The 45,448-nt window shown below is 42.7% G+C and carries 44 protein-coding genes; 19 read left to right on the top strand and 25 right to left on the bottom strand.

The genetic code is table 11. The features are described from left to right. The coding region (locus AM228_RS07255) for a C1 family peptidase (protein WP_054465464.1) at window positions 1–994 on the bottom strand (994 nt) is incomplete at its 3' end. 137 nt (window positions 995–1,131) lie between these two features. After that, a complete protein-coding gene (locus AM228_RS07250; protein ID WP_054465463.1) occupies window positions 1,132–2,142 on the bottom strand; it encodes an NAD-dependent epimerase in 1,011 nt (336 codons plus the stop codon). A gap of 486 nt (window positions 2,143–2,628) precedes the next feature. On the opposite strand from AM228_RS07250, the gene AM228_RS07245 reads away from it, so the two are divergent. Further along, window positions 2,629–5,070 (top strand): SLBB domain-containing protein, encoded by a 2,442-nt coding sequence (locus tag AM228_RS07245; RefSeq protein ID WP_054465462.1) that lies wholly within the window; start codon window positions 2,629–2,631, stop codon window positions 5,068–5,070. Between the two features lie 192 nt (window positions 5,071–5,262). After that, window positions 5,263–7,620, top strand: a complete 2,358-nt coding sequence (locus AM228_RS07240) for a polysaccharide biosynthesis tyrosine autokinase (RefSeq protein ID WP_054465461.1) — start codon at window positions 5,263–5,265, stop codon at window positions 7,618–7,620. 193 nt (window positions 7,621–7,813) lie between these two features. Here AM228_RS07240 and AM228_RS07235 read toward each other — a convergent pair whose 3' ends face one another. Continuing rightward, the gene (locus AM228_RS07235) at window positions 7,814–9,406 is read right to left on the bottom strand and encodes an Hsp70 family protein (RefSeq protein ID WP_054465460.1); all 1,593 of its coding nucleotides are present in this window, start codon (window positions 9,404–9,406) and stop codon (window positions 7,814–7,816) included. Between the two features lie 69 nt (window positions 9,407–9,475). On the opposite strand from AM228_RS07235, the gene AM228_RS07230 reads away from it, so the two are divergent. The 3 genes from AM228_RS07230 to AM228_RS36060 all read left to right on the top strand — a co-directional run bounded on the left by AM228_RS07230 (window position 9,476) and on the right by AM228_RS36060 (window position 10,643). After that, on the top strand, window positions 9,476–9,775 hold the full coding sequence (locus AM228_RS07230) for a hypothetical protein (RefSeq protein ID WP_054465459.1): 300 nt from the start codon (window positions 9,476–9,478) through the stop codon (window positions 9,773–9,775). A 229-nt stretch (window positions 9,776–10,004) separates the two neighbouring features. Continuing rightward, window positions 10,005–10,346, top strand: a complete 342-nt coding sequence (locus tag AM228_RS07225) for a hypothetical protein (protein ID WP_054465458.1) — start codon at window positions 10,005–10,007, stop codon at window positions 10,344–10,346. A gap of 174 nt (window positions 10,347–10,520) precedes the next feature. Then, window positions 10,521–10,643 carry a hypothetical protein gene (locus tag AM228_RS36060; protein WP_255353162.1) on the top strand — a complete coding sequence of 41 codons (123 nt, stop codon included), beginning with the start codon at window positions 10,521–10,523 and terminating at the stop codon, window positions 10,641–10,643. A gap of 201 nt (window positions 10,644–10,844) precedes the next feature. Here AM228_RS36060 and AM228_RS07215 read toward each other — a convergent pair whose 3' ends face one another. Together AM228_RS07215 and AM228_RS07210 are read right to left on the bottom strand one after the other, a co-directional pair. Then, complete coding sequence (locus AM228_RS07215; RefSeq protein WP_054465456.1) at window positions 10,845–11,876, bottom strand: hypothetical protein; 1,032 nt, start codon at window positions 11,874–11,876, stop codon at window positions 10,845–10,847. Between the two features lie 22 nt (window positions 11,877–11,898). Beyond that, window positions 11,899–12,156 carry a hypothetical protein gene (locus tag AM228_RS07210; RefSeq protein ID WP_054465455.1) on the bottom strand — a complete coding sequence of 86 codons (258 nt, stop codon included), beginning with the start codon at window positions 12,154–12,156 and terminating at the stop codon, window positions 11,899–11,901. Window positions 12,157–12,886: 730 nt separating this feature from the next. On the opposite strand from AM228_RS07210, the gene AM228_RS30755 reads away from it, so the two are divergent. Then, window positions 12,887–13,405, top strand: a complete 519-nt coding sequence (locus AM228_RS30755; protein WP_156331601.1) for a hypothetical protein — start codon at window positions 12,887–12,889, stop codon at window positions 13,403–13,405. A 46-nt stretch (window positions 13,406–13,451) separates the two neighbouring features. After that, window positions 13,452–13,745 (top strand): hypothetical protein, encoded by a 294-nt coding sequence (locus tag AM228_RS34045; protein ID WP_054465452.1) that lies wholly within the window; start codon window positions 13,452–13,454, stop codon window positions 13,743–13,745. Between the two features lie 20 nt (window positions 13,746–13,765). Here AM228_RS34045 and AM228_RS07190 read toward each other — a convergent pair whose 3' ends face one another. The 6 genes from AM228_RS07190 to AM228_RS07165 all read right to left on the bottom strand — a co-directional run bounded on the left by AM228_RS07190 (window position 13,766) and on the right by AM228_RS07165 (window position 19,659). Next, the gene (locus AM228_RS07190) at window positions 13,766–16,201 is read right to left on the bottom strand and encodes an ATP-binding cassette domain-containing protein (protein WP_054465451.1); all 2,436 of its coding nucleotides are present in this window, start codon (window positions 16,199–16,201) and stop codon (window positions 13,766–13,768) included. Window positions 16,202–16,309: 108 nt separating this feature from the next. After that, window positions 16,310–16,540: a hypothetical protein gene (locus AM228_RS07185; protein WP_054465450.1), complete on the bottom strand. Its 231-nt coding sequence runs from the start codon at window positions 16,538–16,540 to the stop codon at window positions 16,310–16,312. A gap of 856 nt (window positions 16,541–17,396) precedes the next feature. Further along, window positions 17,397–17,612, bottom strand: coding sequence for a hypothetical protein (locus tag AM228_RS07180; RefSeq protein ID WP_054465449.1), 216 nt, complete (start codon window positions 17,610–17,612; stop codon window positions 17,397–17,399). 30 nt (window positions 17,613–17,642) lie between these two features. Continuing rightward, window positions 17,643–18,227 carry a hypothetical protein gene (locus AM228_RS07175; protein WP_054465448.1) on the bottom strand — a complete coding sequence of 195 codons (585 nt, stop codon included), beginning with the start codon at window positions 18,225–18,227 and terminating at the stop codon, window positions 17,643–17,645. A gap of 18 nt (window positions 18,228–18,245) precedes the next feature. Continuing rightward, window positions 18,246–19,052, bottom strand: a complete 807-nt coding sequence (locus AM228_RS07170; RefSeq protein ID WP_054465447.1) for a GTPase family protein — start codon at window positions 19,050–19,052, stop codon at window positions 18,246–18,248. Between the two features lie 13 nt (window positions 19,053–19,065). Next, on the bottom strand, window positions 19,066–19,659 hold the full coding sequence (locus AM228_RS07165; RefSeq protein WP_054465446.1) for a GTPase family protein: 594 nt from the start codon (window positions 19,657–19,659) through the stop codon (window positions 19,066–19,068). A 253-nt stretch (window positions 19,660–19,912) separates the two neighbouring features. Between AM228_RS07165 and AM228_RS07160 the strand changes: the two genes are divergently transcribed. Further along, a complete protein-coding gene (locus tag AM228_RS07160) occupies window positions 19,913–20,746 on the top strand; it encodes a hypothetical protein (protein WP_054465445.1) in 834 nt (277 codons plus the stop codon). 208 nt (window positions 20,747–20,954) lie between these two features. Then, window positions 20,955–21,176, top strand: a complete 222-nt coding sequence (locus AM228_RS07155) for a WD40 repeat domain-containing protein (RefSeq protein ID WP_054465444.1) — start codon at window positions 20,955–20,957, stop codon at window positions 21,174–21,176. Between the two features lie 498 nt (window positions 21,177–21,674). Here the strand turns inward: AM228_RS07155 and AM228_RS07150 are convergent, their stop codons facing one another. Both AM228_RS07150 and AM228_RS07145 read right to left on the bottom strand, forming a co-directional pair. Further along, window positions 21,675–22,088, bottom strand: a complete 414-nt coding sequence (locus AM228_RS07150) for a hypothetical protein (protein WP_054465443.1) — start codon at window positions 22,086–22,088, stop codon at window positions 21,675–21,677. Then, a complete protein-coding gene (locus AM228_RS07145) occupies window positions 22,085–22,516 on the bottom strand; it encodes a hypothetical protein (protein ID WP_231636682.1) in 432 nt (143 codons plus the stop codon). The genes AM228_RS07150 and AM228_RS07145 overlap by 4 nt, the downstream gene beginning before the upstream one ends. 293 nt (window positions 22,517–22,809) lie before the next feature. On the opposite strand from AM228_RS07145, the gene ileS reads away from it, so the two are divergent. The 3 genes from ileS to AM228_RS07130 all read left to right on the top strand — a co-directional run bounded on the left by ileS (window position 22,810) and on the right by AM228_RS07130 (window position 27,244). Continuing rightward, window positions 22,810–26,373, top strand: a complete 3,564-nt coding sequence (gene ileS, locus AM228_RS07140) for an isoleucine--tRNA ligase (RefSeq protein WP_054465499.1) — start codon at window positions 22,810–22,812, stop codon at window positions 26,371–26,373. A gap of 206 nt (window positions 26,374–26,579) precedes the next feature. Continuing rightward, window positions 26,580–26,825, top strand: coding sequence for a hypothetical protein (locus AM228_RS07135; protein ID WP_054465442.1), 246 nt, complete (start codon window positions 26,580–26,582; stop codon window positions 26,823–26,825). Beyond that, window positions 26,822–27,244: a type II toxin-antitoxin system VapC family toxin gene (locus tag AM228_RS07130; RefSeq protein ID WP_054465441.1), complete on the top strand. Its 423-nt coding sequence runs from the start codon at window positions 26,822–26,824 to the stop codon at window positions 27,242–27,244. Before AM228_RS07135 ends, AM228_RS07130 begins: the two co-directional genes overlap by 4 nt. A gap of 228 nt (window positions 27,245–27,472) precedes the next feature. Here the strand turns inward: AM228_RS07130 and AM228_RS07125 are convergent, their stop codons facing one another. Next, complete coding sequence (locus AM228_RS07125) at window positions 27,473–27,835, bottom strand: PEP-CTERM sorting domain-containing protein (RefSeq protein ID WP_054465440.1); 363 nt, start codon at window positions 27,833–27,835, stop codon at window positions 27,473–27,475. 81 nt (window positions 27,836–27,916) lie between these two features. Beyond that, on the bottom strand, window positions 27,917–28,216 hold the full coding sequence (locus AM228_RS07120; RefSeq protein WP_054465439.1) for a hypothetical protein: 300 nt from the start codon (window positions 28,214–28,216) through the stop codon (window positions 27,917–27,919). Window positions 28,217–29,077: 861 nt separating this feature from the next. Between AM228_RS07120 and AM228_RS07115 the strand changes: the two genes are divergently transcribed. The 3 genes from AM228_RS07115 to AM228_RS07105 all read left to right on the top strand — a co-directional run bounded on the left by AM228_RS07115 (window position 29,078) and on the right by AM228_RS07105 (window position 32,182). Continuing rightward, the gene (locus AM228_RS07115; protein ID WP_054465438.1) at window positions 29,078–29,263 is read left to right on the top strand and encodes a hypothetical protein; all 186 of its coding nucleotides are present in this window, start codon (window positions 29,078–29,080) and stop codon (window positions 29,261–29,263) included. Window positions 29,264–29,520: 257 nt separating this feature from the next. Then, window positions 29,521–30,441, top strand: a complete 921-nt coding sequence (locus tag AM228_RS07110; RefSeq protein ID WP_054465437.1) for an Npun_R2821/Npun_R2822 family protein — start codon at window positions 29,521–29,523, stop codon at window positions 30,439–30,441. Window positions 30,442–30,880: 439 nt separating this feature from the next. After that, on the top strand, window positions 30,881–32,182 hold the full coding sequence (locus AM228_RS07105; protein WP_199317259.1) for a pentapeptide repeat-containing protein: 1,302 nt from the start codon (window positions 30,881–30,883) through the stop codon (window positions 32,180–32,182). Here AM228_RS07105 and AM228_RS07100 read toward each other — a convergent pair. From AM228_RS07100 to AM228_RS07090, 3 genes are all read right to left on the bottom strand, one after another. Continuing rightward, entirely contained in the window at window positions 32,179–32,436 is a 258-nt protein-coding gene (locus tag AM228_RS07100) for a hypothetical protein (protein WP_054465435.1), read from the bottom strand. The genes AM228_RS07105 and AM228_RS07100 overlap by 4 nt on opposite strands. A 383-nt stretch (window positions 32,437–32,819) precedes the next feature. After that, complete coding sequence (locus tag AM228_RS07095) at window positions 32,820–33,254, bottom strand: hypothetical protein (RefSeq protein WP_054465434.1); 435 nt, start codon at window positions 33,252–33,254, stop codon at window positions 32,820–32,822. Window positions 33,255–33,260: 6 nt separating this feature from the next. After that, a complete protein-coding gene (locus AM228_RS07090) occupies window positions 33,261–33,833 on the bottom strand; it encodes a hypothetical protein (RefSeq protein ID WP_054465433.1) in 573 nt (190 codons plus the stop codon). 344 nt (window positions 33,834–34,177) lie between these two features. Between AM228_RS07090 and AM228_RS07085 the strand changes: the two genes are divergently transcribed. Further along, window positions 34,178–35,581 carry an NB-ARC domain-containing protein gene (locus tag AM228_RS07085; RefSeq protein WP_054465432.1) on the top strand — a complete coding sequence of 468 codons (1,404 nt, stop codon included), beginning with the start codon at window positions 34,178–34,180 and terminating at the stop codon, window positions 35,579–35,581. 55 nt (window positions 35,582–35,636) lie between these two features. Here AM228_RS07085 and AM228_RS07080 read toward each other — a convergent pair whose 3' ends face one another. From AM228_RS07080 to AM228_RS07070, 3 genes are all read right to left on the bottom strand, one after another. Then, window positions 35,637–36,002 carry a hypothetical protein gene (locus tag AM228_RS07080; protein ID WP_054465431.1) on the bottom strand — a complete coding sequence of 122 codons (366 nt, stop codon included), beginning with the start codon at window positions 36,000–36,002 and terminating at the stop codon, window positions 35,637–35,639. Window positions 36,003–36,213: 211 nt separating this feature from the next. Beyond that, window positions 36,214–37,917: an AarF/ABC1/UbiB kinase family protein gene (locus tag AM228_RS07075; RefSeq protein ID WP_054465430.1), complete on the bottom strand. Its 1,704-nt coding sequence runs from the start codon at window positions 37,915–37,917 to the stop codon at window positions 36,214–36,216. Between the two features lie 255 nt (window positions 37,918–38,172). Further along, entirely contained in the window at window positions 38,173–39,333 is a 1,161-nt protein-coding gene (locus AM228_RS07070; protein ID WP_054465429.1) for a DegT/DnrJ/EryC1/StrS aminotransferase family protein, read from the bottom strand. Window positions 39,334–39,591: 258 nt separating this feature from the next. On the opposite strand from AM228_RS07070, the gene bcp reads away from it, so the two are divergent. The 3 genes from bcp (at window position 39,592) to AM228_RS07055 (ending at window position 41,629) form a co-directional block, all read left to right on the top strand. Next, a complete protein-coding gene (gene bcp, locus AM228_RS07065; RefSeq protein WP_054465428.1) occupies window positions 39,592–40,053 on the top strand; it encodes a thioredoxin-dependent thiol peroxidase in 462 nt (153 codons plus the stop codon). A 125-nt stretch (window positions 40,054–40,178) separates the two neighbouring features. Further along, the gene (locus tag AM228_RS07060) at window positions 40,179–40,634 is read left to right on the top strand and encodes an NUDIX hydrolase (RefSeq protein WP_054465427.1); all 456 of its coding nucleotides are present in this window, start codon (window positions 40,179–40,181) and stop codon (window positions 40,632–40,634) included. A 185-nt stretch (window positions 40,635–40,819) separates the two neighbouring features. Then, the gene (locus tag AM228_RS07055) at window positions 40,820–41,629 is read left to right on the top strand and encodes an alpha/beta fold hydrolase (protein WP_054465426.1); all 810 of its coding nucleotides are present in this window, start codon (window positions 40,820–40,822) and stop codon (window positions 41,627–41,629) included. A 130-nt stretch (window positions 41,630–41,759) separates the two neighbouring features. On the opposite strand, the gene AM228_RS07050 is transcribed toward AM228_RS07055, so the two are convergent. From AM228_RS07050 to AM228_RS34035, 4 genes are all read right to left on the bottom strand, one after another. Next, window positions 41,760–42,551, bottom strand: coding sequence for a pantothenate kinase (locus AM228_RS07050; RefSeq protein WP_054465425.1), 792 nt, complete (start codon window positions 42,549–42,551; stop codon window positions 41,760–41,762). An 83-nt stretch (window positions 42,552–42,634) separates the two neighbouring features. Further along, the gene (locus tag AM228_RS36055) at window positions 42,635–42,769 is read right to left on the bottom strand and encodes a hypothetical protein (protein ID WP_255353161.1); all 135 of its coding nucleotides are present in this window, start codon (window positions 42,767–42,769) and stop codon (window positions 42,635–42,637) included. A gap of 33 nt (window positions 42,770–42,802) precedes the next feature. Then, on the bottom strand, window positions 42,803–44,161 hold the full coding sequence (locus AM228_RS07045; RefSeq protein WP_054465424.1) for a hypothetical protein: 1,359 nt from the start codon (window positions 44,159–44,161) through the stop codon (window positions 42,803–42,805). A gap of 207 nt (window positions 44,162–44,368) precedes the next feature. Then, a partial coding sequence (locus AM228_RS34035) for a WD40 repeat domain-containing protein (RefSeq protein WP_197285239.1) occupies window positions 44,369–45,448 on the bottom strand: 1,080 nt, incomplete at its 5' end.

Genomic DNA, 45,448 nt, shown 5'->3' with positions numbered 1-45,448 from the left:
CTTCATCATCATATTCGTCATCATCTTCATCATCATATTCGTCATCGTCTTCATCATCGTATTCGTCATCGTCTTCATCATCATAATAGTAATACTCTTCTTCGGTGTCTTCCTCTTCTTCATATGCTTCATAGTAGTAGTTGCGATCGTCATCCTCGTACCAGACATCAGGGCTAAAATCGAGGTCAGTCAACGCTCGAATTGTCCAGCAGTCCCAACATAAATCAGGATCAGTCATATAGTTATATGGAATATAACAATAACCTTTGTCTCCCCAGTCCTCTCCCCAAGAGTTACGCACAATGAAGGCTTGAGATTTATCAGAATAGCCAACGCAGAGCATCGCATGGGCTCCGTGAGTTTTTCGCCCTTCTTCCGTATCTAAATTCGGCATAGGGACAATTCCCTGGCGACGAGCATGATCAAAAGAATTAAATAGTAATAGTCCAAAAGCAAACGGATATCCCTCGGCTAAACAATGTTTCATCGCGTACAGATCCACATTAATTTCTTCCGCTTCTTCGATGAGAAATTGTTTCGCTTCTTCATACGCTTCATCGGCAGGCCGCTTGTTGACTAATTTTGGATCATAAGGCCAAGTTTCTTCGGTGCAAGCACCCATTTCTTCTAATACGGCAATGCTGCCAGAAATGGTGCTGCCTTGATCTCCTTTGATGCGATCGTATTTCCGGGCATTGAAATAAACAAATAGACGGCTCACATCTCCCGAAAAGCCTAAAATTCTTTTGGCAAGATATTCATAAGCTCCGACTAAAGCATTGGCGGTACAACTGTTGACACTGGATTGATCTTCAACTTTGGTCATGTGCTGACGGAGGTCAACTTTCGGGGGTAATTCTTGAGATCCATAGCGACTGGTGGCATAAGCTCTGGCTTTTGGGGGGGCTTTTTGCGATCGCATACAGCCACCGATTTTGATTTTTTTACCAGTGGACTTTTCCACTAAATAAGATGCCTGATAGGTTTTGGCCATAAAAATATCCTCTTTTTTTCTTTAAGGGGAGTCAGTAAATACAGGGTAAAACGAAGATCAAATTCTGGCAACTACACAGATAGTTAACAGAGTAAGTTTAACCTTCCATCGAATTTTTGCTGGATCAGATCAAGGAATTATACTTGATAATAAGACCGATACCAGTCAACAAAGTGACGAATTCCCACTTCAATTGGTGTACTTGGCTTAAAGCCCACATCTTTGGATAAATCCTCAATATCCGCATAAGTGGCTAGGACATCTCCGGGCTGCATAGGCATCATTTGTTTTTGGGCTTTTACTCCCAAACAATCTTCTAACACTTCAATGAACTGAAGTAATTCCACTGGTTGATTATTGCCAATATTATAAATCTTATAAGGAGCCGCACTACTTCCAGGAGAACCACAATCAAAAGCATAAGCTGGATTGGGTTGAGGAATATGATCTAACACTCTAATAATTCCCTCAACAATATCATCAATATATGTAAAATCACGGCGCATTCGACCTTGGTTAAATACTTTAATTGGCTGTCCTTCTAGAATTGCTTTAGTAAATAAAAAATAGGCCATGTCAGGGCGTCCCCAAGACCCATAAACTGTAAAAAATCGTAATCCGGTGGTGGGTAAACCATATAGATGACTGTAAGTATGTGCCATCAATTCATTGGCTTTTTTGGTAGCAGCATAAAGGCTGACTGGATGGTCTACGTTGTCATTTACGGAAAAGGGCATTTTGGTGTTGGCACCATAGACCGAACTGGAGGAAGCAAATACGAGATGTTTGACTTGATTGTGCCGACAACCTTCTAGAATATTGACAAAGCCAACTAAATTGCTATCTACATAAGTATGGGGATTGGTCAGAGAATAGCGGACTCCGGCTTGAGCGGCTAAATGTACGACTTTTTCCGGTTGATGACGGGCAAATAAGTCGGCCATTCCTGCGCGATCGCTTAAATCTAATTGCTCAAATTGAAAATTATCCAACTGATTTAATTGGGATAATCTGGCTTCTTTTAAAGCAACTTCATAGTAATCATTTAAGTTATCGATACCAATAATATTAATTTTTTGTTTTGAGATATTTTTGGCAACATAAAAACCAATGAAACCGGCGACTCCAGTTATTAATAGTTTAGTCATGTTTGTTGTGATTAAGAGATAAATATGTTATGATGAAATAGTATAATAATTAATTTAGGTAAAAAAATTTTTGAGATTTTGTGCCTAAATTAAAATATCCGGGAAAATCGATCGCCGAATTAACTCGGCTGAAAGACAAGAATGCAACTATCCTGGCGGCGATCGCCTAAGTCAATCGGATTATGCTTAATCTGATTGATAAGTATATCCTAGAGGAAACAAACAGCTTAAGCTAACGACTATACTTATGTTCAACCTAGATTAGATTAGCTGCCACCGGGGGATAAAACTAGAATGGACGGGGATTGGTTAAACCGAATCCCACTTCCAGCCTAATTATAGTTAAAGTATAGACACGGTGTCCCCTGTGGTTTAAAAATTTTAAGTGATTAGCCCCAAGGGGAGATTTGCCTGGATTGGCCGATAGTTCCGGCTGCTTCTGTATATATAAACTAATACTGAATAACCGATAAGTAAAACTTGACAATGATGCCAGCATATTCTAAAAATCAGAAACTTTTCATCCCCGGTCAGGGAAACAGCCCGTTGATTTCATCCCTAAATCTACCGATCGCACGGATCGCTCTGTCTGCTTGGATTGCTCTGATAGTCTCATTACCAGCGATGTTGTATCCGCAACGAGGAGCGATCGCCCAGCAGATGCCCTCCCCAAAACCAACGGAACCAAACGCGGCTCAGACAAATCCCGCGCCCACCAATCCTGCGCCCACCAATCCCGCACCCACAAATCCCGCGCCCCCCAATCCCACCCAGACAAATCCTCCCAGAACCGTCAGCAGTCCACCCCCACCACAAGGCTTTCCTCCAGCAGCGCGAGTTTCACCGCCCCCGGTAGAAACCGCTTATACCCTCGGTCCGGGAGATGCCATTCAGGTGGATATTTTCAACGTCCCCGAATATAGTGGCTCCAATGGGCAGTATGAAGTGCTAGTCGATGGCACCATCAACATGGCGTTGATTGGTACGGTGAGGGTAGAAGGCTTAACCATCAGTCAACTTACCGGCTTGCTACAGCAAGCATATCGGCCTTATTTACAACGCCCAGAATTACTCACCGTCAAACTGCTGGCAAAACGTCCCTTACAAATTGGCATTGCCGGAGAAGTCAGACGGCCAGGTTCCTACACAATGGGAGGCACTGAGAGTGGCCCCGCAACCATCGCCCAAGTGATTCAACTCGCTGGAGGAATTACCCAATCAGCGGATATTCGTCAAATCCAACTGCGGCGGCGTCAACTGGGCAGACCGGATCAGCTAACCACTCTGGATCTAGCAGGCTTAATTCAACTAGGAGACCTCAGTCAGGACATTTCCTTGCGGGATGGTGACACAATCTTTATCCCCACGGCAACCACTTTTAATCCCTTTGAGGCCAGTCAATTAGCCAGTGCCACCTTATCCGGGGAAGCCACCGCACCGATCAATATTGTCGTCGTCGGGGAAGTGTCTCGTCCTGGTTCCTACACTGTCACCAGGGTGGATGGCACCGGCGGCACTCTCACCATTAGCCGCGCCCTGCAAACCGCTGGCGGAGTCAGCTTATCCGCTGATATTGGTAGTATCCAACTAATTCGCCGACCCAGAGCGGGCGCTCCCCAGTCCATCTCCGTGAACCTTTGGGAGATGGTAGAAAGAGGAGATCTGCTGCAAGACCTGATCCTGCAAGAGGGAGATACTATTGTCGTCCCCACGGCAGCCCCAGAGACGATGACCGAAGCCCGATTGGTGAAACTAGCAACATCAAACTTTGCCGCTGATACCTCACAACCTTTGAAGATTGCGATCGTTGGGGAAGTGACCCGTCCGGGAACCTATACCGTAGGAGCCGGTGGAGGAGGTGGTGCCGATCCGAATACGGGGATGGCGGGAGGTTTGGTTGGACTCACCAGGCTGACCCTCGCCTTGCAAACTGCCGGGGGCGTAACCTTATCCGCAGATATCGGTAATATCCAGGTGATTCGGCGACCAAAAGCCGGTACAGAGCAAACCATATCGGTAAACCTCTGGGATATGGTGGAGCGAGGAAATCTCACCCAAGATATCATCTTGCAACAAGGAGATACCATTGTGGTGCCCACGGTATCCGCAGAGAATTTTGACCCAGCCCGTTCTATACAATTAGCCACAGCCAACTTTGCGGCAGATACCTCTCAACCGTTAAATATTGCCGTGGTCGGTGAAGTCAACCGTCCCGGCACCTATACGGTGGGAGCAGGAGGAGGCGGAGGCGCCCCAGGTGCGGGTGGCGGAATCATTGGCCTGACCACGGTGACTCGTGCGATTCAAACAGCCGGTGGCATTACACCCTTGGCGGATATTCGTCAAATTGAGGTACGTCGGCAAAGGAAAGATGGGACTCAACAATTAATCGCTTTGGATCTCTGGCAACTGCTGGAAACTGGCGCACTAACTAACGATGTTATTCTCCAACAAGGAGATACCATTGTGGTGCCCACCGCTACCAGTATCGATTTAGCGGAAGCGCCTCAAGTGGCTTTAGCCAGTTTTTCTCCCGCTGCGATCCGCGTCAATATTGTTGGGGAAGTTTTAAGCCCGGGGACGTTGGAGTTGCCACCGAATACTTCTTTGAACCAAGCATTGTTAGCGGCTGGCGGCTTTAATAATAGTCGCGCTCGTAAGGATGATGTGGAGTTGATTCGGTTGAACCCGAATGGCACGGTGAGTAAAGAGGTGGTGCCCGTTGATTTCAGTCAAGGTCTGGATGAACAAACTAACCCGACTCTGCGTAATGGTGATGTGATTGTGGTGGGGCGTTCTGGATTGGCTAAAACCAGAGATACCCTCGGAGAAATCGGCGGAACCATTGGCGCTGTAACCAATCCGGTGCTGTCTGTCTTTGGCTTTTTAAACTTTTTCCAAATGTTTGGTGGCTCGAGCAGCAATTAATCGTCCTGTCGTTTTGGATGTTTTCTCAGAAAACTCCAAATTTTTTGGCTTGTGGGTTGTTTAGGCTGTTTTGGATCAGTCTACAATCCACAAAGCCATCCCAGGCGATCGCCATGTCGATCGCAATCTCGATCAAGTATCTTTTAGGATAGGGGTTAATCAAAAGTTATTTATGGGGTATATGAGGTAACAATGCAAACTGCACCAAATTCTCAACCGTCATCATTCGATCAAAATGGTAAACAGCCTCAAATCGTGCCTTTGTCATATTTGGCAGAAGTCCCAGATGCGGATGAGGAAGAATTGGATCTGGGGCAGTTGTTTGCGGTGATTCGGCGTCGAGCTTTTGTGATTTTAGGGGTGGCGATCGCGGTGACTGGGGCAGTTTGGGTCTGGACCGATAACCAAACCCCCCAGTATGAAGGTAAGTTTCAACTCTTGGTGGAACCCGTGACTGGGGAAGGGGCTAATTCCCTCTCATCCCGCTTGGGTGCGTTAGCCGGTGGTTTAGGTATGGGGATTCCTGGATCTAGTGGTTCGGGAGTGGATTACCAAAGCCAAATTGCTTTGTTAAGAAGTCCCAAACTGATGGAACCGATTATTCAACAATTAAAACCTAAATATCCCGAAGTTGAATATAAAACTCTGGTTACAGGTGAAAAACCCCCATTAATTATTGAGCAAAAGAAAGAAGCTACTAAAATTATTGAAGTTCGCTATCAAGATGAGGATCCGGAAAAAATAGACTTTATTTTAAAAAAATTAGCCGAAAATTATCTGAGATATAGTTTTGAAGACCGGCAAACAAATACTCGGAAAGGTATTCAATTTATTGAAGAACAATTGCCGCAATTAAGGCAAAGAGTGGATACGCTGCAAGGACAGTTACAAAAATTTCGCCAAGATTACAATTTAATCGATCCGAAAATTCAAGGGGAACAACTAGCGGGACAAATTACTAAAATTGACGATCAACTTTTAGAAGCTCAAACCGCATTGATTCAGCAACAACAACTTTATACAACTTTGCGGCAACAGGTGGGCTTAGATCCGGATGTGGCGATCGCTTCTTCGGTCTTAAGTGAAGCACCGAGCTATCAAAGCCAACTGAGTAAACTTAGGGAATTAGAAAATCAGATTGCCAAGGAATTAACTCGGTTTACGATCAATAGTCCCCAGATCCAAACGATGCTGGAACAACGCCAACAACTCGAAGGGATGTTGAGTCAGGAAGCCCAACGGGCTCTGGGCAGAGAAATTGTCACCGTAGCCAGAGTCCCCGAAGCCCAGGCTTTCCAAAACTCCGTGCGGGTGGGACTGATTCAACAAATGGTCGCTGCCGCCAGTCAAATCGAAGTGTTAAAAATGAGAAATCAAGTGCTGGCTCAAGCAGCAGGAATGTTGAGCGAATATCGAGAACAATTTCCGATTGTCATTCGCCAGTACACGGATTTAATGCGGGAGCTAGAAGTCGCCAGCCAAACCTTGAATCAACTTTTGGCTCAACGGGAACAGTTACGCCTAGAAGCCGCCCAGTCAGAAACTCCTTGGGAAATTATTGCTCTGCCGGAAATTCCCCGTAATGAAGATGGGGAATTGATTCCATTTTCGCCGAATTTGCTACGGAATTTGGTGTTAGGGGCGATGTTGGGTTTAATGTTGGGTTTTGGGGCAGCATTGTTGGTGGAACAGTTAGATTTTGTGTTCCATAATCCAGAAGATTTAAAACAAGCGACGGATAAGCCTTTGTTGGGGCTAATTCCCATTAGCGATCGCGCCAAACAGTTGGCAAGTTCTTCGTGGATTGCCGATTCTAATGGCCGAGAACGATTACAAGACGATCGCGATTTCGGCTTTTTGGAAGCGTTTCGGGCGTTGAATACCAATATTCGGTTTTTAAGTACGGATCAGCCGATTCGGGCGATCGCCGTTGCTTCTGCGGTGGCAGCGGAGGGCAAGTCTACAGCAGCGGTGAATTTAGCCCAGGCAGCGGCAACAATGGGTCAGCGAGTTTTGCTGGTGGATGGGGATTTGCGTCGGCCCCAAGTCCATGCTAAGTTGGGCATTCTCAACCGACAAGGGTTAAGCAATGTTTTGGCCACGGATTTGCAGGCAAAAGACGCGATTCAGCGATCGCCCATTGAAGAAAACTTATTTATCTTAACTGCTGGGACGCTGCCGCCTGACCCGATTCGCTTGTTATCTTCCCAGAAAATGCAACAACTGATGCAGCAGTGGTCGCGGGAATTTGACTTAGTAATTTTGGATACACCGCCTTTAAAGAATGTGGTAGATGGTCGGGTACTGGCGGGTTATACCGATGGGGTGGTCTTAGTGGTGAGTATGCGCCAAACTAATCGCAATACGATTCTGCAAACCTTGGCTGAGTTGAAAACTTGTGGCATTAAAGTGTTAGGAACGATCGCCAACGGAGTCAAGCCTCGCAGTGTCAGTTGGTACGATTATTCTTATCAGTACAATGCTCAAAATGATGCCGCATTTTTATCCGAGAATACGGTAAAACAATCAGAAAAAATGGATAATGGATAATTGATAATTAACAATTGATAATTGATAATTGAAATAGATAAATATTAATCAATAGACCTCTGGCAAAATTCCTATGCATCCCCCCTTTTTAAGGGGGGTTGGGGGGATCGAAATATTTATGAAAGCAAGAGGTTTAATATCAATTATCAATTATCAATTATCAATTATCAATTATCAATTGTTAATTATTTTCCTAACTTAATTGGACAACCACTTGATTATCTAAGAGTATTTGATTGGTAAATAAGTCTTCTACGGTAATTCTGAGAAAGCGGCGATCGTCTACTTCAAAGAATACTTTAATGCGATCGCTTCCGGGATTTCCCGGTGGGTCTAACTGGGCAATACTGCGAGCCCCGTCTCGGTCATTTAACGGTTGTACGGAAGTTTGACCGGACATGAGGCTACGAGTGACTAGGCGATCGCCATCAAAATAGACCTCCGTTCCGCCAGTTTCCGCCCCCAACTCACCAATAATTAACTCAATACTGGGCTGATTTTCTAAGGACGCCCCTAACACTAATTCTACCGGCTTTTCCATCGGATACGGTTGCCCCGCTTGAATTAATTTATGCCAATTATGGCGAGAATTGCGCCGATCCCAATAGCGAATCCCATAACTATGATAGAGAAAATCTTTAATTTCAATGCCTTGGTTCAGTTGTAACGCACCTTGGGCGATCGCTTCAAAGGGGCGACGAGAGCGAATTTTACTGCGATCGAAATATTGGCCAATCCAACTTTGCACCGCTGGAATTTGTACCGTACCACCCACCAGCAAAACCGCGTCAATATCTGACACTTCAATACCCTGACGTCGGGCTTGCTGAAGCACTTGATTCATCGACTCATCTAACTTCTCAAAAAACTGATTTTTTTGCAGAATCTTCTCAAACTCATCTCGACTTAAACCCAGTTCAACACTTTCAAAAGTTTCATCATTAAAATAAACCTCACTTGCCTGCTTTTGTAGGGATAACTGAATCTTCAAGCGTTCAGCTAACCGAGTCGTCAAAGAAGTTTTGGGAATTTTTTTCGTCTGCACAAAATAATCTAGCAACCAATTATCTAAATCCGTTCCCCCTAAATTTTGCCCTGCTTTCGCTAAAACTCTGGCGTTTTTCACGGGTTGTCCAGAACTTTCGCTAAACAGTTTTTCGCCCCATTTGAGAATAAATCCCAAAGGTTTTTTACCACTGCTACTATCCAAACGCACCAAAGATAAATCCAGCGTACCGCCGCCAAAATCTACCACTAGCAAAAGTTCTTGTTCTGCCATCCCATAACCTAACGCCGCAGCGGTCGGTTCATCCAGCATTCTGACTTGTTCCACCTGCAAAGATTGGCAAACTTTTCCTAACCAATGGCGATAAGCTTCAAAACTATCTACTGGAACCGTCAGGATTAAAGAATCTACGGGCAACGGCACTTGACGCAATGAATTTAGGAGTTCTGAAAAGAACCATTCACCGACTTTTTCAAAGCTGATTATTTGACCGTCAAGTTCCGGGAGAAAACCTTGGATATCTGCCCCAATTCCCCGTTTAAAAGAGCGAAAAAATCGGGGGTCAGATTTGACATCAAAGCCTTGGTCGAGAACGGCTTGACCCACTTTCACCTGATTTTCGGCGGCATTTTGCACATAAACTAAACTGGGAATTAAGGGCGGATTTTGCCCTAACTGGGATGATAAACCCGGTAATTTAATGGTTTCTGCTTGCTGGGTCGCTTGATTCCAGCGAGTAATGACCGTGTTACTGGTTCCGAAGTCGATCGCTATTGACATGGGGAAAAATTTCAGAAATTAGGCGTTTAATCGTCTTATTCTAAGACTGAATCGGTCGGTGATTCAAGCATGATGGGCAGAGAGAGGTCGCCCCAGAAGCCTGTTTTCTGGGATTTTTGGAGTTTTGTTGGGATTTTGGGGGGTGGGCTGGCTGGCGATCGCGAATTATATCAAGTCCGTGTATTCGCTGATTATCTACAAAGCTCTGTCATTCCCGCGAATGCGGGAATCCATGTATTCGCTGATTATCTACAAAGCTCTGTCATTCCCGCGAATGCGGGAATCCATGTATTCGCTGATTATCTACAAAGCTCTGTCATTCCCGCGAATGCGGGAATCCATCTTAATGAGAGAGGATTGTTTTTGTAACCGATCGAACGGACTTGGTATTACCTAGCCTGGGTCTTAGCTTTATGGTTAACTGGTTGATTTGGCTGTGTTAAAAATAGGTAAAAACGGGAAATATCGTTAAATTAGCCGTAATTTGATCGAGGGAATTTTATCAAAGGAATATTTGAGCGCTCGCTCTGTGATTATGTTATAATTATCAGTAAAGATTAATTAATAAATTATCATCGGCGATCGCTGAATAAAAAAAATGCAAACAGAGCCAAATACCGCTTATAAATACCCAATTAAAAGTCAGACAGAATTGGAAACAGAGTTTAAGAGACTCGCAGAAGAATGGCGAATCGATACAGGGATGCTGTCATTGGTGACACAGAAGTCAATGCACCCAGCTTATCAGAGAATTATTGGCATGGGACAGCCTGTGGTTCCATTAATTTTGCGCGATCTGGAACAAAAACCAGACCATTGGTTTTGGGCATTGAGGGCAATTACTGGTGATAATCCGGTAAAATCTGAACACCGTGGTCGGATGAAGCTTATGGCGGAAGCTTGGATAAAATGGGGAAAAGAACACGGCTATGAGTGGTAGATTGGAGTACCGTAAACTGTTGAGATTTCCTAATTTAGAACGGACTAAATATGAAGTAACCAGCGAGCAAACTGTAGATGATAATTGCTTTATTTGCATAATTTTTATTGCATAATTTTTATTTCTGAATAAAATCGAAAAATAGCGTGGGAATAATCAGCGATCGCTTGTAATGTGGAAGTGTTGTTAGAGGCGATCGCGGATATCCCGAATTTGAGCGATCGCCACTTAATCTTAATCTATTCAGGGTGCCCCAGAAACCGGGTTTTTGGGGTTTTTGCGGAAATTTTGGGTTAACCCCAGGAAAAAACCCGGTTTATCAGCAGCGCTGATGGATCCCCGCCTGCGCGGGGATGACATTTTCCGGGTCGGGATGACATTTTCCGGGTCGGGATGACATTTTCCGGGTCGGGATGACATTTTTCGGGTCGGTTTTGGCGGAAATTTTGGGTTAACCCCAATAAAAAAACCCGCTGTCTGATATCCATTCAATCGTGACTATTGAAGAAACAAGTTCAGAGTATATTCGGTATTGTGTTGTTCTTTGCTAATCACGAGAAAGTAGTTGTCCGGCGCTAAATTCCTTCTAATTTCCCCAGCCTGGGAACTATATGCGCTAGCACTGTCTAACCGTTCACTACCGTCCATCACTCCATTGCCATTGGTATCTACATAAAGTTCCATCCCAACCTGACTTGTCACATCACTTAAAGATAGCCTGACATCCTTCGTGTCACTGAGGTTAAATTGATAATATTCAACTCGGTTATCGCGACTTAAGAAACCTTTATAGATTTTATTATCTTGCAACAAGCCAATATTTTTAGTCAAGCTAGTTTGATTAACTAACTGAATAGTATAATCGCTATTTTTGTTTTCAAATTGAACCTTGACAATATAGCGATCTGCCGCTAAATTTTGGCTAATTCTGCCAGATTGGGAACTATAAGCTCTAGCAGTGTCTAACCGTTCATCATTATCAATCGAGTCATTGCGATTAGTGTCTACATACAACCCCATCCAAACTTCACTGGTTACGCCATCTAAGTATAATTTGACATTGCTATTCTTATCGATACTAAAGAAGTAATATTTTTCTTGTATATCATAGCTAACCCGATCATTATACTCTTTTTTTCCATTCAATACCCCGATGGAAAATTTGGTGTTACTGTTGCTTGTATCAGACTTAACGGGAGTTTGTTTGATTGGATTATTTCCAGTTTTTGTTGGCGTGGGAATGGGTTCTGTTGGCGGAGTTGGAGGTGACTTTTCTTGGGAAGTTTCGGTATCCGTTAAACCTTTCTCAATCTCCGGTTCAGGTGGATTTTTCGGTTTAGTTTCATCGGGGCATTTGAAAAAATCTACCTTCAACCAATCCCAAGTCAATTTGCAAAGCAACTCATCTCCAGTCCATAATTGAACAAAAGAAATCGATAATGCCAATACAGGAATTGAGCCAATAATCACTTTACCCAGTAATGGAACGCCTTTATTACCACCACTACCACTACTTCCACCTGATGTCATATTTAATTATCAACTCCTGTTATTATTCTGGTTTATTGTCTGACTTGACTAATCCAGCAATCAAAAACGCACCACCCAGTCCAAACAGAATCATGGGGGATTTTTGAATCAACATAGCTTGACCAGGATCAATTTTATATCCTCTGGCATTCCAGCCTTCTCCTTCTGTAATCACAAGGCAGTCATTGATCATACAAACTACTTTCCCTGCTTTATAAGTGGCGAGTCCACCGAATAGACCAAGCATAATTGCCACTAAAATCAGACCGGATTTACTCATTTTTGATAGATGGCTTTTTGGAAGTTGAAAAATAGTCTAGCAAGTTCAAATATGTTTTGTCGGTAAGAAAAAGTGATAAAAAGTGATAAAAAGTAACAACTTTTGTCGAGAGATAATTCCAGAAACCGGGTTTTTGAGATTTTTGGCACAAAACCCGGTTTGTTATGCTCTTTCGGGGCGCCCCAGAAACCGGGTTTTTGGGGTTTTTGCGGAAATTCTGGGTTAACCCCAGGAAAAAACCCGGTTTCTCAGCGTTTCTCAAGACCGATGAATGGTAGAATTTTTTTGGTTGGCTTAGTTAAATTACAGCGGTTTTCTAATGAGTAAACCACACCCGTCGGGGGTTAAAACCCCCGCCTCATAGCGCAAGTCGGATAAATCCGACTAATCATGCTTAGTACGGGTCAACGGCCATTGACCCGTACAGAATTTTAGTCGGTTTTAACCGACTTGCGCTATTAGCCAGGGAATTCATTCCCTGGCGGTTGATGATTTAGCCGCTTGGTTGGCTCAGTTAAATTAATCATCCGGGAATACAGGGCAACTATCAGGCTACGATAGTCAATTTGAAACCAGGAGGTGACAGATGTGGAGTTGTGATGATGTGGCTGATTATTTTATCAAAAACTGGGTTATTGCCTGTAATGATTCTAATGTTGGGTTTCGTTTCTCAACCCAACCTACAGAATAATGTATCATTATTATCTAAAAATACTAGATCCCAAAAACTATGATGAGTGTTGACGAAGCATTGACCCTCGCAGAAACGGTTTTAGAAGCAGAAGAAGAACCGCTGAACGATGTTCAAGAAATCATTTTTCGGGAATGTTGGCAAGGACGCACTTCTTATGAGGCGATCGCTCATGTTTCTGGCTATGATAAGGAATATTTAAAATGCGCTGGGGCAAAACTTTGGCAACAATTATCAGACGCTTTTGGGGAAAAGGTGAAAAAAAGTAATCTTAAATCAGTAATTAGGCGCTACGCACAGCAACATCATTTAAAACCGCGCAATTTAGTCATTGAAGTTAATCTCAGTGGGGCTAGTATTAGTGGAGACAATATTGGTGGAGAAAATATCCTGGGTGATTTGAGTGAAGCACATTTCTGTGTTAATGATTCTCAGCAAAAAAAACGCAGAGGAAAATTCACCACCTCAGTCAAAATTTCGCCACCGCCACTTCACTTCATCGGAGAAAATCGATCGCTTTCCAGAGAGAACCTATCAATGGCATGGGTGGGAGTTTGACTCGGAATCTGAGGTAAAAATAGCCGAAGCATTAGACCGAACCGGGGTGTTATTTTTCCCCAATGCTCAAGGCAGGCTAACTTCGGCAACAGGTCGAGAAAATTCGGTGCCAGGGTTTTTAATTTGTTATCAAGGCAAGTGGGGATTATTGGCGGTAAAAAAGGGGATATCGCCGGAAAATGTCGGCGAAATTATGCCCGGAGATGATGAGCGATCGCGCCTTTTTCAATCATTGAAATCTCAGGGAATTCACCTGATTGCTGATTACGATGTTGCAGAATGTCTAAAAGAGAGCGATCGCATTGTGCAAGATTTTTTAGACCATTTGAGTAATGCCTAAATCACCTCAATTCTCAAATATTAGCAAATATCCTTGCGCTTTTGCACCCACAAAGTCAAACCCAAATATATCCCCGTATGCAACAACAACATCCCCCAATTTGAGGCTAAGTTATCCCAAGTTGCATCATAAATTGGAGTCGGATCAAAAGGGAGGGGAATGGGGTTCAAATTCGCATCTAAATAATTCTCCGCGTTTGGCACCATTGCATTGACATTTACCAAAGAACCATAAGCCCCCACAGACCAACGACTCAACATGAACCAAGAAATCTTTTCTGCTGCCCCTTCCATTTTAAATAACACTCCAGAAAAAATAATTTGTGGTAGCAATAAAAGCGGCAACGCACTATTGGCTTGAGAACTATTTTTGGCCACGGCAGAAACCAGCAATCCCAGACTGATACAAGTAAATAAAGAGAGAAATGTGGTAATAGCTAACCCTAAAGACCAGGACATTAATTCCGGTTCTGGAGATTTGAAGCCCAGTAAAATTGTCCCGGTAATTAAGAGGGTTTGCCCTAGGGCTAAAAGCCCTAAGACGATCGCCTTTGAACCCAGGTAAGCCCCTAGTCCTAAGTTTACTAATCTTTCTCGAAAATAAATCGCTGCTTCTTTGACAATTTCTTGCAAAGATGCTGAAAATCCCACCCAAAGTGCCGCACAAGTAAACACAAATAATACTTTAAGGGCTAAGGGGGCTAAGGATGGTTCTGGTTCGCCAATTAAAGGATTTTTATCTGGCAGGGCTAATGTCATTAAACCAATTCCTACCGGGGCAGTAAGGAGAGATAATCCTAAGTTGATCTTGTCACGGAGAATTAGTTTTAAATAGCGATTAGTTAAAATCGATAATTGCTGCCAAGGTGAAGCTTTGACTTGTTTCGGTTTGGCTGATTTTTGGGCAGAACTTTGATGACTAGAATTTTGAGTATTTGGCGGTTGACTGCTGAGATAATTAGTGATATACTGGTGATAGTAAGGAGATTTCAGAAAATCAGCAGCCCATTTTTTCACGTTGGCTTCGTTTTCTAGTTGATTGTAAATATCAGCAAAATTACCGCTGGTGATTTTGAAGAATTGAAAGGCGTTTTTGGGTTCGCCAAAGTAGCATAACCGCCCCCCAAGTCCCATAAACACAATGCGATCGCACATCATAATACTCGCCGTAGCATGGGTGACTAAAATAATCGTCCGACCTTGATCCGCTAATTTTCTCAACAATTCCATCATCTTTTTATCCAAACCCGGATCTAAACCGGAGGTGGGTTCATCTAAAAAGAATAATTTGGGATCGGCTAACAATTCTACCCCAATACTAACTCGTTTACGCTGTCCCCCACTCAGGGTAGCTACCAAGTTATTCTCCAAATTTTTCATTTCAATATCTTTGAGAGTTTTTTCCACGACTTCTTTTAGATCGATATCTGGGGGTAAGCGCAATTTAGCGGCATAAGTCAATACTTCAGTCACGGTTAATTGACTGTAAATAATGTCATCTTGGGGCACATAACCAATTTGATGGCGATACATATTAAAGTTTTGCCGCAAATCATCGCCATTTAGATAAACTTTTCCTTCCGTGGTCGGACTAATCCCTAATAATGTCTTCATTAATGTAGATTTTCCCGTCCCACTTCCCCCCACCAAAGCCACAAACTGCCCTGGTTCGATCGCCAAATTAACCTGGTCTAGTAATCGTATCTCTTTCTTCTCTTTTTGATCGTAAACTATTCGCAGCAAATTTTCTGCATCTAAGCGAATTTGGTTGCCCCGATCCAGAATATGCAGGCGATCGCCTCGCAAGACCAAAGTATAAGGGCCAATTTTAATCGTATCCCCATCAGTCAAATCGGCTTTATCTTGGACTCGTTGATTATTAACAAAAACCCCATTGGTACTAATATCTTGTAATAGATATTTCCCCGTCCCTGCGGGTTGAATAATAGCGTGGCGCCGGGAAATAATCGGGCTTTCTAAATGTAGCTGCGCGTTCACCGGGTCGCGACCAATAACCAATGGCTGATTTTTCGGATCATTCAGATCAACTGAAGACTGGGACGGGGGAACAACCGCTTGATTTCCCATCGGATTAAAATAAGTCAAAATAATCTGGTCTTTGGGATTTTGACCGATCCGTAATTCCATCCCATTGGTGAGTGCCAACCCATCAGTAAAAGTAATCCGAGTTCGGTCTAAAAATAAGCCATTGGTACTGGGTTTATTTTTATAGCCATCATAAATATGGTAGTCATTCCCCACTTGCCGAAGCACCGCGTGCTCGCGGGACAGAATTTTCCACTGCTGAGGATCGGGAACTAGCAGGTCTGCGTCTCCTCCCGGTCTGCCTAAAATATGCATGGGTTTAGTCAATTCCAACCGGATGGTTTGTCCTTGGTTGTTCAGAGTTAAATAAGGTCTGCTGCCGAAAACCGTTGTGGGAATTTGGTTATTCATCTGCTTTACTCCTTGATCGCTACCGATCACCACTTTTTGACTATTATCAGAACTTACGCAAAGCCTCTATCAGTAAGGTGCCGTTCCGTGCGGTAACGCACCAATAAATTATATGTCGAGTAGCTGCGGACAATAACCGTTGATGGGTTGGTTGAATGCTGGAGGCAGCGCGATCGCCTTTGCGGTGGATCCACCGCTGGGGTAGGGCAAGGTTAACAGAATTACCACCGCTAGGGAAATTAGCAGGGGTCTTTGGGGGCGATCGGGGTTGATTTTCTCCTGCCAATGCCACAGCAACAGAATCACACTCAAAGCAACTCCTAAATAACTATTAGACACGAGTGCTTTACGAAAGCCAGAATTGTCTATTCAAATACAAACCGATAAAATTCGGCACCACACACTCCAGGAATTCACCGATTTTTTCTATTTGCATATCAGAGTATTTCTTAGTTTTTACAGCGTTTTTCTGCTGAATAGACCACAGATGCTTAGTAAGGGCGAAGCATGACCGCATATAATCTCTGGAACAAAATAAAAAATTTTGTACCGGAATGCTTCGCCCTTACGGATATTTGTGGTTGACCAACCTGAAAACCGCTGTAGGGGGCGAATGCAATTCGTCCTACAGCAATTTTATCTTGGTGAAAATAGAAAAATGCTTATGGGCGAAGCATGACCGTAACAAATTTTTGCTTTTAACCCCTAGATTCTTGGCGGTCATGCTTCGCCCCTACAAAAAAATAAAAAAATGCCTAAAAAACCATAACTAATTTAGCATAATCAGCATAAAAATATATCTCATTTATTTTTACAGTTATTTATTTTAAAATCGCAATGCTTACGACCCTACAATAGATGCTCTTTATAGTTAGCAATGGCCTGCGGGTTCTATTTGGCTATGATACTGGTGGCACAAATCCAGTAAATCTCTTGGTTACCGTGCCACTTCACATAAAAGCTGAATAGCGGAATTGTGAGATAACCGAATATCAGCTTACCGAATTAGAAAGAGTTTCGTGATGTTTAATAATCTATTTACTCGATCCCCCCGTTACCAGGTGGGAAGTTAATGTTTTATTATTGTTTTGATTTTTTAGATAATTTTTAAATAAAAAACGATGTAATAAATGGTATAAAAATGTAAAATTTTCATACCATTTATTACACAATAAAATTCATGCATATCGTCATATCAATATCCAAAAAATTGCTGTTTTAAGTAATTAAACAAAGCGGTGAGTGCCTCCTGCATCGCATATTCAACCATTCTGTCCCACACCCATCTGACAGATTCTTTGATCCATTCTTGAAAAGACCATTTACTTGCTAAAACAGCTTTTTTTTGAGATTTAGATAACTGGCGATAAGTTCTGATAATTGCTTCTTCTTCAGCAGTTAGCTCATCCATTTGACCCACCTGATAATAAATTTAGATAAATCAACCATATGTGAAATAAACCCAATTTGATTCAGCAAAAAAATCTCCTCCTTTTACATATAGCCTAATGTCAAATTTTAAGTCATATTTACCATTTCCCAGGTGTAATTCACTAGAGGGCATAAATATTTCAAAATCATTGTAAATGCTTCCTTCATAGGCAGGAGTAAAATCTTTACCAACAGATACTTGACCAGCCGTTGTCCTATAAGAATTGTTGAAATCCTTTAATTTCTCCCCAGAGCTATAATGGAAATAAACAGCCGCACCACAAGGGATATCTTTGACATTATCAACATCAAATTTAGCATGAATTTTCATGCCTGTTGTGCCATTTTCATCAACTTCATTATGCTCGACCCAAACTTGATGAAACTTTCCTTTGGGAGTAACAGCACCTTTAAACCAATTCCAAAAATCATCAAAAAATGATGATACCTTATTCCAAATAGAGCTTAGTGTGGTTTGTAACCAATTTTTCAATGATTGTTTACTAGCAAGAACAGCTTGCTTTTCAGATTTTGCGAGTTGTCTGTAACCGTTTATTATTAATTTTTCATCGCTATCTAACTCGTCGTAACGCATAAAAACAATAACTCCTTTTTAATCTTCATTTTCTTGGGCTAATTGATCTCTGACAAATTCTCTTACTTCTGGATTAGAAATAAGCTCTGTGGGGTCAGCCGGATTAAGGGAAAATTTCCACCCGACATTACCTGCTGATTTAATAATTGCAGCTAACAAAAACCAAAGACGAAATCGCTTAATAGCTGAATAATATTCAATTTGCTCAACTTTAATACCTAAACTGCGACTGATTTTTTGCTGAATATCCTGACACTTACGATCTATATTGTCTTGTTGTTCGGGAGACGGAAAATTAAATTTGTCATTCCAGCTACCTGGACCCATTTTATCCACTTGATTTAGTCCAATGACTAATCTTCCTTTTAAATTACCCATCACATTTTGAACAATATCTCTGAGAATTTTTTGATCTTGTTCTAAGGCTCTAGTATTGGCTTGTAGAACATATAGAACTACATCAGATTGAGGTAATACTCTGCGATATATTTCCATATATCGTCGATCTAATTCAATATCTTCCCCCATACCGGGCATATCAATAATTGCTAATTTACCCCCATCAGGAAGCCTAACAACTCTTTCATTGTCTTGGGTTGTTCCTGTATCGCTATGACTTACTTTTTCTTCTAAGTTAAAAAGTGAATTAATCGTGGTACTTTTACCTACTCCCGCCTTGCCAATAATGGCAACTTTAGGAGGTTTGGCTAATTCATCCTGAAAGATACGTTGAAACTGTTTAAATTCTTTTTCCCCTAACACTCCCCGCAACTTATTAATCAATTCTTCTTGTTCTGGAGATGCTTTTTTGCGAAAAAGTGACATAACACAACCTCACTTATAAAAATGGTTGATGAATTGTATATACAAGCCGATCTAAACCATATCTTTTAACAGTAGAACAAGGTATAATATGTTCTATGGATATTGGTAGATAAGGGGAAAATCGCTTATGAGCCAGACTGATTTTGTCGGGGATAATTTCCTGTTGTTCGGGGGAAGGAATATTATTAACTTCATCCCAATTTTCTGGGTGTACTCGGTCAATTTGATTAATCGCCAAAATTAAATGAGATTCTGGTATTTTTTGACCGTTACTGGTTAAATCTAGGATGGCTTCTTGATCGACTCGTAACGCACGAGTATCAGCTTGAATAACCCAAACAATCACATCTACTTGATGAAATGTGTCAAGAAGTTCTTGTAAACGATTTTGGTGAATAGCTTCGCTGGCGCCAACTCCGGGAGTATCATGTAGTTTCCACTTGGGAAGTTGATTCCCATTTAAGGAGGAAACAAAATTTCCCTCATGTTGAAAGATATATTTAGTACAATCTATAGCCGGATCTGTTTTCCAATCGAGTCCAAATAAACTATTACATAGACTGGTTTTTCCTGACCCTGCTTGACCAAAAACTGCTAACGTTCTCATTAGAATTGTTGCAGAATAGTGGATAATTCATGTGGGGAATAGAAAACAAACCGAGAGAACTCCTGTTTCTATGTTAAACATTAACGGGGGTCTTACACCTCTCAGGTTTCCATCCCACTATCCTCTTTATAAGCAACTTCTTGGCAAATTGCAAGATGGTAGCTATACTAGAAACATCACTAAAATTACAGATTTTTTTAATAATTAGTTAATCCAGACAGTTATAAGTCAATAAATAATGGTAATATAGATTATGAAAACTGAGGAAGCATTATATTTTGTGACAACGGCATTAGAGGAAAAACACCTACCTCGATTAAAGAAACTTGAAAAGATTATTATTCGTCAAGTTTTACAAGGAAAGTCGTATCCTGAGATTGCTAAAGATGCTCATTATCAATTGCAATCCATTAGAAATTCTAGTTCTGTGTTATGGCGAAAGTTATCAACGGCTTTTGATGAACCCGTCAATCAAGATAATTTAGAATTAGTTTTGAGACGATTTATCGGAAGAAGACATCATCATATTCATCATAATCAAATTATTTCAATTAATCTTGAAGGGGCTAATCTCACTGGTGCAAGTATTGGTGTTGCTAATGTTAGTGAGGCGAGACAACTAGGACACCTTTTATTAAATAGTTATAGCGAAGGTGATTTGTATCAAAATGATTTACCAGATCGGAACGATGATCCGGAAATAGAATTGAAGACGGTTGATGATAAAAATGATTATATCTGGAATAACGTTAGATTTAATACTGAAGTAGAAGCAAAAATTGCTGATATTTTAGATCGAATGAATATTATTTTTTCACCTAATACTATTCTGAGAATGATCACAGCTAAAGGCAAAATTACTAAAAAAGTTTCATTTTTGATTATCGATCGGGGTAAATGTGGAATATTGGATATTATTCCTGATGAGGATAATGATTTAGAAGATGCGAATCATTATATTTTAGGTCAAGGTATTGATTTGATTCGCTATTATACTGAGAATATTTGCCAAAACAACCCTGAATTAATTATACGAGATTTTTTAAAAGGTTTAAGACAAGAAACATTCAATGGCTCAGGAGAATAAAGTTAACCGCCACTATTACCCTAAAATTTCCGGCAAGAAATATATAAATAATAATTAAAGCATAAGTCTATGAAGAGAGACATCTCCTTGTTTCCATTCAACTAAATTTACCCAGTGGGGAGAATTTAAAATTCATAACTTAGAACTACTGAACACCTGTTTCTTTCAGCAACATTCTGGTAGTCCCCTAACGACCAGGTTGTGGGATATGCAGGGCAATCAAGTCGCGGAGTTTTCCGGTCATCAAGGCAGGGTAAATAGTGTAAGTTTTAGTCCCAATAGCGAATATCTGGCTACGGGAAGCGATGACAAAACGGCGCGGTTGTGGCGGGTGGAAAGTTTAGAGCAGTTGTTAGGGCGGGGCTATGACTGGTTAAAGGATTATTTGGCGACCCATCCAGAGGCAGCAGCGCGGCTGAAGCGGCGTTAGGGGAGTGTGGGGGCAGAGAAACCGGGTTTTTTAATTTAAGTTTATTTTTGGTAGCAGAGATAGTCGCTTTCAACCCGGTTTCTTGGGTTCTCTCGCGGGGTTTGAGAAACCGGGTTTCTTGCCCAAATCTCGGTATTATGGCAAAAATTGTCGCTTTCAACCCGGTTTCTTAGGTCCTTGGGTCTTCTCGCGGGAGCCGAGAAACCGGGTTTCTTAATTTAAGTTTATTTTTGGTAGCAGAAATAGTCGCTTGGGTCCCGGTTTCTTGGTCAAATACCTGTAGGGGCGGAGCATGACCGCAGATAATTTATTGCTTAAAATATTGTAGGGGCGAATGGCCATTCGCCCCTACGGTCAAGAACACGCCCGTATTGCTTAGAATATCATTCCGGCAGATAATTTATTGCTTAAAATATTGTAGGGGCAGACGGTTTGCTGAGGCAGAATTATTTGATATGCAAGCCAATTTTATCTGCCAGCAAAAAAAGCACGTCATATCTAAACCACCCCGACTAATACCAAAGGAGCTAAATCAATGCCTTGCCAATCTGCAATTAGTTCGGTGATGATTTCAGGAGTTGCCAAATTACCGCTAAACCTAGTGAAATTCCCCGTGGGAAAGTTCAGAAAGAAGCTGATAATATTACAGTGATCTTTGACGCCGAAACCGATTTCACAGTCAACTCGCCAGTTATCGACACTGGTGCCATAAGCTTCAACTGCTTTTAATGCTGCGGCAATTTCCGGCGCATATTGATGACGCAAGGCCAAGAAATTAGCTGGGTCTTTGGCCAATTCGCAAAACAACTTAATTGCCTCAAAGGTGAGATGAGTTTTTTGATATTTTAATGCGGCAAGAGATTGGCAAATCTCTAAGGCGGCGATAAATTTTTGTTCATTTGATAGGTTCATTGATTTGGCCTCTGAGTTATTAGGATAGACCAGGGATATCTTTGTTGAGTCAGCGTGTGAGCATCAGGTTGATTCATCCCTTGGCTCACCAGATAGGACTCCAGGATTTCATGCCTTAATAGAATTTCATCGATAGCAGTTTCTGTTCCTGATGCCATTCTAACCCAGGCTTCTGCCATCCGCGAGTCTGGGGCAAACTCATAGCGAGATACCCCACTGCCAAAAGCATAATCTTTCGCCCGTCGAACGTCTTCGATATCCAACTGATAGCGATTGGCAATTTGACCGATATCATCAACGCGATCGACAATGGCATCATAGGCTTTGATGGCATCTTGGAGATACCGACGCTCGTAAAAAGTTAGATGACCCCATCGGTCTGGGGGTAGATTTTTCCCCGGTTCGGGGTTGGGCAGAAAGTTAGACAATGGAATCAGCGTAATTGTGAGATAAGCGAATATTAGTTTACCGAATAGTGGGAGATTGGCTGGGGGTCGAGAAACCGGGTTTCTTAATTTAAGTTTATTTTTGGTGGCAAAAAAAAATTGTCGCAGAAACCCGGTTTCTTGGGTCCTGGGGTCCTCTCGTGGGGTTGAGAAACCGGGTTTCTTGCCCAAATCTCGGTATTATGGCAAAAATTGTCGCAGAAACCCGGTTTCTTGGCGCTGGGACTTATAATGGATCGAGCAATCTTCCAGGAGAATTCGGGAGCCAGCTAACGGTGACAGAAGCTAAAACTTATAAAGATACCGTCAACTTGCCTCAGACCAAGTTTGACATGAGGGCAAATGCCGTAGTCCGAGAGCCAGAAATCCAGAAATTTTGGGCAGATAATCAGATATATGAACAACTGTCCCAAAATAATCCAGGGCCACCGTTTATTTTGCACGATGGCCCGCCCTACGCGAACGGCAATCTACATATTGGTCATGCTTTAAACAAGATTCTTAAAGATATTATTAACCGCTACCAACTATTGCAAGGGCGGAAAGTCCGCTATGTGGCGGGTTGGGACTGCCACGGTTTGCCGATTGAGTTAAAAGTCCTCCAAGCTATGAAGCCAGAGGAACGGGAAGAACTCACTCCGTTGAAGTTGCGGCAAAAAGCCAAGAAGTTTGCTTTGACTACGGTGAAACAACAGAGTAAGGATTTCCAACGCTATGGGGTTTGGGGCGATTGGGAAAATCCCTATTTGAGTTTGCTGCCGGAATATGAGGCGGCGCAAATTGGCGTTTTTGGCCAAATGGTGCTCAAGGGCTATATTTATCGCGGACGGAAACCCGTTCACTGGAGCCCTAGTTCCCAAACGGCTTTGGCAGAAGCGGAGTTAGAATATCCCGAAGGCCATACTTCTCGGAGTATTTATGCGGCTTTTCCGGTGACGAAGTTAGCGCCAACAGTGCCGGAAGATTGGCAGCAGTATTTACCTAATCTCTCGGTGGCCATTTGGACTACGACCCCTTGGACAATTCCGGGGAATTTGGCGGTCAGTGTTAACCCGGATTTGAATTATGCCCTGGTGGAAACTCCCGAAGGCAAGTATTGGATTGTGGCGGCAGAGTTGGTCGATCGCCTCTGTGCGACTTTATCCACCCAACTGACGGTGATTTCCACCATCAAGGGTCAAGCCTTAGAACATTGCACTTATCGTCATCCTTTATATGACCGGGAAAGTCCTGTAGTGATCGGTGGGGATTATGTGACCACGGAGTCGGGGACTGGTTTAGTGCATACTGCCCCCGGTCACGGTTTGGAAGACTACGCCGTGGGTTTGCGTTATGGCTTAGATATTTTTGCCCCGGTTGATGGAGATGGCAATTTTACCGAGGAAGCGGGACAATTTGCTGGGTTAAATGTGCTGGACAAAGGCAATGAGGCGGTAATTGCAGCCCTGAAAGTAGCCGGTTCGTTGCTGAAAGAGGAACCCTACGTTCACAAGTATCCTTATGATTGGCGCACGAAAAAACCCACGATTTTCCGGGCTACAGAACAATGGTTTGCTTCGGTGGAAGGTTTCCGGGAAGAGGCGTTAAAAGCTATTCGTGAGGTGAAGTGGATTCCCGCCCAAGGGGAAAACCGGATTACCGCAATGGTTTCGGAACGGTCTGACTGGTGTATTTCTCGCCAACGGGCTTGGGGGGTGCCGATTCCGGTATTTTATGAGGAAGAAACTGGCGAACCGCTATTAAATGAAGAGACGATCGCCTATGTGCAAGCGGTGATTGCCCAAAAAGGGTCGGATGCTTGGTGGCTGATGGCAACGGAAGCCCTGCTGCCGGAATCTTATCGCAATAATGGCAAAAAATACCGCAAGGGCACGGATACGATGGATGTCTGGTTTGATTCCGGTTCATCCTGGGCAGCAGTGGCGAAACAACGCCCGGGTTTAGTTTATCCCGTGGATATGTATTTGGAAGGGTCTGACCAGCATCGCGGTTGGTTCCAGTCCAGTTTGTTGACCAGTGTGGCAAATAATGGGGTTGCGCCCTATAAACAGGTGTTGACTCACGGTTTTGTGCTGGATGAACAAGGCCGCAAAATGAGTAAATCCATCGGGAATGTGGTTGACCCGGCGATCGTGATTAATGGGGGCAAAAACCAAAAAGAAGAACCCGCTTATGGGGCTGATGTGTTGCGTTTGTGGGTGTCGTCCGTAGACTATTCTTCTGATGTGCCTTTGGGGAAAAATATCCTCAAGCAAATGGCGGATATTTATCGCAAAATCCGCAATACTGCCCGCTTTTTAATCGGTAATCTCCATGATTTCGATCCGGCAAAAGATGCGATCGCTTATGATGATTTACCAGAGTTAGATCGGTATATGTTGCACCGCATGACGGAAGTGTTTGCGGAGGTGACAGATGCTTTTGAAACTTATCAGTTTTTCCGCTTTTTCCAAACGGTGCAGAATTTCTGCGTGGTAGATTTATCTAATTTTTATTTAGATATTGCCAAAGACCGACTATATATTAGTGCGACAGATAGTTATCGTCGTCGTAGTTGCCAAACGGTGTTGGCGATCGCCCTGGAAAATTTGGCTAAAGCGATCGCCCCTGTTTTGTGCCACATGGCAGAAGATATCTGGCAAAATCTGCCTTATTCTACCCCTTATAAGTCGGTATTCCAAGCCGGTTGGGTACAGGTAGAAGATGAGTGGAAACATCCAGAAATGTCGGAACTTTGGCAAAAGCTGCGGAAGGTTCGCGGTGAAGTCAATCAAGTGATGGAAGAAGCCCGGAAAAATAAGGCGATCGGTTCTTCTTTGGAAGCTAAAGTTTTACTTTATGTTTCTGATACCGAATTGCGGGAAAATTTGGCCAAAATGAATCCGGCAACGGATGCGGCAACGGATGCGGCAACGGATGCGGCAATGGATGCGGCAATGGATGCGGCAACGGATGCGGCAACGGATGCGGCAACGGATGCGGCAACGGATGCGGCAGAACCCACTCCGTTAAATTCGGAATTTTCCAAAGCGTCATTAAATCCAGAGAAAATCTGGAAAACTATCTTGGAAGTGTTATCAGATTATCCCGATTATGCGGGTAAATTCTTCACGGAATATCAACGAGTATTGGTGATGGTGATGCTATTGGCGATCGCCTCTTTAGCACTTTATATCACTATCGCGGTAATCAATACCCTGAATGAAATTTTCCTGGCGGAAGGATTCTTTAAATCTGTCGGTTTGGGTTATTTAATCTGGTTTGGCTATCGTTATTTACTTAAAGCGGCTACTCGGAAAGAATTATCTGAGTTTATTCGCTACTGGACAGAAGAAATTCTGGGCAAACCATCCGTCAAGGAAATTGCCCCAGAACCGGGATTAGAAATCAGCGATTCTGCCTTAGAAATAGCCCCAGAACCGGCCACAGAAAATACCCCAGAAATTCCTTCTTTACTCAAGGAAAAACTGCTACAACGGGCAAATCGTGGCAGTCAAAAGTTGGAAGTTCGCGATGAGTTTCCCATCCAAGAAGCGATGTTAAATCCACCCACCCCAGTTGAAGAAACGAAGAATTCGCCAACCTTTATTCCTTTGGGTAATGGGGTGGATGAATTGCGTTATCTGTTGATTGCTTCCCAAGTGGAATTAGTGGATTCTGCCGCTAATTTCGAGCAATTGGAGTATAAGATGATTGCTGATAATTTGGCGATCGCTGTGGTGAATGCCGACGGTGAAAAGTGCGATCGCTGTTGGAATTATTCCCCCACTGTTGGTCAGTCATCGGAAGATCCCACTATCTGCGATCGGTGTGTGGCTGCCCTAGCGGGTGAATTTTAACCGCTGAATCTTTCATCACGCGGGGACAGAAACCGGGTTTCTTGGCAAAATCTCTGTCACCCCACCAACCTGTTCATAGAAACCCGGTTTCTTGGTTGGTTGGGCGACACGGGGACAGAAACCGGGTTTCTTGGCAAAATCTGGAAATTTGCAGCAACAATTCTCACAGAAACCCGGTTTCTTAATCTTTTTAGGAGATAACAACTATGATGAGCATAGAAGAAATTCAAAACGACATTCAAACTCTGCCACCAGAAGCGCAAGACTTACTCATTGACTTCATTCAACTTCTCAAAAAACGTTATCCAGAAACCAAGACCGAAAACACAGATGTATCCCCAGAAAGCAGATCCTTTTTAGAAGATGCCCATGAATTTATCGGATGCCTAGAAGGGGGACCCGGCGATTTGGCCACCAATAAAAAATACTTAGAAGGATTCGGCACAGAATGAAACCAACAGTAATTATTGACACAGGGTTTCTGGTTGCTCTTTTAAACCGTAGCGAACAATACCATAGTTGGGTCAAAAATCAACTCAACAATATTTCTTCACCAATCATAACCTGCGAACCTGTGATAACTGAAACCTGCTTTTTGTTAAGAAAAATTTATGGTGCAGAAACAACCATTCTAAACTTGATTAACAGCCAAAAGCTAAAAATTCCGTTTAGACTCATCGATGAATTTTCGATGGTTCATCAATTAATGCAACGTTACCAGTCTGTTCCGATGTCTCTAGCAGATGCCTGTTTAGTGCGTATGGCAGAGATTTATCCGAATAGCCTTGTCTTGACCCTTGATAGTGACTTTAGAATCTATCGGAAAAATAAAAATGAAATCATCCCTTTAGTGATTCCTAACGAGCGATAATTATCACAAGTAGACAAAATATCGGTGTGTGGCGGCCTTAGCGGGTGAATTTTACTCACTGAATTGTTAACGCATAGAAACCGGGTTTCTCACCTTTCTTCTCAGTCTAAGAGGCAAGCCCGATAGTAATATGTATTAGACAAGAGTGCAAAATTCCTAAAAGCCGATGGCGGTTTTAAGGGGGGTTCGGGGGAGCGAAATATTTATTTTGCAAGAGGTCTATTAGTCTTAATTGTTAAGGAGAGAGCGTTTTTTTCTAAAAAAGCGGATGCCAAATGTACCACCAGCTATAGCGCCTAAAATTGAAGAGGGTTCGGGGACTGGATCGGCTGTATGTACCGTCACGCTCCAATCATCAATACCGCCTACAACAGTATAGCCTGAACAATTGCGACAGCTACTGTTGGCGCGGAAGAAACCCCAGGTGATTTCCGATCCATTTTTTGTAAAATCTGGATGAAGATTATTGACATTACCGTCAGCAAAAGCCAAGCTAAAATCTGATGCTTCTAAACCAGTATATGATTTCTGTGTCCAGTTCCGTTCCGGAATATAATGATAAGCTGCTAAATAAGTATTGCCGTCTTGCACTAAAATAAGTCCAGATCCCTGACCTTGAGATCCCCGGTTAGTAAACGCAAACTCTAAATAGTCAATTGACTCAATTGCTCCTTAAGTTTGAGGATTGTATGTGGCTCCAACCCACAAATGTGTGCTAGAAATTGAACCATTCTGACTGGAACTTCCTCGATTAACAGTCTGATTAATCTGCCGATATCCAGAGGAGGTTCCACCAATGTGGTTAACAGATACACTGCCACCTGTTCCAGAAGAACGAGAAATTACCGTCCAATCTTGATCGTTAAACACCGAATCGGAAAAGACAAACGTTGCGGCTTTGGCTGGCAGGGAGACTCCCATCGCAATTCCAGCGGAAACAATAGCTGCCAGGGTAGAAAGTTTCAAGTTCATAATTGCACCTTGAATTGAGTCTTCAGTATTTATACTCAATCTAGCTCTGTTAAACTTTCCTCAGTGTGATTTCAGTCATTTTTTAAGATGATTTCGATTCTAAACTTTTGGGAAAAACCCTGAAACGATTACCACAAAAACGAATCAAATAAATGTAAAAAAATATTTGAATTTATAAAGATTGTTTGCGAATTGTTAAATAAAATATCAAATTTATTTTGAGGTCGAATAATGCTTTGCTGCATCGGAGTTGCAAGAAAGTTGCTGATAGTTTTAGGTAAGTGAGCGCTCACCAATCAATATATTGCAGTGGATAGCGGATCTGGCAGCGGATGTAGCAGCATCTAGAATATCTTTCAGAGGCGATCGTGCAGACGAGTCAGCTTGAGACGATTCTCATAAGTGGGTTATAATAGATCGGGGATGACAAGCATCAAGACAGGAGACAGGAGTTCAAATTTATTTGGAAATCTTTGATTTAATCTTCCTGGATAAAATAGTTGAGAAACTCGATCGCAAGCACAATGTCCAAGAATACGAGGTAATAGAAGTTTTACTGCGGTTTTCACTTATACGATAAGCATGAAAAAGGAAACCGTCAGAATGAAAACGTCTATGCCGCTTATGGTCAAACAGACAGTGGACGATACTTGATTGTTTTCTTCATCTATAAGGAAGATGGCAATGCCTTAATATTATCTGCGAGGAAAATGACCAATGCCGAAGCCTCTATTTTCAATGCTATTTCTTATTAAGAGATCGGAGAGTTTTGGGATGACCATGATACCGCCTATTATTGGGACAAAACTTATCCAGTTGAATGTACAATTAATCTTGACCCTGAATCTCAGGTGAGATATTATGGCATCGATCGCAATTTATCAGACCAAATTTATCGGACAAAATTTATCAGAGAAAATTTATCAGACCAAATTTATCAGAGAAAATGCGATCGCCCCTATAATTACTTTCCCAGGGTTGGTCTATGATCGGAATATCCCACGAACAGCGATCGCGCTTATTGCTGCCCGAACCGCTGAATTTTAATTGCCCAAGGGTTAACTAGGGTTAACTAAAATCAAAGCAGATTTGGTTAGTTTATCTAACATTATTCTGGGGTATTCTGGGGAAAGATTGAATCATTATTCGCTAAAACCTTACTGAACACTTAAAAGTAAAAATTTCTTTATATAAAATGAGCGTAACCCCCATCCCCTAGACACAGTAGCCTAAAATATACCCTACAATAAAACTGTCCACCGATGGTTTCCACCACCCACCAATGATTAAATGAGGATTGCTCAATGACTCGTGGCATTTATATTACGGCAAATGACCGGGTAATGGATCAGGCGATCGCCTTACTGAATAGTATCCGAGCTTACGATAGTGAAACGCCAATTATTTTGATTCCTTACGATGATAAGTATCAAACCGTAGCCGCACGGCTGGAAAAAGACTATGGGGTGCAAATTTACCCAGATTTAGCTTTTATCGATCGCCTATCCAAAAACTTACAACAAATTTTTGGCGAAAATTTCTTTGCTCGACCGAATCAATTTAGAAAACAAGCCTGTTGGTTTGGACCCTTTGATGAATTTTTATACCTGGATACCGATATTGTAGTGTTTGAGAAAATCATTGACTGTTTAAATTACTTATCCGACTGTGACTTTCTCTGTTGTGACTATCAACATTTAGGCGGCATCACCAATGTATTTACTCCAGCGGTGATTGAAAATCAGGTGTTCGCCCAAACCGATTTACAAGATTTGTTTAATTGTGGCTGGTGGGCGGCAAAAAAATGCTTAATCACCGAACAAGATTTATCCGAAACTTTTCGAGAATGTGCTGCCCATCCAGAATATTTTGATTTTTCCCAAAAAACATCCGATCAACCGATTATTAATTATATGATTTTAAAGCTAGTCAAACGGCGGTTTAATCTTGTGCGGCGTCCTGGTGGTGCCCCCGGAAGTTGGGCGGGCAGTCGCCATTTCCAACGCCAAGGAAATCAACTGATTGATGGAAAAATTGGTCAACCTTTGCAGTACCTCCACTGGGCGGGGATTAGAATTGAACCAGGTTGTCCCTACTGGGATATTTGGGAACATTACCGATATCTCAACGAGCCAAAACCGGAAACAAGCCCCCAAATCGTTGAATCAAAAAATCTGGGTAGTAACATAAAAAAAATGCTGAAATTTTTTTTACAAAAAATGTAGTAGCAGTCATATATTTGATAATTAAACCAAATCTATGATTTTCGTTATTTCTGGCGAGTGCAAATCTTATAAATACGTTTAAATACGTTTCTATTTCTGGTTTAATTTGGAAAAAAAACTGCCATTCAAATTCATCTATATTCATCTATTATTCCTTAATTAAACCGGATGGTGATTCTTAGAAAATCATAACCCAAAAAAGCCGATCTATAAAAATAAATCAGCCAATTTGTTTCGGCAATCCTCTGCTGAAATCAAAGGTAAAACCCATCATCGATGGTTAAATGATTCACCATCAGAGGGCAAAAATGCTATCATATGTGTCATCAATCAATTTCACCTTCAGGGAAAATGGACAAATGACGATTAGCGGAGCATCCATTGCTAGAATCGATCGGCCAGCCAGAAAGTATAGCTAGAAATTTTTTGTAGTTGCATTTTGACCAGCAAAGACCCAATTGGCAACGAATTAAAACCCCTCCACATTGAAGTGGCAGACCTAAAAAAAGAAGACCTCCGAGGAGCGTATCTCAGAGGTGCATATCTTAGGGATGCCGATCTCAGTGGCGCTGACTTAAGTGAAGCCTGCATCAGCTATGCCGATATGATTGGCGCAAACCTGACGGGTGCTAACTTGAGTGGGGCGATTTTGACTGAATGTAACCTGAATATTGCTAACTTAAGTGATAGTAAATTAACTGAGGCAAATTTGCGGGGCGCAAAGCTTTTGGGTGCAGACCTGAGTGATGCGGATCTCCGAGGGGTGAATTTGCGATCGGCGACCTTAATTAGTGCCAATCTGAGTGGGGCGAACCTCAGTGGAGCTAATCTGAGTGGGGCTGACTTAAGTGAGGCGGATCTCCGAGGCACGATTTTGCAACGGGCAGTTTACGATCTGAGAACTCGTTTTATTGAAGGCTTCGACGCCCAAAAAGCCGGTGCTTACTGGATTACTTCTAATATCTCGTTGCCACAAGTGAACCTGAGTGGAGTGGATCTTAGTGAAGTGAACCTGAAGCGATCGGATTTACGGGGTGCCAACTTAAGGAACGCTAAATTAATTGCCTGCAATCTGGAAGCCGTGAATCTATTCCGAGCTAACTTGAGTGGCGCCGATTTGCGAGAGGCGAATCTGAAAGGAATTAACCTGCAAAAGGCGGTCTATGATATTAAAACACAAGTGTCTGATGGGATCGATCTGGCATTGTTCGGTGCTTATAAAATTGCCCCTAATGTTTCTTTGTTAGAAGTCAACTTAGCTGGGGTAGATTTGAGTGGGGCAGATTTACGGGGAGCTAATTTAAATAATGCAAATTTAAATAAGATTTTGCTGTTAGATGCTGACCTCACTAAAGCGAATTTAAGAAAAGCTTCTCTAGAAAATGCGAATCTGAAAAATGCCGATCTCAGATGGGCTGATTTGATTGGGGCAAATTTAAGTCAGGTAGATTTGAGTCAAGCAGATTTACGATGGGTTGATTTGACAAGAGTTGACCTCCGAGGCGCAAATTTACGATTGGCCGATTTGCGAGAAGCGGATTTAACAGGTGCTAGTTTAAATCAGGTAAATTTAAGTGAAGCGGATCTCAGAGGGGTGGATTTGACTAGAGCGGATCTCAGAGGAGCTAATTTGAGCAAAGCGGATTTGAGAAAGGCCGATTTGACTAAGGCGAATTTACAATGGGCGAATTTGGAGGGAGCTAACCTTGACGATGTAGATTTGAGTACCACATTTTCCTAAACTTGTTGAAATTGCTGCCGAACTTGACTCAGAATTTTTTCATCTACGGTTTCAACATCGTAGGCACTGCTATCTACGGCGGTGATGATTAACCAGGGCTGAATTTCATTGATGCGGTAGCCGGCAAATTTTCCGTCAATTACTTGAGTAATGTCTGCTGCTAATTGTAATAATAATTCCCCGGATATCAATTCCCCGGATATCAATTCTTGAGCATCGGCAATTTGATTTTTTCCGCTGTTTTTCCCAGACATTCTAGGTGGCTGATTTGCTACTTGCTGGTTAAAAGGGGGCGATCGCCTGGAGAATATCTATCAGGTTCACCCCTAGGAAACCATCAGTAGTTTGGTCAGTAATTGTAATGCCTTGCATGACTTTAACTCCTATTTATTGATATTACTTAGAATGAATTTAAGGGAGAACCGCCGCCACCTTGTCTCTTGAAACCCGATCAAAAACCCGGTTTTTTGACTCTTTGCAGGAAATCAGAAACCGGGTCTATTGACAAATATTGTTGGCATACAAAAGTTATCTTTGAAACCCGGTTTCTTTCCTAGAGGGTAATTAAGTTAGAACTCCCCAGCCCATTGTCCGGGAAAATATCAGATAAATTCGTCTCCCTGGCTAATCGGCTAATTCAATATTCGCTATATTCCTTAACTAAATAGCGAACGCTCATCGGACTGATAGTAGTCAGTAGAGTAATAAACCAGATCACTCCTATAACAGCAATTTCACTTTGTCTACCGGGAAGGATAAATCGATAATTTCCTGCCAGAGATGTGAAAAAGTCAAAAACTATACACAATAGCCAAGGTGCTGCTAAAATCCAGCGTCCTTCGCTGGCTTCTTCCCAAACATTTATCGTGATTAAATTGAAACAGAACACAATAACGGCTCCCACAAAAGCAATGCCGTAGACGCCAAAGCTGTTAGCATTCATATTCAGAGACAGAGTAAATTCTGGGCCAGCCACTATCGAAACTACTCCCAAAAATGTTGTCACTCCGTCCCAAATCATGCCGATCGCAAATCCAGTAATTAAGATTGGGATTATTTCTTTGTCTCTCATTTAATTTCAACCCATGAGTATTAAAGTCGCAATCAACAAGGCGACAACAAAACAAAAAGTAGCTATGATCGCATAGAGTCGGTTGCCAGATATGGTTTGAATATTCCAATCTGACATAGGTTTTGGCAGATACCCAAACATATTGCCTAATTGCTGAATGGTTGCTGCCCATCCCGCCAAGAAATCATTTCTGATTGAACCGGGGTTTTCGATATTAGCTATATTCGCCAAAGTATCAAATATATTAATTGCCAATTCTTGATGAGAATTTACCAGGTCATAATCTTCTAATTTCGGATCCCTTACTCGGTCAATATTTTTGAGCAGCATTTGATGCTGATATGACCATAATTCAAAAGTTATTTGGTAAATTAGATAGACTCTTAATCTGAGAAAAGTGCCATGTTTTTGGTATTCCTCATCAGTCTCTTGGGCAATTCTTAAACCTTTTGAGATTATGGCCTTCAATTCAGGTGTGTTGTGAGGTTTAGGGATTTTTTGCCGCAGTTGCAGCAGCACGCTGACAAATGTGTATCCTCCACCATGCGGATCTGGATTTAAATTTTTGACTATCGTCATGGCAAGATGAATTTAACTAATCGATCGGCTAAGAATATCCAGCGGTTTTGTTTAGGATGATTGGCAACCAAAAAACCCGGTTTTCAGAGAAACCGGGTTTTTGTATCTCGAATCACTCATAAAAATTAAAACCGCTATATAACAAGGTTGTTTTTCTTACCCAATGATGTTGTCCAGACGATTTTAGCGGAAAACTATAATATTTTCAGTATATTAAAGTATAATTAAGTATAAATTGCGATCAAATTTAATAAAAATAAAAAGTATAATTTAGTGACATAGGTATGACAAAGTATGTTACAGTATGATCGTCCTACCCTCACCAGCACTCCCAAAAAAAATCTATGGACTTTCAGGAAGTCTTAAAATGGACAGATGAGCAAATATTCGCCAAGACTGGGGAACACCTGGATTCTCTGCAAGCAACTATCCTGCAAGGAACTTGGCAGGGACAAAAATATCCAGAAATAGCTGAAAACTACAAATGCAGCGAAATTCACGTTAAGAAGAAAGCGGCGAAATTATGGCATATGTTATCAGAGGTGTTGGGAGAAGATATTCATAAACTTAATTTTCGGGCTATAGCCGAGAGATTCCACATCTCAAATATTTCAAGTGATTTTGTTCAAATTGGCAATCAATTTGGCAATATTAATATATGCGGGGAAAAAATACATAATTCCAAAGTGCCATCACCCTCTAAATCACCCCAAAACTCTCAACCAAGTCCCAGACAAACTCAAATTGATTTAAGGGACGCTCCGGAAATATTTAGATTCTACAATCGCACACCGGAACTGGCCACCCTCAACCAGTGGTTTTTAACAGATCGCAGCCGACTAATTGCCATATTCGGATTGAGTGGTATTGGCAAAACTGCTCTCGCTGTTCAGCTTGTAGCACAGATTCAAGATAAGTTTGATTATATTATCTGGCGCAGCTTGAATACGGCTCCCACCCTGGCACAATTGCAAGCTAATATCATTCAATTTCTAAATACAAATAATAATACAAATAATCCTGCATTTACAGAAGAATTGAAGAATAATTCAGCCACCTTGCTTGATTATTTTCGCTCCGATCGCTGTTTGGTGATACTCGATGATGTGCAGATGATTTTCAGTAACAAAGAATTAGCCGCTGAGTATCAACCGGGCTGGGAAAATTATGGCTTATTTTTTGAGCAAATCGCCGAATTATCCCATAACAGTTGCTTGCTGCTGCTGGGCTGGGAAAAACCTAGATCCGTGACTAAATTAGAGGGAGAAACTGCCCCAGTGCGATCGCTGCAATTGAATGGCTTGGGACAGGCCGCAAGGGAAATTTTCCGAGAAAAAGGTTTAAAAGATGAGGACAAATGGGACGAGGCGATCGCTCTTTACGGGGACCACCCTTTATGGCTGAAATTAATTGCCGCCACCATCAATGATTTATTTGGCGGTAGAGTTGGGGAATTTTTAACCTACGATACGCTATTTTTAAGCGAGGATTTAATTGCCGTTTTAGATCCCATGTTTCAGCGCTTATCGGATGTGGAAAAAGTGGCGATCGCCGCTTTAGCGAATGCAACGACGCCGGTTTCCCTGGCTCAATTGCAAAAGTCAACCAAATTATCTCCCTCGGATTTATTAAAAGCCATGCAATCTTTAAGCCGTCGTTGCTTAATTGAAAAACGGGATGAAGCCAAAGAAACCGTTTTTTCTATGCAGCCAGTAGTGAAAGCTTATGTCAAAAGCCGGAGAGACTAGAGAGAAAAAAACCCGGTTTCTTCAAGAAACCGGGTTGCTTTAATTTATGAATAATTTAGAATAAGGCGTCTAAATCGATCGCCTGGGAACCGCCCCGCATTAACTGTCCTAATAGTTTACCTAACTGCCACCAAACCAAGCCACTGGTGGCCAGGGTCATGGGAATGGAAAAAGCATAAGAGATATCTACAGGAAAGGTAAAGATTTGTAGACCAGAAGCAAGAAAAACACATATGCCGATCGAGATGCCAAAAAAAGGCAATTGTAGTTCTAACTTATTCACTTCTTCGATTAGGTTAATGCTGCGATCGCGCGACCAGTTGCGTACCATCAGTTCCAACGTCGCTTTAAATGCAAGACCTGATGTCACTCCAGCAAACAAACTGGCAAATACTAAAAAATAGGGGGGGTCTAAATACACCGGGAAAGTTACTCCTTTATTTACAGGATCAAAACAGAATCAGATTTGATTCTAATGTTAACTGTTGATTGTTGATTGTTGATTGTTCATTGTTGATTTTTGTTTGTTATTTGACAGACATCTCGCTAACTAACAACCACCAACAATCAACCACCAACAATCAACCACCAACAATCAACCACCAACAATCAACCACCAACAATCAACAAAATTATTTTTCCGTAGTCAAAGCCGCCACAGCGGGCATAAATGCCGCCGCGCTTTGTCGGGAAAAATTCGCCAACGCATCCATCGCGGCATTAAACAGTTGATTGGGTTTGATATCATCTTTAACCAACTCCCAAATCCGTTTAACTTCTTCCGTATGCAGTCGGTCATCTTCAATCAAAGCCAACAATAGCTGACGGCGGAGAAATTCGCCCTCTTCAGACATGAGGTATTGCAAACCCAGTCCCGCAGTGGGCAAAATGTCAAAGTTGCCATCAGAACGAGCGATGGTAATCATATTTTCCAGACGCTGCCACTGGAATTTGCCATCTTTAAATAGCACTTCCAGCAGTCTTCGGCGTAACTGGGGTGACTCACCTTTCAGCAGTCGTCGGGCTATATAAGGATAGCCGATATCGACGATTTTAAAATTCGGATCGACGCTGAGGGCTAATCCTTCTTGGGTGACGACAGAACGAATAATTAAGGCAAATTTGGCAGGAACCCGGAAAGGATATTCAAACATCAATTCCGAGAAGCGATCGGTCACGGTTTTAAAGTTAAAATCCCGGACACTTTTGCCCATAATATCTCCGAGCACATCTTCCAGAGCGGGGATAATCGGCGTAATATCAATATCGGGAGTTAGAAAGCCTAACTTGACAAAATCTTTGGCTAAGTCCGTATAGTCTTTATTGATTAGATGTACCACCGCATCTACTAGAGTTTCTTTGGTGGTTTCATCTAGCTGATCCATCATGCCGAAATCAATATAGGCCATTTGACCATCGGTGGTGGCAAAGAGATTTCCCGGATGGGGGTCAGCATGGAAAAAGCCAAATTCTAATAACTGTTGCAAACCAGTGGTGACACCAATTTCCACGATCGCATTGGTATTAATTCCGGCTTCTTCTAAATGTTGAGTGCCGGTGAGTTTATAACCGTTAATCCACTCCAGGGTTAAAACATTATCGCTACTGTAACGCCAGTAAATTTTGGGAACTTTAACTTGGGGATTATTTTGGAAATTCAGGGCAAATTTTTCCGCATTGCGAGCTTCATTGGCATAATCAACTTCTTCAAACAGTTTGATGCCGAATTCATCCACAATTAGGGTTAAGTCATGGCCTAAATTTAATGGCAACCACGGAGCTAACCATTTCGCCCCTAAGCGCATTAAATATAAGTCCAAGGTGAGAATGGGTTTTAAATTAGGGCGCTGTACTTTCACCGCCACCATATCGCCGTTATCCCGTAACCGGGCTTTGTAAACTTGCCCTAGACTCGCTGCGGCTACGGGTTGCGGGGAAATTTCTTGATAGATTTCTTCGACGGTGCGGTCTAGTTGTTTTTCAATGATTCTGAAGGCGATCGCATTGTCAAAGGGTGGCAACTGGTCTTGTAACTTGACTAATTCTTCTAAAAAGTCTTTCCGAATTAAGTCTGGTCGAGTCGATAAAGCTTGACCGACTTTGATAAATGTCGGGCCAAGTTTTGTGAGGATTTCCCTCAGTTTACTGGCTCGTTTTAATTTGCTTTTCTCAACTTGACCCGTCCATTGGTCTAAGAGGATTGCCAGAAGCCATCCCAGAAAAGAAAAAATAATCCGCAAAGAACGCCATAAGGCTTCCCAAGGACGGTAGCGGTAGTAGTCGGCGATCGCTTGGGGATCGTACTGTTTTAACAGAGCGAGTTGATGCTGACTCACGCTTTTATTGGCCTCAATGATCAGAATGTTAACTTTTGGACACAGGCGGCGGTCTATGTATTTTCAGGCTTTTGGTGCAGCCAATCCCCGAAAAACGCCTCACAAAAATGCTATATGGCATTGATTAAGAGATTTTTTTAGCCCGCCCAAATTTATATCAGTGTTTATGCTTTTCTTAATTATACTACACAAAAGTATATATTTCGACAAAATTCAGTAAGTTTCACTCTTGTCAAGGAATAGTTTCCGTCATGGTTAGGATCGGGCTTGGGATCGGGATAAAGAATTCTTTAATCCATTTACCACTGACTCGATTTCTCCTAGGGAGAGTTCAGGAAACATGGGCAGGGATAAAACCTCTTGACATATCTTCTCCACCCAGGGCAACTGACCCATTTGATAGCCCAAGTGCTGATAAACCGGCTGCAAATGCAAAGGGAATGGATAATAGACCGTTGAGCTAATGCCTTGGTTTTGCAGTTCTTGGCGCAGGGAATCGCGCTGATTTTCTGCTGGATTGTTTTCCGTTAATTCTTGACTTTTGACCCGAATCGTGTATTGATTCCAAACCGCCCGACTACCGGGAGTTTCTTGAGGCAGAATTACCCCAGGCAAATCAGCCAATCGCTGATGATAATCCGCAGCCACGGCACGACGGCGATCGTTCCAGGAATCTAAATAGGGCAGTTTAATTTGTAGTATTGCCGCTTGCAAGGCATCCAAACGACTATTGATGCCAATTTTTTCGTGATAATACCGTTGAGTTGCCCCATGATCTTTAAGGACGCGCATTTTCGCCGCCAGAGTTGGATCGTTGGTGGTGACGGCGCCCCCATCCCCAAAAGCCCCTAAATTTTTGGTGGGGAAAAAACTAAAACACCCAAGATGGCCAATGCTACCAGTTTTTTGTCCCGCCCATTCGCTCCCTGCGGCTTGGGCGACATCTTCGATTACCGCTAAACCATGAGTTGAGGCGATCGCCATCAACTGGGTCATATCCACCGGCTGACCAAACAAATGCACCGGAACGATCGCCCGCGTTTTCTCCGTAATGGCGCTGGGGACTTTTGACGCATCTAAATTAAATGTCTCAGCCTCGATATCTACAAAAACTGGGGTTGCCCCAACCAAACTAATGGTTTCAGCGGTGGCCATAAACGTGAACGGACTGGTAATCACCTCATCTCCAAGGCCGATATCTAAAGCCCGCAACGCCAAATAAAGGGCATCGGTGCCATTGGCACAGGAGACACATTCAGCGGTGCCAATATATTGGGCAAACTGCTGCTCAAAATCTTGCACCGTCTGACCGCCAATATAGCGACCCGATGCCATCACCTGTAATACAGCGGATTCTATCTCTGCGGCAATGGTTTGATATTGCCGCGATAGGTCAAGAGGAGGAATTGTGTTCACATCACTTCACCAGAATTTTTACCTATAAAAACAGATTTTCTGAAAAAAGGGAATCTGGCGAGGACAAAATTCTGGCGATCGCGGTTATGCACTAAGTTCGACTTTTGTCAAGTTCAAAATTTACTTTGTGAGGTTCTCTCTGATATGTACGAGGGAAAAGGGATAAGGGATAAGTGGTAAATGGCAAGTGGCAAGTGAAAAGTGGCAAAATCGATCGATATATCGATATAATGGGCGATCGCTATTCAAAATGGAGAAATGACTTTACAAATTGGAGATATTGCCCCTGACTTTACTTTAGCCGATGCCAATGGCAACTCGGTTTCTCTATCGGATTTTCGCGGCAGTCGGGTGATTTTATATTTCTATCCACGGGATAACACCCCAGGATGCACCAAAGAAGCTTGCAGTTTTCGAGATGCATACCCAGATTACCAATCTCATAATATAGTAATCCTAGGGGTGAGTACCGATGATGGAAAATCACACCAAAAGTTTATCAGGAAGCATCAATTACCATTTCCTTTGCTTTGCGATCCGGACGGAACGGTGGCAACCCTGTATGGGAGTTATGGATTAAAAAAATTTATGGGCAAAGAATATATGGGCGTATATCGTCATACATTTGCGATCGCCCCTGATGGTAAAATCGAAAAAATTTATCGTAAAGTTAAACCCGAAACTCATGGGGTAGAAATTTTGCAAGAACTCATTGCTTAAATGTTTGTAGGGGTGCAGAGGGGCAGAGGGGCAGAGGTGCAGAGGTGCCTGCCTTCGCTAGAGGGTTTCCCTTGCTCCAGAATCTCCCTATTTTTTAGTTGATAATTAGTTTATAAAGTTAAGATATGAAAAATTTATTGCGATTTGCTAAATCAACGATTAAACTATTATTGCGCCATCCCATCACCGGAACTTGTGTAATTCCCGTGTTAGCCGATGGGCAAATTGTTTTAGTAAAACGGCGAGATAATGGCCAGTGGGCTTGTCCTGGCGGCATGGTTGACTGGGGGGAAAATATTCCCGATACCGTTAAAAGAGAATTATTAGAAGAAACGGGTTTAGAGTTAGTTAAAATTAATCGCTTAGTTGGGGTTTATTCAGAAGTAGACCGCGACCCCAGATTTCATTCAATTTGTGTGATTGTGGCTGCCGAGGTTCAAGGTGAGTTTAACATTGATGATCAGATTGAGATTACCGAAGTCAAAGCATTCCCTGTGAATGAGTTACCTTTCGGTGAACTGTCTCACGATTTCGATCGCATTTTGCAAGATTATATCAATGGGAAAACTAGCTTGACTTAAAATTTGCTTGATTCACTTGCTTGATTAACAAGCGGGTTACAGGAGTGAGTTCCTTTATTTGGTAGGGATGAGAACACGGACTCTGTAGAATTGATTTCTAATTATTACAATCCCATTGCTCTGTCCACTTTAACCCACTATGATTGATTTGGCGCGAAATCATTTATTTTATCTATCGAGTGTCAATGCCGCTACCAGTTCGTAATTCTCGAATTAAGTTGTCTCAGGGGCTATTATTTTGGCGAGAAGTTGGCCAAGGATCCCCGATAGTATTTTTGCATGGTTCCGGGAAAGACAGCAGCCAATGGTTGCCAGTGATGCAACAGTTAAGCCGTCAATCCCAATGCTTTGCACCAGATTTATGGGGGTTTGGGGAGTCGGAAGCGATAGATATTCACTATTCGATCACCCTCCATGTGGAATCTCTCGAAGAGTATCTCGATAGCTTGAATCTCTCCAAAATATATCTCGTCGGTCATTCTCTGGGGGCTTGGGTGGCGGCAAGTTATGCCCTGAAGCATCTAGAACGGGTAAGTGGTTTGGTCTTGTTGTCCCCAGAAGGGGTATTGACTGACGATTGGCAGAAAAATTGGCAGCAGCAATATTGGCAACAACAGAGAAAGGCGATCGCCTCTTGGTTGTGGCGATCGCTTTCTAAGTTAGTCAACCAATTGCCTTGGGACTTGCCCCTACAACGGTGGCTGCAAAAATTAGCCCTGAATCAAGCTACAGACCCCACCACCAAGCTAATATTTCAACGTCGTCGGGCGGAAATTGAGGCGGAATTTTTACAAGATCGGTTGAATTCTCTGAAAACCCCGGTTTTGGTTTTATGTGGCGATCGCGACAAACCGCAGACCCTGGAAATATCTCGCGCTTATGCCAGTCTTTGTCCTCAAGCAGAACTCAAAATCATCCCCGAAGCCGATGGATCTCTGGCGGAAACTTTGCCCGATCGCGTCGCTGAGGCAATTCAGCAGTTTTTGCCAGCATAGAATTGTTGTTGGTTGTTGGTTGTTGGTTGTTGGTTGTTTGTTGTTTGTTCTTTGACTCAGGCAACGAATAACGAATAACCATCAACCATCAACAATCAACAATCAACCATCAACAATCAACCATTAACAATCAACCATTAACAATCATTTCCATCCCCCAAAAGACTAAATGCGGGTCAAAAATGGCGCGATCCGCGATCGCCGAATCACGCGATCGCAGATAAGCCAGCAAACCGGGCCCACCGCCTCCCGTCACCACGATTTGACTTTGGGGATAATCTTGCCACCAAGCGGCGATAAAATCGCGCACTCCCGCCACAATGCTATAAATCACGCCACTTTGAATACTAGACGGGGTATTTAACGCCCAGCGATCGGGGAGTTCCTGGGGAATTGCCACATCTGGTAAACTCGCGGTTCCCGTCCATAAGGATTTTAGCTGTAACCGAAACCCCGGTAAAATTGCCCCGCCAACTAACTGGCGATCGCTATTCACCCCGGTAAATGTCATAGCAGTTCCCGCGTCCACCACCAACACCGGAAAGCCAAATTTTTCCCCAGCCCCCAACGCAGCTAAAGCCCGGTCAATCCCCAAAGTTGGATATAGTCCTTTTAACGGTAAATCATCCAAAGCGATCGCTTTTGCCTGGGCATATCTTTGCCAAAGTTGCGTCTGTTCTGGCACCACTGAAGCGATCCACAGCGACGCCCCCCTGGATAAGGGGGGAACCGGCAAAATTTCCGGCCATAAATCATCGGCAAAACCGCCTTTAATTAACTCCTGAACTATTTCTGGGTTAAGATGCGGCGTATCCCAAGCGGTGAGTAATTCTTTCCCCTGGAACTCAGCCCAATGCAAGTGAGAACTGCCAATCATTAAAGCTAACCAAAAATGATGATTTGCCGTGGTTGGGGGGTTCATGGTTGGTTGTTGGTTGTTGGTTGTTGGTTGTTGTTGGGTAGGGATTCTTTTGTTGGTGGTTGGGAAATTTGGTTATAGGATTTTTATACCAAATCCGGTTCTATCGTAGGGGCGAAGCATTGCAGTGTATGGGCGAATGGCCATTCGCCCCTACTGATTAAAATATTAAATTGACTGCCGGAATGCTTCGCCCCTACCTGCCGGAATGCTTCGCCCATATTGCTGTAATCAAAATATTTGATATTTTGGTATTATTGAATTTTCTCCGTTCTGAACAAAATCGGATTCACCTCATACCAAGCGCCTTTTTCATCCCGATATTCATACACTAACAAAGTTCTAATTAACTTAGAAAAATCTCGATCGCCCGATGAATCTTTCGTCTGGTGGACGCGATTTAATAACTCCCATTCATCCGGGGTAAGTTGAGCCGTTTGCCCAGCAACTTGATTCACCACCACTGCCTCTAAACCGGCAGAGGATAAAGGAAACTTTTTCTCTTTAATAATCCAACTATTTAAAATAATCAGTAAATTTCGCACATGACCGCCGCTGACTTCACAAAGTTGCTTTAACGGCTCTTCTCCATCAAAAATTTCCCCAATTTTCGTGAGTTTTTCCGCTTCACTTAATTGGGAAAATGCGCGGGATAATACCATAAGATAAAGTAAATTTATTCCGGTTTGATCCACCTCACCATCCCGGTTTTTTACCCGAATCATCGGTAAAATAATGGGGTCGTTTTTAAACTTTTGTCGGATGACCGTATATTCATCAGAATAACACAAGGCCAAAGGCATGGTATAAACCACATGACAAGCAAGACGACTGAGTTGATCGCCGCGATCGCCAAACAAATAAGCGGGCAGGGTTTTCCCTGGACTTTTTTCTGTATTAATTAACTTATCCAAGCCATCGATTATAATCACTAAACCATTTTTGCCATTAGCTTTTAAGGTGTCATTAATAGGAATAAATAGCCCGTTATTTAAAACATCAAGAAATCCATCGGTTTTGGGTTCCAGGTAATTTCTTAAGCGGTCTTGTAAATTGGCATTTTTGCGAGATTGGGCTTTAATTTCGCCGATAATCGTGGATAAACCTACATTGACATTATTATCAAAATCAACCCCTAACTCAAATTTCCCCACACCGGGAATTTCCCCAGTCTTCACATCCAGCTTAATTTCGGTAAATAGCAGATTTTTGGCCTTTTGCATCACTCCTTGCCAGCCGCTTTCTGCTTGTTTCATCAAGGTTTCTAACTCTTGGGCAGTCCGACGAGCGATCGCCAACAAAATATCACTCACCTCCACATTACCCATATCCAAATCATCGGTAGCTTCAAAATAGATTACATGATAATTTTCCGCTTCTAACTCACTTTTCAGGCGATATAACTCTGTTGACTTGCCACAACCAATATGTCCCGTAAACAAATGACAAGTAAAATCCTCACTCCAAGTAATCTTATCTTTTAACTCCGCAATCAATTCTCCCCCGCGCACCGCCGAAAAATCAACATAATAACTTTTATCTTCCTGCTTAGAAATATCCAGGGTTTTAGCGGGATTCGTCGCATTGTAAAATTGTTGTGGCTTTAGTGACATAATTTATTTTTTCCTTGGTTTAAACCTTTTTATTCGCTAGATACTATAACCTCTTTTTGTCCTTTGTGCCTTTGTGGTGAAAATAAAACCACCGCATATCGCGTATTGGTGCGTTACGCTTCGCTAACTCTTTGTGTCCTTTGTGCCTTTGTGGTGAAAATAAAACCACAGAGACACAGAGGACACAAAGAAAAAACCCACACTCCCCTATCTTCCCACCCCATCACACAAACCCCGGTCACTCTCACTCACCTCCGCACTATAGGTCAAATAATCCCTAGCCCAATCGCACCCATGCACCAACAAATCATCTAAATCCAAATTCCATAAAATAACTTTCCCGTTACGACTCCCAGAAGCAAGAGTCTGGCCATCGGGGGAAAAGGCTACACTATGGACCAAACCTTGATGACCTACCAGGGTATGCAGTAATTTTCCCTCGCGACTCCAAAGTTTGATGGTCTTGTCATTACTCCCAGAAGCGATGGTCTGGCCATCGGCGGAAAACTCCACACTGCTGACCCAACTTTGATGACCTTGCAGGGTATGCAGTAATTTTCCCTTGCGACTCCAGAGTTTAATGGTCTTGTCACCACTCCCAGAAGCGATCGTCTGGCCATCGGGGTCAAACGCCACACTGCTGACGAACTCTTGATGACCTTCCAGGGTATGCAGTAATTTTCCCTTGCGACTCCAGAGTTTAATGGTCTTGTCATGACTCCCAGAAACCAAGGTCTGGCCATCGGGGTCAAACGCCACAGTATTGACCGAATCTTGATGACCTTCCAGGATATCCAGTAATTCTCCCTCGCGACTCCAAAGTTTGATGGTTGCGTTTTCACTCCCAGAAGCGACAGTCTGGCCATCGGGGGAAAACGCCACACTAAAGACCGAACGTTGATGACCTTTCAGGGTATGCAGTAATTTTCCTTTTCGACTCCAAAGTTTGATGGTCCCGTCATTACCCCCAGAAGCGATGGTCTGGCCATCGGGGGAAAACGCCACACTAAAGACCCGACCTTGATCATCTGCCAGAGTATGCAGTAATTTTCCCTCGTGACTCCAAAGTTTGATGGTCTGGTCATAACTCCCAGAAGCGATGATCTGGCCATCGGGGGAAAAGGCCACACTGTTGACCTCACCTTGATCATCTGCCAGAGTATGCAGCAATTTTCCCTCTCGACTCCAAAGTTTGATAGTCTTGTCACCACTCCCAGAAGCGATCATCTGGCCATCGGGGGAAAACGCCACACGGCTGACTAAATCTTGATGACCTGACAGGGTATG

It is taken from the genome of Planktothricoides sp. SR001 (assembly GCF_001276715.1).
Lineage (GTDB): Bacteria > Cyanobacteriota > Cyanobacteriia > Cyanobacteriales > Laspinemataceae > Planktothricoides > Planktothricoides raciborskii.
Note: the sequence above shows the minus strand (reverse complement) of the source record. Positions and strands in the feature narration are given on the sequence as shown.

Bases quoted from the DNA above. Each gene is read 5' to 3' on its own strand.
- AM228_RS07250 (WP_054465463.1), bottom strand. From the start codon at position 2,142: ATGACTAAACTATTAATAACTGGAGTCGCCGGTTTCATTGGTTTTTAT.
- AM228_RS07245 (WP_054465462.1), top strand. From the start codon at position 2,629: ATGATGCCAGCATATTCTAAAAATCAGAAACTTTTCATCCCCGGTCAG.
- AM228_RS07240 (WP_054465461.1), top strand. From the start codon at position 5,263: ATGCAAACTGCACCAAATTCTCAACCGTCATCATTCGATCAAAATGGT.
- AM228_RS07235 (WP_054465460.1), bottom strand. From the start codon at position 9,406: ATGTCAATAGCGATCGACTTCGGAACCAGTAACACGGTCATTACTCGC.
- AM228_RS07230 (WP_054465459.1), top strand. From the start codon at position 9,476: ATGATGGGCAGAGAGAGGTCGCCCCAGAAGCCTGTTTTCTGGGATTTT.
- AM228_RS07225 (WP_054465458.1), top strand. From the start codon at position 10,005: ATGCAAACAGAGCCAAATACCGCTTATAAATACCCAATTAAAAGTCAG.
- AM228_RS07215 (WP_054465456.1), bottom strand. From the start codon at position 11,876: ATGACATCAGGTGGAAGTAGTGGTAGTGGTGGTAATAAAGGCGTTCCA.
- AM228_RS07210 (WP_054465455.1), bottom strand. From the start codon at position 12,156: ATGAGTAAATCCGGTCTGATTTTAGTGGCAATTATGCTTGGTCTATTC.
- AM228_RS30755 (WP_156331601.1), top strand. From the start codon at position 12,887: ATGATGAGTGTTGACGAAGCATTGACCCTCGCAGAAACGGTTTTAGAA.
- AM228_RS07190 (WP_054465451.1), bottom strand. From the start codon at position 16,201: ATGAATAACCAAATTCCCACAACGGTTTTCGGCAGCAGACCTTATTTA.
- AM228_RS07180 (WP_054465449.1), bottom strand. From the start codon at position 17,612: ATGGATGAGCTAACTGCTGAAGAAGAAGCAATTATCAGAACTTATCGC.
- AM228_RS07175 (WP_054465448.1), bottom strand. From the start codon at position 18,227: ATGCGTTACGACGAGTTAGATAGCGATGAAAAATTAATAATAAACGGT.
- AM228_RS07170 (WP_054465447.1), bottom strand. From the start codon at position 19,052: ATGTCACTTTTTCGCAAAAAAGCATCTCCAGAACAAGAAGAATTGATT.
- AM228_RS07165 (WP_054465446.1), bottom strand. From the start codon at position 19,659: ATGAGAACGTTAGCAGTTTTTGGTCAAGCAGGGTCAGGAAAAACCAGT.
- AM228_RS07160 (WP_054465445.1), top strand. From the start codon at position 19,913: ATGAAAACTGAGGAAGCATTATATTTTGTGACAACGGCATTAGAGGAA.
- AM228_RS07155 (WP_054465444.1), top strand. From the start codon at position 20,955: ATGCAGGGCAATCAAGTCGCGGAGTTTTCCGGTCATCAAGGCAGGGTA.
- AM228_RS07150 (WP_054465443.1), bottom strand. From the start codon at position 22,088: ATGAACCTATCAAATGAACAAAAATTTATCGCCGCCTTAGAGATTTGC.
- AM228_RS07135 (WP_054465442.1), top strand. From the start codon at position 26,580: ATGATGAGCATAGAAGAAATTCAAAACGACATTCAAACTCTGCCACCA.
- AM228_RS07130 (WP_054465441.1), top strand. From the start codon at position 26,822: ATGAAACCAACAGTAATTATTGACACAGGGTTTCTGGTTGCTCTTTTA.
- AM228_RS07120 (WP_054465439.1), bottom strand. From the start codon at position 28,216: ATGAACTTGAAACTTTCTACCCTGGCAGCTATTGTTTCCGCTGGAATT.
- AM228_RS07115 (WP_054465438.1), top strand. From the start codon at position 29,078: ATGGCATCGATCGCAATTTATCAGACCAAATTTATCGGACAAAATTTA.
- AM228_RS07110 (WP_054465437.1), top strand. From the start codon at position 29,521: ATGACTCGTGGCATTTATATTACGGCAAATGACCGGGTAATGGATCAG.
- AM228_RS07100 (WP_054465435.1), bottom strand. From the start codon at position 32,436: ATGTCTGGGAAAAACAGCGGAAAAAATCAAATTGCCGATGCTCAAGAA.
- AM228_RS07095 (WP_054465434.1), bottom strand. From the start codon at position 33,254: ATGAGAGACAAAGAAATAATCCCAATCTTAATTACTGGATTTGCGATC.
- AM228_RS07090 (WP_054465433.1), bottom strand. From the start codon at position 33,833: ATGACGATAGTCAAAAATTTAAATCCAGATCCGCATGGTGGAGGATAC.
- AM228_RS07085 (WP_054465432.1), top strand. From the start codon at position 34,178: ATGGACTTTCAGGAAGTCTTAAAATGGACAGATGAGCAAATATTCGCC.
- bcp (WP_054465428.1), top strand. From the start codon at position 39,592: ATGACTTTACAAATTGGAGATATTGCCCCTGACTTTACTTTAGCCGAT.
- AM228_RS07060 (WP_054465427.1), top strand. From the start codon at position 40,179: ATGAAAAATTTATTGCGATTTGCTAAATCAACGATTAAACTATTATTG.
- AM228_RS07055 (WP_054465426.1), top strand. From the start codon at position 40,820: ATGCCGCTACCAGTTCGTAATTCTCGAATTAAGTTGTCTCAGGGGCTA.
- AM228_RS07050 (WP_054465425.1), bottom strand. From the start codon at position 42,551: ATGAACCCCCCAACCACGGCAAATCATCATTTTTGGTTAGCTTTAATG.
- AM228_RS36055 (WP_255353161.1), bottom strand. From the start codon at position 42,769: ATGGGCGAAGCATTCCGGCAGGTAGGGGCGAAGCATTCCGGCAGTCAA.
- AM228_RS07045 (WP_054465424.1), bottom strand. From the start codon at position 44,161: ATGTCACTAAAGCCACAACAATTTTACAATGCGACGAATCCCGCTAAA.